The organism is Flavobacterium plurextorum, from assembly GCF_002217395.1.
GTDB lineage: Bacteria > Bacteroidota > Bacteroidia > Flavobacteriales > Flavobacteriaceae > Flavobacterium > Flavobacterium plurextorum.
This window is the reverse complement of the sequence record NZ_MUHD01000045.1, coordinates 1-41,008: the sequence shown is the minus strand read 5'-3', so window position 1 is coordinate 41,008 and position 41,008 is coordinate 1. Positions and strand designations below refer to the sequence as shown.

Sequence of the window (41,008 nt, the reverse complement as noted above, 5' to 3'; positions counted from 1 at the left end):
CTTTTCAATAGATTATAATTATATTATTTTTTTATCATCTCGGCAAGAATTTCAATTTCTCTTTCCGATGCATTTTTTGGAGGATTTGAATGTAATTTTAAAATTTCCTCTTCAAATTGATTTTTTAAACTTTCATTTTCTAAATCTCTTAAATTTAAAAGTGCTTTCGATCTAACATAAGTCGATTCACTTCTTAAAGACATTGTGTATAATTTTTTAATATCCTCTTCTTCAAAATCCGAAGATTTCCAATTTGAATATTTCAAAATAAACTGAGAAAACAACAACGAAGCTTTATTATTGTTAATATTCTTTTTTAAAGAATTTTGCAAAAGTGAAAAACTAGAAACATTTTTGATGTTCTCCCCTATTGCTGTTTCAATTGCGATACGTTCTGGTTTAGTCTCAACTTTAAAATATTTATTAATATCTTTTAAAGAATTATTGATACTATTTTCTTCTTTTTTACCTTTTTCTTCCCAAGCATCTTTCAATCCAACAGTCTTGTTAAATACTAATTTTGAAGTAGTTGAATCTTTATCAACAGTAAAATATCCTAAACGTTGAAACTGAAATTTGTCTTCATTTTTAGCTGTTGCTAAACTTGGTTCAACAAATCCAGTTACAATTTCTAATGAATTTGGATTCACAAAATCTAAGAAATTTTTCTCTTTATAACTGTCTGGAGCTTCATCTGTAAACAAACGATCGTACAAACGAACTTCAGCTTCAACCGCATGAGGAATAGAAACCCAATGCAGCGTTCCAGACACTTTTCTTTGACTTGCTTCTGTTCCGCTTCCGCTTAAAGAATCAGTATCATAAGTAACATGAATTTCTGTAATATTGCCTTCAGAATCTTTTATAACAGATTCTCCTTTAATAATATACGCATTTTTAAGACGTACTTCTTTTCCTAAAGTCAAACGGAAATATTTAGCTGGAGCTTCTTCTAAAAAGTCTTCTCTTTCAATGTATAATTCACGAGAAAAAGGTACTTTTCTAAATCCTGCATTCTCATCTTCCTGATTATTTTCAGCTTCTAGCAACTCTTCTTTTCCTTCAGGATAATTTGTAATTACCACTTTTACCGGATCTAAAACTGCCATTACACGAGGTGCAATTTTGTTCAAATCTTCACGAATACAGAATTCTAAAACCGATACATTTATTAAATTATCACGTTTTGCAATACCAATTGTATTAGCAAAATTACGCAAAGATACAGCTGTATAACCTCTTCTTCTTAATCCAGAAATAGTGGACATTCTAGGATCATCCCAACCGTTAACATGCTTTTCTTTAACTAGTTGCTGTAATTTTCTTTTACTAACAACAGTATGTGATAAATTACGTCTTGCAAATTCTCTTTGCTTTGGACGTAATTTATTTTCATCTAAAATTTGATCTAAAAACCAATCGTATAATTCACGGTGAGGCAAAAATTCAAGAGTACAAAATGAATGTGAGATTTCTTCTAAATAATCACTTTGTCCGTGTGCCCAATCATACATTGGATAAATTTTCCAGGCATCACCAGTTCTATGATGATGTTTATGTAAAATTCTGTACATAATAGGATCACGCATCAACATATTAGTCGATTTCATGTCAATTTTAGCACGAAGAATATGTGTACCAGCCTCAAATTCACCGTTTTTCATTCTCTCGAATAAATCTAAGTTTTCTTCAACAGAACGATTTCTGTATGGACTATCAGTTCCAACAGTAGATGGAGTTCCTTTTTGAATTGCCATATCTTCAGAAGACTGACTATCAACATAGGCTTTATCTTTTTTAATTAATGAAACTGCCCAGTCGTATAATTGTTGAAAGTAATCAGAAGCATAACGTTCCTCAGCCCATTTGTAACCCAGCCATTCCACATCTTTTTTTATAGCATCAACAAATTCCTGTTCTTCTTTTTCAGGGTTCGTATCGTCAAAACGTAAATTTACAGGAGACTGATAATCAATTCCTAAACCAAAATTTAATGCAATAGAACTTGCATGACCAATGTGTAAATAACCGTTTGGTTCTGGTGGAAAACGAAAATGAAGTTTACTTTGTGAAAGACCTGATTTTAGATCTTCCTCTATGATTTGTTCAATAAAATTGAGTGATTTCTCTTCTGATGCCATTATTTTATACTAATTTTAGCAAAGATAAAAAAAAGGTTTCAGGTTTCAGGTTTAAAGTTATTTAAGTGGCACAAAACCTGAAACTTTAAACGTGAAACAATAAAAAAATGGGAGTTATAAAACTGAAAAATATCCGTACTTTTTCTTACCACGGATGTTTAATTGAAGAAGGAAAAATAGGATCAGATTATATTGTTGATCTAAAAATTAAGGCAAATTTACAGCAATCAGCACAAAGCGATCATCTTGCTGATACGGTTGATTATGTTCATTTGAATAAAATTGTTGCTGAAGAAATGGCAATTCGTTCTCATTTATTAGAACATGTGGCTAAAAGAATCATAATTCGTGTATTGGCAGAAATTGAATCTGTAGAAAAAACGACTGTTTGGGTTTCAAAAGTAAATCCTCCTATTGGCGGTGATGTTGAAACAGTTACCATTAAAATGACTGAAAAAAGAAAGTAATTCTTTCTGTATAAAATCTAATTTTTTAAAATAGTTTACATTAAACTTTTGAAATTTAAAGATTTTAGTTACTTTTGCCATCCGTTCAAGTAATGGCGTCGTGGCCGAGCGGCTAGGCTGGGCTCTGCAAAAGCTCCTACTCCGGTTCGAATCCGGACGATGCCTCAAAAACCTCTAAAGTAATTTAGAGGTTTTTTTTATGTTTAATTTTTAGAAAAAATTAATTAAATATATTCGTTCGAATCCAGACGATGATTGAAAAATATTCTAAAAAATTAGGAAGTTTTTATAATCTAATTTTCCACAATCTTGTCATTTTGACGTAAAGAGAAATCTCCACAAGAAGCTCTACCAAGATTTGACAATTACTACGGAGTTACTTGCGAAGATTTCTCTTTACGTCAAAATGACAAACTATTGTCAACTTTGTCAAAGTTTAAAACTTCTTTAAAAGTTCCAAACGAACATTATCAACATAAAAAAACCTCTGAAATTCAGAGGCTTAATTATATAATTTTGAGTTATTAACAAACTACTTTTCAATATTCTCAAAAGCATTTTTAACCATTTCTTTCTCTTTTGGAAACCATCCTTGGATCATCAAAACAACTCCAAAAACCATTAAAACTATACTAATTCCTTTTTTAATTTTTAGAATATTAGTTGGTGTCATTTTAGATTTTAATTGTTTGGCTAATAGAATTTTAATACAGTCAACTAATAAATAAGTAATAATTACAGAAGTAAAAAAAGTAAACATTCTAGAATTTTGCATTTCTAATTTTGGACCTACAGAAATAATAACAGCAAGCCAAAAACCTAGAACTCCAATATTAATAACATTCAACAAAAAGCCTTTTACAAACAAACTTCCATAGTTTCTTTTAATAATATCACGATCAATTTCTTCATCGTTAATTTTTGCTTCTTTTTTCAATCTCACGAATGAAATTATACCATACGCCAGCATAATAATTCCGCCAAAAATAAAAAGAGCAGGTTTATCTTTTAAACTCTGAATTAATCTGTAACTGCCTAAATAAGCAATTGCTATAAAAAAAATATCACCTAATACTACACCAAGATCAAAAACAATTGCAGCTCTAAATCCTTTTGTAATACTGGTTTCTAATAGTATAAAAAATACTGGACCTACCATAAAACTTAAAAAAAGTCCCCATGGCAGTCCAGCCAAAATATCATTTATCATTCAAATAGAATTTCTTATTTTACTTCTTCGATTTTACCTCCAAAAACCGTTTTTTGGTTAATTTGTTTTGGTTTTCCATAAATGTAAATAGAGCCTCCTGCGCTCACTTTTGCATCGACAAGGGTTGATGCATTAACATCTGCTTTTCCGCCCGCAGAAACGCTTACTTTCGTCTGAGAAGTGGCTAATTTACTTGCCAGCAAATAACCGCCTGCTCCAAGACTTGCATCTTGATTAGAAGCTTTACCAGTTAATGTTATTGAACCTCCTGAAACTGAGCTCACATTAAGTTTATCAACATCCAAATCAACATTTATCTTTCCGCCTTCCTGAGCACTAACTTTAAAAACAGTTGCTTTTATAGGATCTTTACTTGAAACATAAGCTCCTTCATTTACATCAATAAGCTCTATGTTTCTGTAATACAAAGTAATATCAAGATCATCACCAGATAATAATTTAGGAAAAGGCATTCTTAATTTTAATAAACCTTTCTTGTTAACAACTTCAACTTCTGCTTCTCTTGCTCCTTTAATAACAATTTTGTTTTCAGAAGATGGAACTAATTTAACACTTAATTTATCAAAAACTTTAACCGAATCGAAATCTCCCAGTTCTTTAGTAACTTGACCAAAAGACATTTGTACAAATAAAATTGCTGCTCCAATAATTAGCTTTCTCATACTTTTATTTTTTTAATTAATATTTATTCAGCTCGTCGTAAAAAATGAAAATCAAGTTGCTTTTTAACTAAATCAGCATTTTTTACTTTAACATAAATTTCGTCTCCTAATTGCAAAATGCTGTTTGAAGTAGCTCCAACCAAAGCATATTGTTTTTCATCGAAAGTATAATAATCATCTTTTATTTCTCTGATTCTTACCATTCCCTCGCATTTATTAGAAACGATTTCTACATAAATTCCCCATTCAGTAACACCAGAAATAACTCCAAGGAATTCTTCGTCTTGATGATCCTGCATGTATTTAACCTGCATGTATTTAATACTATCACGTTCAGCGTTTGTTGCTAAACCTTCCATATTTGAACAATGTAAACATTTAGTTTCATAAGTTTCTTCGTCTACAGAAGCACCTCCATCCAAATAATACTGTAACAAACGATGTACCATAACGTCAGGATAACGACGAATTGGCGATGTAAAATGGCTGTAATAATCAAATGCTAAACCATAATGGCCAATATTATCTGTCGAATATTTGGCTTTACTCATACTTCTAATCGCAAGAGTATCAATTAAGTTTTGTTCTTTTTTACCATTTACTTCTTCCATCAAAGCATTCAATGATTTCGAAATATCGCCTTTGTTACGGAAATCTATTTTATAACCAAATTTAGCAATTACACTTTGCATCGCAATTAATTTGTCTTCATTTGGTTCATCGTGAATCCTGTAAACAAATGTTTTCTTTTGTTTTCCAATGTATTCAGCCACTTTTCTATTGGCTAAAAGCATGAATTCTTCAATTAAATGATTCGCATCTTTTGAAACTTTGAAGTAAACACCTTCTGGTTCGCCTTCAGCATCAAGATTAAATTTTACTTCAACTTTATCAAAAGAAATAGCACCATTCTGCATTCTTTTCTTTCTCAAAATCTTTGCTAATTCATCTAATTTTAAAGTTGCTTCTACAATTTCATCTGAAACTACATAAGAATCTCCAGTTATAGAGATATCAACTGGAATAGTATTGTCTTTCGTTTCAATGATATATTGTGCTTCTTCGTAAGCAAAACGCTGATCTGAATAGATTACAGTTCTACCAAACCATTGGTTAATAACTTGTGCATTTGGAGAAATTTCAAAAACAGCAGAGAATGTATACTTTTCTTCATTCGGACGAAGTGAACAAGCAAAATTAGACAAAACTTCAGGAAGCATTGGCACTACTCTATCTACTAAATAAACCGAAGTTGCACGTTGATAAGCTTCATCATCTAAGATTGTTCCTTCTTCTAAATAATAAGAAACATCGGCAATGTGAATACCTATTTCATAATTTCCATTTTCTAACTTTTTGAAAGACAATGCATCATCAAAATCTTTTGCATCCTTTGGGTCAATCGTGTACGTAAGTGTATCACGCATATCACGACGTTTTGCTATTTCAGATTCCTGAATTGAAGTATCTAACTTTTGGGCATAAACCTCTACTTCTACCGGAAAATCTGCTGGTAAACCGTATTCGGCTAAAATAGCATGAATCTCCGTATTGTGTTCTCCAGGTTTTCCTAAAACACGAATTACAGATCCAAACGGACTATCGGCTCTTTTAGGCCAATCTTCTATTTTTACTAAAACTACATCACCATTTTCAGCTTCACCAATTTTATCCTTTGGAATAAAAATATCAGTATACATTTTAGGATTTGCAGTCGAAACAAAAGCAAAATTTGCCTGAATATCAATAACTCCAACAAACTCTGTTTTATCTCTTTCTAATACTTCAATTACTTCACCTTCAGGTCTTTTTCCTTTTCTTCTATTATAAACATAGACTTTAACTTTGTCTTTATCTAAAGCGCGATTTAGATTATTGGTCGGAATAAAAACATCTTCTGCAAAATCAGGACAAATAAAATAAGCCGTTTTTCTGCTCGTCATATCAATTGTTCCTTCGTAATAATCCTGACTGATTGCTTTTATTAAATACTTACCAGGTTCAGATTCTATAATCTTTTTTGAAGCAGCAAGAATTTTCAAATCCTTAATAATTTGATTTCTGCTTTTAGTATCGTCAAGTTCGAGCTTTGCTCCTATTTGCTTATAATTGAATGGTTTATTAGGGCTTTGCGATAAAATTTTTATTATTTTTCCAGAGAAATCCTTCTCATTTTTTATCGGCTTTCTAATTTTCTTACTCATATATCTTTTCTTATAAGGCTTAAAATTACAAATAAGATATTAGATAACACTTTTTAAAAATTAGAATTATTAAAAATATAACTTTTCGTACATTTACAAAAAGACCTAAAATGGAAAGCTTTCAAACCATCGCTACATTCAATTATCAGCACGAAACCGTAGTTCTCAAACACTTACTGGAACAAGAGGAAATTCCATATTTTTTTGAAAACGAAATGACACTTTCAGTTGTCCCAATGTACTCAACTGCGCTTGGCGGAATCAAACTCAAAGTTCATCCAAACGATTTCGAACAAGTTCAAGAAATTCTAGACAACTTGAACAATCCTCTTAAAATCGTTTAAACAGTTTCTTTTTTTCAAACTAAATTCATTTTTTTTCTTTTTAAACTATTTTAGTTTTCAACATATATTAAATACAATAAAAAAGATTTTTAAAAATTTAAAAAAATTTGGTTGTTATTATAGTGTGTTAATATGTCGAATAAATTTATTTTTAAAAGTATTGAAATGAAGTTTCTTTTAGTTATTCTGAGTTATCAACATAGTTATTTTGAGCTAAAAGTTTAATTTTTAAGACTTTTTGTATTTTAATTAACAACGGTTGACAACCAAAAATGAATTCATTTTGTAGATAAGTTCATATGTTGATATTTGTTGAAAATGGTATTTTTGATATTGATAACTTTTCTAAAAATTCATGAAACTTTATTAGGATTTCTAGTTGCAGTTTTGCATTAGGTTTTTTTTTGACACAACCAAAAAAAACTTCTAATTTTCTATCTCAACTTATTAACAAATAATGTTAACTTAAAGTTAATTGAATATCAACGAATTACGAATTGCTATTAACACTTTAAAATTTTAACAAAAAAGCTGTTTATTCTTTATTGATAATGAGATACTTATAGAGTTATTAAAAATGTTAATAAGTGATAAGTTTTTGAAAGTAAGATAGTTGTAAAATAAGGGTTTCAGGATATGAATTTCTAAAATGGAGCTTACAATTATGATTACTGTTTTTTAAAGTTAATAAGTATAAAATTTGTGAAAATTAGGGAAATTCGTGGCAAACATTTATTAATTGAGTAAATTTGCACAACACAACTTAATAGTATTAAAAATGAAAATTTCGATAGGAAACGACCACGCAGGACCAGAGTATAAAAAAGCAATTGTTGAAATGCTTAAAGCAAAAGGATATGAAGTAACTAATTATGGAACTGATTCTGAGGATTCTGTTGATTATCCTGATTTTGGACATCCTGTTGCAAATGATGTATCTGAAGGAAAAGCAGATTTTGGAATCGTTATCTGCGGAAGCGGTAACGGAATTGCAATGACTGTTAATAAACACCCGAAAGTAAGAGCTGGTTTATGCTGGACTAAAGAAATAGCTTATTTAACACGTTTACACAACGATGCTAATATTGTGAGTATTCCGGCACGCTTTACTTCTATTCCGCAAGCTGTAGAAATTGTTGAAACGTTTTTAGCCACTGCTTTTGAAGGCGGAAGACACCAAAATAGAGTAAACAAGATTGCTTGTTCGTAAAACGTCAAAAAACCGGTGCTTCGCACCAATAAATAATAAACACACCGGATGGATTTTTAAAATTTATCCGGTTTTTTATGTTTTTAAATTGCTGTAATTCAGTTTTATATGTTTATTTTTTAAGGTTATCAACATTGTTAATATCTATGATTTGTGAGTTAAATAGAGATAAACTAAAACGGCTTGAAGAATAAAAATGATTGAAAATTTTATAATAAATGACATTTTACTCGTTTTATGTCTAAAGAGTAACATTGCTGTTAATAAACCAATTGTTCCACCAATTGCTTCTAGAAAAAATAAGGTATTTTCTGGGATTCTTTGTTTATTTTTTCTGGCTTGATGTTTATCATATCCAGCAAGAATAAAAACGATTATATTTATAAACAATAATGATATAAAAAAAACTTTCATAGGTATAGTATCATAAACAAAGATATTATTTTGGTGTTGTATTAAAAATCAAAATATTTCATTAAAAGTATAAAATATAGAAAATGAGTCCAGTACAATTATTTGAACAAAAAAAAGTAAGAAGTCATTATGATGCTGAAAAAGAGATTTGGTATTTCTCGGTAATTGACGTGATTGAAGTTTTGACTGGAACAGATCGACCTAGAAAATATTGGGGAGATTTAAAAACGAAGCTTTTAAAAGAAGGAAGCCAACTGTCCGATAAAATCGGACAGTTGAAAATGCAAGCTGCGGATGGTAAATTAAGAATTACAGATGTAGCTGACACAGAACAACTTTTACGTTTAATTCAATCTATTCCTTCTCCAAAAGCAGAACCTTTTAAACAATGGCTGGCGAAAGTTGGTTATGAAAGAATTCAGGAATTGTCAGATCCATCTCAAAGTTTAGACCGCGCTCGTGAAAATTGGCAAAATATGGGACGAAGTGAAAAATGGATTCAACAGCGAATGACAGGGCAGGAAACTCGTAATAAATTGACAGATTATTGGAAAGAATCTGGTGTAGAGAAAAAAGATGAATTTGCATTGTTAACCAATATTATTCACCAAGAATGGACTGGATTAACGGTCAAAAAACATAAAGAAGCTAAAGGTTTACAATCTCAAAATTTAAGAGATCACATGTCTGAGGCAGAATTGATTTTTACAGCTTTAGCAGAACTTTCTACACGCCAAATAGCTGAAAGCGATGAAGCAAAAGGACTAATAGAAAATGCGAAAGCGAGTAAAAAAGGAGGAGCAATCGCAAAAAATGCCCGAATTGCTTTAGAAGATAAAACGGGAAAAAGTGTTGTAACAGGAGAAAATTTCTTGCCTCCAGGAAAAAAAAGTTAGAGTAAATTAGAAACAATTTTTTTAAATATTTAGTTTATTTTTGATCCAGTTAAACTAACAAATAACATAAAACCTTTGCATAATTTGCAAGATAACTTTTGCATCTGTGAGGTTAAAATAAAATACGAATGACTAATATTCAATTCATTGCCAAGTCTGTTCAAACTGCAGCAATTAACATTCAAAATACCGTTAAATTATTAGAGGAAGATTGTACGATTCCGTTCATTTCTCGATATAGAAAAGACACTACAGGAAATCTTGATGAAGTTGTAATCGAACAAATTGCGAAACTTCAAAAAGAATATGAAACGCTTACAAAACGTAAAGAAGCGGTTCTAAAATCAATTGAAGAACAAAAAGCACTTACACCAGAATTAAAACAAAAAATAGAGCAGAGTTTTGATTTACAGGAAATAGAAGATTTTTACCTTCCATACAAAAAGAAGAAAAAAACTAAAGCTGATGTTGCGCGCGAATTTGGTTTAGAACCGTTGGCGAAAATCATAATGTCTGAAAATGATGTTGATGTAGATTTTATTTCTACTCAATACATCAATGAAAATGTTGTTAACGAAGAAGCTGCCATGCAGGGTGCACGTGATATTGTTGCAGAATGGATTAACGAGAATATTTATGTTCGTAAACAGCTTCGTAGATTGTATCAGCGAAAAGCAACTATTGGAACTAAAGTTGTAAAAAAGAAAGCCGAAGAAGAAGGAGCACAAAAATTCAGTCAGTATTTTGATTGGGAAGAACCTTTAACTAAAACACCTTCACATAGATTATTAGCTATGCTTCGTGCTGAAAATGAAGGTTTTGTTAAAATGAAAATTGATGTTGATATCGATGATGCTTACGATGTTATTGATGAAATTATCATTAAAAAACAAAACAGTACAACAGCTCATTTGCAATTAGCAATCGAGGACAGTTATAAACGTTTATTGAATCCAGCAATAGGAAACGAAACTTTGCAAGAAGCAAAAGCAAAAGCTGATGCTAATTCGATTCAGGTTTTTGCTAATAATTTAGGACAGCTTTTATTGGCTCCGCCATTAGGTGAAAAACGAATTTTGGCAATTGATCCAGGTTTTAGAAGTGGTTGTAAAGTAGTTTGTTTGGATGAAAAAGGCGATTTATTATACAACGAAACAATTTATCCGCACGCGCCTCAAAATGAGGAAACAATGGCTATCAAGAAAATCCGTTCGATGGTAAACGCTTATCAAATTGATGCCATTTCTATTGGTAACGGAACTGCTTCGAGAGAAACGGAGTTTTTCATCAAAAAAATCGCGTTTGATAAACCATTACAGGTTTTTATAGTTTCGGAGGCTGGAGCTTCAGTTTATTCAGCATCAAAAATTGCGAGGGAAGAATTTCCTAATTACGATGTAACGGTTCGTGGCTCAGTTTCTATTGGCCGCCGACTTTCAGATCCTTTGGCTGAATTGGTAAAAATTGATCCAAAAGCAATTGGAGTAGGACAATATCAACACGATGTTGATCAAACGAAATTAAAAGAAGAATTAGATAATACTGTAATTCGCTGTGTGAACTCAGTTGGAATTAATATTAATACAGCAAGTAAACACTTACTGAGTTATGTGAGTGGAATAGGAGAGAAGCTGGCTGAAAACATTGTACAATATCGATCAGAAAATGGTCCTTTTGAAGATAGAAAGCAATTGAAGAAAGTTCCGCGTTTGGGTGATAAAGCATATCAGCAAGGTGCGGCATTTATTCGAATTTCTAATGCTAAAAATCCATTAGATAATTCTGCGGTTCATCCAGAAGCTTATCCAGTTGTTGAAAAAATGGCAAAAGATTTGAAACTTTCAGTAAATGATTTAATTGCAAACAAAGAGAAAACAGCGCTTATTAAGGCCGAAAACTATATTACACCTGAAATTGGTTTACTTACACTGAAAGACATCATAAAAGAGCTTGAAAAGCCAGGATTAGACCCGAGAAAATCGGCTAAGGTTTTTGAATTTGATGCAAATGTAAAATCAATCAAAGATTTAAAAACAGGAATGATTTTACCAGGAATTGTGAATAACATTACCAATTTTGGCTGTTTTGTTGACATTGGAATCAAAGAAAGCGGATTGGTTCATATTTCTCAATTAAAAGCCGGTTTTGTGAGCGACGTGAATGAAGTTGTAAAATTACATCAGCATGTTGATGTAAAAGTTACTGAGGTCGATGAGGACAGAAAGAGAATTCAGTTGACGATGATTTTGTAAAACTCTAAATTGAAATAAAAAAAATCCCAAGCTACAATTTGTAACTTGGGATTTTTTAATAAGGTTGTAAATTCTTATTTAGTTTCTTCCTCTTCTTTTTTAGCAGGAGGCGTAGTTTGATCGTCTTTAGCAGCGTTTTTAAATTCTTTAATTCCGCTTCCTAAACCTTTCATTAATTCTGGAATTTTTTTACCTCCAAAAAGTAATATCACAATACCTACTATAACAAGGATTTCTGTAAGACCTAATCTTCCCATGATTGTATAATTAATGCCGAAGCAAATTGATTTTCAAATTCTACCGCAAAGGTATATAGAATATACGAACAACAAGAGTTTTTGGTTTAAAATATTTATTACTTACTGCGTTAAATATTCTATAAAATATTAAAATTGCTGTGTTTGCTCATTTTTGTCAGACAGCAGCAATATGATTAATTACTATATTTGCTTGTATATTTAACCAAATGACTAAGAAAAAATTCAATTTTAGAAAAAATTTGTTCATCAAAAACCGCTTGGTAATCTTGAATGAAGAAACTTTTGAAGAAATTTTTTCATTTAAACTCAACTTAATGAACGTTTTTGTAACGTTTACTCTAGGCGGTATATTTTTAATATTAGTAACCACTTTTATTATTGCTTTTACTCCTTTACGCGAATTTATTCCCGGATATTCTTCATCACAATTAAAAAGAAATGCAACGGAACTCGCCATAAAATCAGATTCATTAGAGAGAGCTTTAAGGAAAAATGAAGCTTACATAAAAGGGATTCAAAAAGTGTTGAAAGGAGAATTAGAATATGCAAAATTCAATAAAGATTCTATATTAGCAGATGTTGATGAACCTTCTGATGTAAATATGAAAACAACCGAAGAAGAAATTAAGCTTAGAGAAGAAGTTGCGAAAATGGAGAAGGAATCTACCAATTCTAAAGCTGTTAAAAATAAAAAAGAAAAGAAGTAATACCATTAAAAAATGTCTATTAAATCAGTAGCAGCAAAACTATTTGCCAGCAAAATATATCATAAAACACAGGCTTGGGCCAATAAACCAGTAGAAACTCAAAATGAAATATTTAAGAGTTTAATCAGCGATGCAAAAGAAACTGTGTTTGGAAAAGATCATCATTTTAAAAAGATAAAAACAATTGATGATTTTCAAAAGAATGTTCCGGTTCGAGATTACGAAGATTTAAAATCGTATATCGATAGAGTAAAACAGGGAGAAGAGAATATTCTTTGGAAGGGAAAACCAATTTATTTTGCTAAAACCTCTGGAACAACTTCTGGAGCAAAATACATTCCGCTTACAAAAGAGTCAATGCCATCTCATATAAAAGCTTCTCGAAATGCGATTTTGCATTATATTTATGAAACTGGAAATGCTGATTTTGTAGATGGAAAAATGATTTTCCTACAGGGAAGTCCAATTTTAGTTGAAAAATACGGAATCAAATTTGGAAGATTATCTGGAATTGGAGCGCACTTTGTACCAAAATATCTGCAGAAAAACAGAATGCCATCTTGGAAAACCAATTGTATTGAAGATTGGGATACTAAAGTAAATGCAATTGTAGAGGAAACGATCAATCAAGATATGACCATAATTTCGGGAATTCCGTCTTGGGTACAAATGTATTTTGAGCGTTTACAAGAAAAAAGCGGTGGTAAGAAAATAGGGGATTTATTCAAAAACTTTAATTTGTTTATTTACGGCGGAGTTAATTATGAACCTTATCGTGCAAAGTTCGAAAACATGATTGGCCGCAAAGTAGACAGTATCGAATTGTTTCCTGCTTCTGAAGGTTTTTTTGCCTATCAAGATTCTCAGAAACAAAAAGGAATGCTTTTGCTTTTGAATTCGGGAATTTTCTACGAGTTTATTAAAGCCGATGAATTCTTTACCGATCCCGATGGTTCGGGACCAAAAAGTTATACGATTGGCGAAGTAGAAATGGGGATTAATTATGCCTTAATAGTTTCTACAAATGCTGGACTTTGGCGCTATAATATTGGCGATACCGTTCAGTTTACCTCTTTGTTTCCGCATAGAGTTATTGTTTCAGGACGTATCAAACATTATATTTCTGCTTTTGGAGAACACGTTATTGCTAATGAAGTCGAAAATGCGATGAAGGAAGCTACTGCAGGAACAAATATTGTAATAAACGAATTTACCGTAGCGCCTCAAATTACGCCATCAAACGGATTACCATATCATGAATGGTTTATCGAATTTGAAAAAGAACCAGAGAATATGGAAAATTTTGCGGAAGCAATTGACGATTCAATGCGAAAACAAAACATTTATTATGATGATTTAATCACTGGAAACGTTTTGAGAAAAGTAGTTATTACCAAAGTTTCGAAAAATGGATTTCAGGAATACATGAAATCGCAGGGAAAATTAGGTGGACAAAATAAAATTCCGAGATTGTCAAATGATAGAAAGATTGTGGATAATTTGAAGTAAAAAATAACGAATTAAAGAAAACTTAAAATGAAATTATTAAAAATTACGTTTCTTATTTTAACTTTATCTCTTTTTTCTTGTGACAAAAAGTCAATAAGTAAACCGGAAGATGTTGGAAAAAATATTTTTGAACTACTTAAAAATATTGATAAAAAAACGATTGATGATTATAATCTTCAAGTAATTACTTATGAAGAATTAAAAGCTTTAGCAAATGATAAAAAGGCAAAACTTGGAAATTTTAGAAGCGAAATCCAAGTAATGACTTCTGTAGAATTTAGAAGAAGGACTTTAATTTATTTACATAAATTGCAAAATAGAGGAAAAAACTATAAAATAGATTGGTCAAAAATTACGTATTCAGATTTTGTATTTGAAGTTATAGAATCTAACATACCTGATTTTGGAGGCGAATCAAAATATTTAAAAGGAGAAACCTATTTTAAAAATACAGATGGTAAAATTTACCTTGTCCAATCTGTTTCTTATTATGACGGTAAAGGATATAAAACAATTTTAGTCTCAGGATTAGCGCCAAAAGATTGAGACTAAATGCTTCTAAAAGATATATTTATCTTTTAGAAGCATTTAAAAATAAAAAAATATGAAAGAAACTAAACATATATCAAGATCAAGAGCTCAGGAATCATCTGCAGCTATAGAAAAAATGTACATTACAATGCGTCACTTATTCAACCGTGGTTTTTATAAACCAATGGGAGTTTCGGGTGATAGTTTAAGAGAGTCATTATTGGCTTTACGCCCAGAAATTTATGGGAATATTGCCGAAGAAAAAGTAGAATTAAATGGGCTTTTATACGTTATAGAACGTTTACCAATAGGAATCGAACAATGCAGGTTCATCAATTTAACTTCAGACGAAGGTTATTCTAAATCGCATTTTCAGCCAATTGTTCCTCCAAAAAGAAGAAGAAACTGTTACCGAATCGATGAAGAACAAATGAATGTTGAAATCACGCGCGGACGTTCTGATATTTACGATATTCTGACGCATTTGACTTTTATTTTTATCGAATCGCATAAAATTAAAAATAGAGTTTTATTAGACGACGGGGGAGAGGTTTCTCGCGATTGGCTTAAATTAGAACAAGCTGTAATGCAGACTAAAAAGCTGGCGCAGATTGAAAAAGAAAAAGCGATTTCGCACGTTGCAAACATTTTAGGCCGAACTTTTGAAGAGGTTTTGGACATTTATGATGCTTTTGGTTCTGAAAATGCACCTGATCGTTTTCTGCACGTTATTTACTGGTTAGGAAAACTAGCAATCGAAGAAATTGTTGAAAACAATAAACGTACAATTACTTTCAGTCCTGTTTTACGCGAGCGTTTAGGACACCATATTCATGGAGAAATCTGGGCAACAAATATCAAAGAAGTTTTAAAAGCAAATGATCTTCTAAAAAGACCAATTCATGTAATTAGTGCTAATATGCACAGTGTGATGAACTCGATTTTTGCAACGCCTTTGCTGAAAACAAAATTTAAAGGAAAAACAGATTTCTTTATTTATGAAGAATTAAGCAACTCAGGCTCAAAAGAAATTAGAGGTCATGTTGAAGAATTGGCTTTGAAAAACGGAATGATTTCACTTCCTGATACTTCGGGAACTAATATAGATGTTCAAATTTTTGATACAGCAAAAATCGATTGGTCAAAAACAGCATTTTCTGAAGCTAAAATTGGTGATGAAAAACCAGTAATTATCGTAATGGATTATGCATTTGGTGAGCAGGCTTATGAAACTATTGACGAGCTTTTAAAACCATTTAAAAAAGAAACGTTACTAAACGTAAAATCAGTTTCGATAATGGGTAAAGCTGGAATTCTTGAAGGAGGAAAAGGCGATATTATGATTCCTACAGCTCACATAAATGAAGGAACGGCTGATAATTATTTCTTTGAAAATGAATTAACAGGCGCCATGTTTGAAGGAAACGATATTGCAGTTTTTGAAGGTGCAATGGTTACTGTTTTAGGAACATCTTTGCAAAATAGAGATTTGTTGAAATTTTTCCACGAATCTACTTGGGGTGTAATTGGTCTTGAAATGGAAGGATCTTATTACCAAAAAGCGATACAATCAGCTTCAAAAATTAGAAAAAGTGTGCCGCACGATATAAAAGTTCGTTATGCTTATTACGCTTCAGATAATCCATTAGAAACGGGAAGTACTTTGGCTTCTGGCGGACTAGGAACAACTGGTGTTAAACCAACTTATTTGATTACTATTAAAATTTTAGAACAAATTTTCAACGTAAAATAAAAAACGTAAATGAGTACAAAAGTACCCCAAAACAATTCAGATCAGGAAATTGATATTTTTGATTTATCGAAAACAATCAGGAATTTTTTTGATAGAATAAATGCCTCTATTTTTAAATCAATTCAGTTTTTTATTAGAAACTGGATAATTGTATTGATTTTGGTTGTTGTTGGATTTGGCTTGGGGTGGTTTTTGGATTCAAACAAAAAAACGTTTGAAAATGAGGTTATTGTGACACCCAATTTTGGCAGTGTTGATTACTTATATTCAAAAATAGATTTAATCGAGTCTAAAATTGTCTCTGGAGATACAGTTTTCTTAAAAAAGGTTGTTGGAATTTCGAATCCAAAAGCAATCAAAAAAATTGAAATTAAACCAATCGCCGACGTTTATAAATTTATCGAAGACAAAGAGCAAAACTTTGAACTCATAAAATTAATGGCTGAGGTTGGTGAAGTAAAAAAAGTTTTAGAAGATAATATAACGAGCAAAAATTATACTTTTCATACTATTTCGTTTGTATCAAACAAAGAAGCTGATGAAAAAGAAATAGTTGCACCATTGATGCAGTATTTAAACAGTTCGGAGTATTTTAATACACTTCAAAAAATAGGATATAAAAACTTAGAACAGCAAATTGCTAAAAATGATACTATCATTGCTCAAATTGACGATGTTTTAAATGGTTTTTCGAGCACAGTTAAAAATGGGCCAAAAAACGATAAATTGGTTTATTATAATGAGAATACGCAACTTAATGATCTAATTAAATCAAAACAGTATTTAATAGTTGATCAAGGAAGAAATAGACTAAAGCTGGTGAATTACGATAAAGCAATTAAAGAGATTACTACAACTTTGAACATAAATATTGTAAAGCTTACAAATGGTAATTTTAAAATTTTGCTTCCTTTAATCTTTATTTTCCTTTTTGTTTTTGTGCATTTATTCAAAAAATTCTACAACAGTCAGCTTTTAAAATCTCAGATTAAATAACGACGCATTGAAAACGAATAAAATCTTTGAGAGAATTTCGCAAAATGCATTTTTAAAACAAAGTCTGAGTACTTTGTTTTTGAGGATTTTTGGAGTTGTTTTACTTTTTGGTTTCACCATATTTCTAACAAAATTTTACAGTCCTAAATTAGTAGGGCAGTATGATTTTGCACGTTCCTTTCTTTTAGCCATCGGAAGTATATGTTTACTGGGTTTCGATCAGTCTATTTTGTATTTTAAAGGCAGATTGGCGGGCACTGGAGGACTTGAACAATTAAAAAAAATTTACTTTAAAATGGTTACAATGCTTTTTGTAACTTCAATTGCCGCGATTGTTATTGTTGCTGCAATCCGTAAAGAAATAATAAACAATTACTTTTCAGATAATGAGGTTTATTCCATTTTATTAAAAGGCACAGCAACGTTGTTTTTTTATGGAATTTCGACTTTAAATACTGAAATTTTCAGAGCTTTAGATAAATTATATACGGCTGAATTGTTTAGAAATGTTGTTAAATATGTTCCATTAATCGCAGGTTCGATTATTTTATTTTACTGGCACAAAGAAACCTGCTTGGTTGATGTTTTTTTGATTGGGTTTGTTTTGCTTTCAATTATTAGTTCTGTATATGTTTTTATTTATTTTAAAGAGCTTACAGTCACAGAAGGTAACGATAGTTTTTCGCATAAAGAAGTATTCTTAAAATCGTACCCAATTGCTATAAGCGGAATGGCAATGTTTCTTTTAATGAGTTTTGATATTATGTTTTTAAAGAAGTATCGAAATGATGAAACCGTTGCTTTTTATTCTGTTGGTTTTAAAGTAATGACCATTGTTTCGGTAATAATTTTAACTATTAATATTACTGTTTCAGCAAAAATTGCAGAGTTTTTTGCGAAAGACAATAAAGAAGAATTAAAAAGAATTTTACGAAATAGTGTTCGTTTAATTTTCGGAATCACATTTCCGGTAATAGTTATTATCAGCTTGTTTTCTGAGTATGTATTGTCTTTTTTCGGACATCAATATGTTGTTGCAAAAGAAGCTTTTTTAATTTTAATAATTGGTCAAGGTATTTGCTCCGCTTTTGGGTCTGCGCCGGTTTATTTGAATATGACGGGAAGACAGCATATTTTTCAGATTGTTTTAATTGCGGCAGTAGTTATTAACTTTCTTTTAAACCGATTTTTAATTCCTGAGTATGGAATGGTTGGTGCGGCAATTGCATTTGTTTCGAGTTCTATTTTTTGGAATAGCGTTGTAGCTTTAATTATTTATCGAAAAGATAAAATATTGATTTTTTTACATTAATAAACAGAGAATCTATAGATGAAAACCAAAATAGAAAAAAGCAAAGCAGCATTTTTGCTCATTGCAACAGCTAATTTAGCAGTTGCGGCGGCAGCTTTTTTTATTTTGCCTCCCAAGTTTTTTTACGACGCTGCAATTATTGCCTTCGATAAAGGAAATGAAATTGGATATGTTGGAAGCTATCCTGTTTCGATTTTATTGTATAAAATTTCCGGACTGCGTTATTTACCTTTCCCAGTCATTGCTTTAATTCAGGTTCCTATTTTAATGTATGTTTTGTACAAAATAGGTATTCCAGATCATTTTGAAAAGCTCAATGTCAAGAACATTTTGGTTTATATGGCATTTTTAATGATTGCCATTTTTGTGTCAATGCCGTCAAAAGAGTTTATAACCTTTTTGTATCTCTCTCCAATCGTTTTTATGTGCTTAAACGAACAAATTTCGTTAAAAAGAACAATTATATACACGGTACTTTTATTGTTGATTTTTGGAGTGTTTTTTCGTCCTTATTATCTTTTAATTCCAGTTATTGGCGGCGGAATGTATTTAGTAAGCTTAGTAAGTTTTAAAAGTAAAACGATCACCACACTGTTTTATGGTTTGCTAATTGCAGTTTTTTTATCTTTTAGTCATGGTATTTTAAAAGGAAAATACCTTTCAGAAATAAGTCGTGAAGTTGTGAATAATGAGCGTATAGGTTCTGCCGATGCCAATTCTATTATTATTTCTCCTGTTCAGACAGATACATGGTATGGAGAAACCATTGGTATATTTTACGGTTTTTTTACAGTCAATATTCCAATAAACGGTTTAAAACACCTATTATCACCGCAAATAATTATATTTATAATCTGGCAGTTATTGCTGTTTTACATCTTATTAGTTCGGTTTGCAAAATGTTTAGCAGATAGAAAAAGATATTCGAAAGAGCTTTTAATACTGCTGATTATTTTTTCTTTTTTTATTGTACAAGGAGTTTTCGAACCCGATTTAGGTACCGCAGTACGACATAAAATGGGTGTTTTTCCACTAATTTACTTTGCATTATACTATGAATCTTTCAGAAAAAAACTTCAATAAATTATTCCATGTTTTTTTGTGTCTGATTGCAATTGCAATGATATTCAGAAAGCCATGTTCGCTGCTTATTATTTTGTTTGGTATTTTTAATTTAATCTACGTAAAGAAATTAAAATTCAGTAAAACAGCCTTAATTTTAGTTGCCTGTATTGCTTCACCGCTTTTGTTAGAATTATTGTTTTTTTGGAACAATGATTCTTTATCTAAAGGATTAAAAGCAGTTGAAAAGAGCACTTCACTGCTATTATTTCCAATTTTTATTATCGGTAATTATCAGCGTGTAAAATTTTTAAAATTAGCAGAGACTTATTGTATTGCAACAACAACAATGATACTGTTTTTTTTAACTAGATTTTGCATGGTTTATCCTGGCTTAGTAAATAAATATTTAAACGGAATTGACCTTTGGGAAATGGGTTACAAGTTTGCTGGCAGCATTGGTATTCATGCTCCGGCTTTAAACATGCATTTGGCCTTTGTTTCTATTTGTGCATTCTATTTTGTGTTTTACAGCTTTCAGTATAAAGAAAAAAGTACTCTTAAAATACTTCGAATAATTGTTTTTTTACTCTCATTTTTCTTTGTTCTTTTAGTAAATACCAGAATGGCACTTGTTAATGCTTTGATTGGTTTTTTGATTGTTTTCATTTTCGAAATAAAATCAAGATTCAGCATAAAAAAGATCATAGTAACAGCAATAACCACTTTACTTGTATTAGGCAGTATTTTGTTCGTTTTCATTCAGAAAAACCCTTATATGAAGGAGAAATATTCTAGTGTAACTTTCGCATATATGGATAAAGTAGGAAAATTAGACGAAATTGATCATCCAGAAATTTATGCTTTCAATTCATTAGCAACAAGACTTTCAATTTGGAAATCAGCTTGGGAATTATCCGTTAAAAATCTTCCTTTTGGAGTAGGAGCTTCTGATGGAAAACCAGAATTAAATAAATATTTTAAAGCAACCAATCAGCAGTTTTTAGCTAAATACGAATTTCCAACACACAACCAGTTTTTAGATTTTTTATTAAAGTTCGGATTTCTGGGTCCTTTAGTAGTAATGTTCTATATTTTAGGTATTGGATATCTGGGATATGATTTGAAAAATGCCATAATAATTTCATTTTTCATTCTGTTTTTTACTTCAAATTTAACCGATGATTTTTTGCTTAGATTTGATGGTATTGCCTTCAGCGGATTTTGGTTTTCTGTTTTTTCAAGTTATTGGCTGCAGCAAAAAACTATTCTTGGTACAAATCAGAAAGCTGTTTAAAGTTTTTGGTTTTATCAAAAACATCCCAGCATCTATTTAATGCATTTTCACCAAAAACAGCTCTTGTTTTTGGATCTTTTAAGGTGTCAAAATAACTATCGAGCTCATTGATTTCGTCAAAAAGGAATCCAGTTTCATTAGGAACAACAATATCTTTATTGCCAATAATATTGGTAGCAATTACTGGTTTTTCTAACGCCATTGCTTCTAGAATTGCAATTGGAAGACCTTCCCAAAGAGAAGTTTGAAGATAAACATCAATTGAATTTAATATTTTGAAAACAGCATTTTTATCTAAGATCCAACCCGTAATTTGAGCGTTTGGTGCTGTAATTAAATGGTTTTGTTCTCCATCTCCAATCCAGATAAAATTAAAATCAGGAAATTGTAAAGCAATCTCATTAAATAATTTAGGATTTTTTGCGGCAGTTATTCTGCCCAATACTCCAATTGTTAATTTTGTATTTTGATGAGGTAACAAGTATTGGCGAATTTCATTTATATCAATGCCGTTTCTAATGAGTTTTGAAGAACCAATATTTTTAGCAATCTCAAATTCAGTATCACCACAGGCAACAGTTGTTCCTCCAAATATTCGCTGAATGCTTTTTTCTATAACAAAATAAAACTTTTTTGTACGATTCGAGATGTCCGTTCTTAAAAAAACATATCCGTGAGGAGAATAAAAAACCGGTATTTTTTTGAATAAGAAAAAAGAAGAAATCCGACCTAAAACACCAGCTTTTGAAGAATGAAGATGAACTATATCAGGATTAATTTTTTTAAGTTCTCGTGTAAGTTTAATAATAGATTTAAAATCTTTCGTAAGAGAAATTTCTCTAACCATGTTAAGGTTTATTAAGTTAACATTTTTTGAGAACTCAGCGTTAACCTTTTGAGAACTAAGACCATTTCTATTACTGCTGTAAATAATAGTGGTTTCGATGTTTTTGCTTATTTTTTCATCACCAAAGTAAGTTGATAAATCTTTAAAATAAGTATAAACACCGCCTTCTAGTGCCTCAACAATATGTACAACTTTCAAAACATTTAAAATTTAGAATCGTAAAAATAGAATAAAGCGATTTAATATTGGCTTAAAAAAGTCAAATCTCTTTTTTAGTAAAAATTTCAGTCAATTTAAAAGGCCAGATATTTTATTACATTTGTGCATATTTACAGCCATTATCAAAAACAAAAGGTTCAATAAAATCATTATGAAAAGAATACTTATTACCGGAGCAGCGGGTTTTTTAGGATCACATTTGTGCGATCGATTTATCAAAGAAGGCTATTTTGTTATAGGAATGGATAATTTGATTACCGGCGATCTTAAAAATATTGAGCATTTATTCAAATTAGAACATTTTGAATTTTACCACCACGACATTACAAAATTTGTTCATATACCAGGCGATTTAGATTATATTTTACATTTTGCTTCGCCGGCAAGCCCAATAGATTATTTAAAAATTCCAATTCAGACCTTAAAAGTTGGTTCACTAGGAACACATAATTTATTAGGTTTGGCAAGAGTTAAAAAAGCTAGAATCTTAATAGCATCAACTTCGGAGGTATATGGAGATCCTTTGGTGCATCCTCAAACCGAAGAGTATTATGGCAACGTAAATACAATTGGACCAAGAGGAGTTTATGACGAAGCCAAGCGTTTTCAAGAATCAATAACAATGGCGTATCATACTTTTCATGGTGTTGAAACCAGAATTGTACGTATTTTTAATACTTATGGCCCAAGAATGAGATTGAATGACGGACGTGTGATTCCTGCTTTTATTGGACAGGCTTTACGTGGCGAAGATTTAACAATTTTTGGTGACGGTATGCAGACTCGTTCATTTTGTTATGTTGATGATCAAGTCGAAGGTATTTTTAGATTGCTGCACTCTGATTATGTGTATCCAGTAAATATTGGAAATCCAGATGAGATTACAATAAAAGATTTTGCAGAAGAAATCATAAAACTTACCGGAACGAATCAAAAAGTTGTTTATCATCCATTGCCAATAAATGATCCATTACAGCGTCAGCCAGACACAACTAAAGCCAAAGAACTGTTAGGTTGGGAAGCAAAAGTAAGCCGTTCTGAGGGAATGAAAATTACGTATGATTATTTTAGATCACTTTCTAAAGAAGAACTTTCTAAAGAAGAGCACAAAGATTTTTCGGGTTATATAAGATAAATGGTAAACGGAATTATTTTCGAACGCAGTAAATTTTGATAAAAAAAGTATACAGGAACTATTTATGATGGCATTTCACACAGGAAGATATTCAAAATATATTAGGCCAATAAGTATTTTAATCGACCTGACAATGATCTCGATGCTCAGTTTTTTCATTTTTTTTAATGAAATGAGCTCATCAAATATTTGGATTTTAGTATTTTATCAAATTATTGCTTGGGGAATAGTTGCCTTTGCTGTTAAATTTTATGACGTATATCGCTTTACAACTCCAGTTGTTATTATATCAAAAATAATTAAACAAGGAATTTTGTTTCTCTTAACTGTTGTGGCTTTTTTTCCATTTTCTAGACAAGCCATTTTTAGCGAATCAAAGATTTTTTTGTTTATAATTTTGGTTTTGGTAGTGATTACGGTTTTTAAATTTGCCTTGTTTTTTTATTTAAAAGAATATAGAATAATGACAGGCAATAATTATAGAAATGCTGTTATTATTGGGTTTACACCTGAAGCAGTTAGACTTAAAGATCTTTTTGAAACAAGAAAAGATTATGGATATAGATTTTTGGGATATTTTTCAGATAAAAAATCTGATCAGAATATTACAGGAAAATTAGATGATTTAAAGCCATTTGTAATCAAAAATGAAGTCGATGAAATTTACTGTTCTTTGAATGAAGTATCAAACAACAGCTTGAAAGATCTAATTGATTTTGCAGATGAAAATAATAAAACGATAAAATTTATTCCTGACACCAAGGAGATTTTTTCAAAAAATTTAAAGATCGATTACTATGATTTTTTTCCAGTATTGTCATTAAAACAAACAATACTTAATGAGCCTGTAGTAAAATTCATGAAACGACTGTTTGATGTTTTATTCTCTCTGTTTGTAATCGTTTTTTTATTGTTATGGTTAATTCCGCTATTGGCTATCTTAATTAAATTAGAATCAAAAGGGCCCGTTTTTTTCAAACAAGGAAGACCTGGAATGGATGAGAATGAATTTGTATGTTACAAGCTGCGTTCTATGTATATCAATAAAACAACTGAGAAAGAAGCGTCAAAAGATGATCCTCGTGTAACAGGAATGGGACGTTTTATGAGAAAAACGAGTATAGACGAACTGCCGCAGTTTATAAATGTTTTATTGGGAGATATGTCTGTAGTTGGGCCAAGACCTCATTTGTGGTCACAGAATAAAGAATATGGCAATAAAGTAAAAAAATACATGATTCGTCATTGTGTAAAACCTGGAATTACGGGTTTAGCACAAGTAAGCGGTTTTAGAGGCGAAATAACAATAGAAAGAGATATGATTAACAGAATAAAATTTGATGTTTTTTATATCGAAAATTGGTCTCTAATTTTAGATTTTAAAATAATTTTTCAAACCGTGATTAATATTTTTAAAGGCGATCAAAAAGCATACTAATGAGCGATTTAGTTTCAATTTTAACTCCAACATTTAATGCTGAAAAATTCATTAGAGCCACAATAGAATCAGTTCAAAAACAGACTTACGAGAACTGGGAAATGATTTTAGTTGATGATGCATCAACAGATCAAACGGCAAAAATTATTGCCGATTTTGCCCAAAATGAAAGCCGAATAAAACTCTATCAATTACAAACTAATACTGGAAATGGTTTTGCAAGAAACAAAGCCTTAGAAAAAGCTTCAGGAAAATATATAGCATTTCTAGATGCCGATGATTTGTGGTTTCCAACTAAATTAGAAAAACAAATACTGTTTTTAAAAACAAACAATCTGCCGTTTACATTTAGCTTTTATGACTGTATTGATGAAGAGGGAAATAATTTAAATAAAAGAGTAGAAGCGCCATTAAATTTAACCTATAATCAATTATTTTTCTGTAATTATGTTGGCAATTTAACGGCTGTATATAACGCCGAATACTTTGGAAAAATCGTAATTGAGGCAACTCAAAAAAGACAAGACTGGCGTTTATGGTTAACCATTTTAAAACAAGTACAAGAAACGAAACCTGTTCCAGAAAGTTTGGCTTTTTACAGAATTAGAAAAGACTCTATTTCGTCTTCAAAATTCAAGTTGATAAAACACAATTTTGGTGTATACAGGGAATTTCATGGCTATAATTTTGTGAGTTCTGCTTTGTTGATGATGAGGTTTTTATTCACACAATTATTGATAAAACCAAGATATATAAAGAAGATTTGACTTTTTAAGGTCAAAAATTGCGACTTCCAATTTTCAAATTCTATTTTGATAAGTTCAAACATAAAATCTTCCGGAAATCTTGAAATATTTCTTTAAACGGATTGTTTTAGAACTTTAGTTTCTATTCCAAAAAGCAAAGCAAAATCGCGATCAAGCATCACTTTTTGACCAAGAATCAAATATATTTTACTAGAAATTATTTCTTCAGAAAGTAGAGATTGATCTTCCATAAGTTATTGATAAAAAAATAAATATAAGATTTTACTTATGTTTTAATTAAAGAAATAAATTGTTTAAGTTTTCCGCTTTTACTGCGTTCCAGTTTTTCTTTGCGAATAAAGACGTATTTTAAATTAGGTTCAAGGTAGTTTGAAAACTCTTTTTCTATTCTTTTTATTTCATTAGAATTAAGTTCAATTTCACTTGTATATTCGATTTCAAAAAGATCTATTTTGACTTGTTTTATAATAAACTCTTTTACATTTCCTTCGTCTCCAAAGATTTTTTTTGTAATAGAATAAAAAGTCATTCCCGGTGATTTTTTGCCGCTTGGCAAAACAGCAACATCATTATTTCTTCCTATTAATAATTTTAAAATCGGCTTTTTAGAAGTGCTTTTTTCATCTAGAATTCCGTAATCGCCAACTTCATATCGTATAAAAGGATGCGCTTTATTGTATAAACTGGTTATAATAATTCGTCCCTCTTTTCCATTGGGTAAGGGCTGGTTATTTTCGTCTACAATTTCAACAAAAAGCGTTTCAGAATTAACTTGCCATTGTCCTTCAGTATTTTCAAAAGCAATAACACCAACCTCAGATGATCCATATTCATTGATAATAGGAACACCTAATTGATTTTCTAATAATACTCTGTCCTCTTCAAAAAGCATTTCAGATGTTACAACGCAGGCTTTTAAAGACGGACAAATTTCAGTAAGAACCTTGTTTTTTTTCTTTAAGTATTTAGCCATCAAAACAATATTACTAGTATAACCATTTATATAGTCAAATTTCTTATTTTGAAAATGACTTATAATTTTCTCTAATCCTTTATCTGATAAATCAAAAATTGTAAAACGGTATCGACGGCTTAAGAAGTCTTTAATGCGTAATTTTTTATTCTCTAAAAACCCTAAAGGCATTCCGTAAAACCGGCCTTGAAAAGAATAATTGAAGTCTATTTTATACCATGAAAAACGATAAATAATGTCTGCCCACGTCAAGGCATGTGAAAATTTGTCTTTTGCAAAAACCATCGGATCACCGCTTGAACCGGAAGTTTTATTGGTGTAAATGTTTTTTAAGGAATACCCTTTTGAAAGTCTTTCAATTAGAGGCTTTTGTAGATTTCGTTTACTTAAAACAGGTAAATCTGACCAGTTTTTATAAGAATCTTGATTTGCTAATTCTTTATAAAAAGGATTATTATTTAAATGAAAATGAACAATTTCTCTTTTTCTTTCTTCAATATAAACATCAAAATAATCTTCAGGAATAGTAATTATTTTATCCAATTCAGCTTTAGCTTTCTTTAGAGGAAAACCATTTAATTGAAGTGAAAGATCAAAAAGGCGAATCATTATATTTTTAAAACAATATTAATACTTCCTGCGGTTAGTTCTTTATCTGAATATTTTGAGAAATCTTCATGAATTTTCAAATTTTTAAATGCCTTTTCCTGAGGAGAATCCGGTCTTGGATTATCATGAGAAATATAAGCAATTTCTAAATCCAGAGATTTGAAAATTTCCAGATATTGTGGTAATCTCAATCTGTTATGGTAATCAAATCTTGTTTGTATTTTGTTCCATTCTTTGGCACTATATTTTAAAAAATCCTGCAGGGACAAAGATGAATCGGAAAAAGCCCTGTGGTCACTCGGAGAAATAAAATGAATAATATAAGAACCTTTATTTAAGGATTGTTTGAATTTTTGATGCATTTTAAAAATATCTTCCGGCGAAACATGCTCTAAAACAAATCTTGAAAAAACAATATCTGCCTTTGGAATTTTAGTGTTTACCAAATTTTGATACGGAAAATAATGAACGTTTTCTGGCAAAGAGTAAGAATTGTTTTTGTTTACAGAAATTTCGGTATTATATAAATGTGAAAATAAGGAATTAAATTTCTGAATATTTTTTATCTGGTAATGTTTATTAATATCAAAACTAAAAATCTCTTTCATTTTATGTTTATGAAGTAAAAGATAAGGAGAGATAGGCAGCCATCCTGAACCAATTTCAATTGCCGATTTGTTTTCTAAATCTATTTCTAAATCCTTAAAGATAGATTCAAAGCTGTTAAAAGTATTTTCGGTACTTTTTAATTTTTGTTCAATATTTTTATTTTCTGAAACATTTTGCAATTGATGGTATATTTTTGAACCCAAAGATTCTGGAAGAATACTTAAGGTTTTAAAAACAGCTGTCTTTATGGAATGTTTCATGAGTCAGATTTTCGTCAAAAATAACATTATACAAATTACTAACAGAGAAGAATCAACAACTTTTTAAGATTTAATTATTTTTTACGTACAAAAGCAATTATTTTTGCACCACAACTAAATACAACTATACCATGACAATTTTATTATTGGGATCAGGCGGAAGAGAGCATGCTTTTGCGTGGAAAATGATTCAGAGCCCGCTTTGCGAAAAACTTTTTGTTGCACCAGGAAATGCAGGAACAGCTGCAATTGCCACAAATGTTGCAATGTCTCCAACCGATTTTGATGCTGTTAAAGCATTTGTACTTCAAGAAAAAGTAAGTATGGTGGTTGTAGGTCCTGAAGATCCTTTGGTAAAAGGAATTTACGATTATTTTAAAAACGACGAAAGTTTAAACCATATTCCAGTAATTGGACCATCAAAAATAGGTGCACAATTAGAAGGAAGTAAAGAGTTTGCAAAAGAATTCTTGATGAAACACAATATTCCAACTGCAGCTTACGATAGTTTTACTGCCGAAACAGTTGAAAATGGATGTGCTTTTTTAGAAACTTTACAACCTCCATACGTTTTAAAGGCTGACGGTTTAGCGGCTGGAAAAGGTGTTTTGATTATTCAGGATCTAGAAGAAGCTAAAACGGAATTAAGAAATATGCTTGTTCATTCAAAATTTGGAGCAGCAAGTTCAAAAGTAGTTATCGAAGAATTTCTTGACGGAATAGAATTAAGCTGTTTTGTTTTGACTGATGGTAAAAGCTATAAAATTCTGCCAACAGCAAAAGATTACAAACGAATTGGCGAAGGCGATACAGGATTAAATACAGGCGGAATGGGAGCAGTTTCTCCAGTTCCTTATGTTGATGCTGTTTTGATGGAAAAAATCGAAACACGTATCGTAAAACCAACAATTGAAGGTTTTCAAAAAGACGGAATCGAATATAAAGGTTTTGTTTTTATTGGTTTAATCAATGTAAAAAACGAACCTATTGTTATTGAATACAATGTGAGAATGGGTGATCCGGAAACAGAAGTTGTGGTTCCAAGATTAAAATCTGATTTGGTTGAATTGTTTCTTTCAGTTGCGAATCAAAAATTAGAGGATTTTACTTTAGAAGTTGATCCAAGAAGTGCTACTACAATTATGGTGGTTTCTGGCGGATATCCTGAGGATTTTGAAAAAGGAAAAGTAATTACAGGTTTAGAAAATATTACAGATTCTATAGTTTTTCATGCAGGAACAAAATTAGACAACGAAAATGTCGTTACTAATGGAGGACGTGTTTTGACTGTAACATCATATGGAGATGATTTTCAACAAGCCATAAAAAAATCTTACCAAAACATAGATAAACTAAGCTTTGATAAGATGTATTTTAGAAAAGATATTGGCTTCGACTTACTTTAAGAAAGAGTGAGCTGTAGTATCTTGATTTTCTGTTCCAGCGTCATCGAAAATGCGTAATTGTTTAATCCAATAAACGATTGCGCATGCGCAGATGATCATAAAAATCCAGTTAATTGTGTTTGCACCAAACCAAGTAATTAATTCCAAATGACGTAAAAAGTCAAGAGGAGCAAACAAAATGTTAACGAATAAGTATTGTATTCCTTCAAAAAAAGCTGTCATAATTTTATAAAATTATATGTTATTATTGTTTTTAACGCATTGAAGCAAAATTCAAACAAAGAATCTTTTTTCAACTTGTTGGTTTCCTTTTTAAACAAGTATTATATTTACAATCACAAAAGTATAAAATATCCTTATGATAACAAGTGTTTTTAAAAAATCTACGCCATTAAATTATTCATTGGTCGTAATTTTGATACTGGTTTTCTTTTTTATGTTTCAAATTCGAGAAACGTCTTGGATAAATTCGTATTTTACAATATTCCAAAAATTGAGTTTATTGTGCTTTATTTTGGCTTCTTTTTTCATGATCAATTTTATTGTTAAAAAGAACGGTCTTAGTAAAGACAATGGATACGCGATATTTTTCTACTTATTATTTATATTATTTTTCCCTACGATATTTAATAATCCAGATGTAATTTATGCTAATTTTTTCATCTTATTAGCACTCCGAAGATTGATTTCGCTTCAATCTCTTAAAGCATCAAAAGAAAAAATATTCGATGCTTCTTTTTGGATTTTTGTAGCTTCTTTATTTCAATTTTGGTGTGTCTTATTCCTAATTTTGGTTTTTATATCGATAGTTTTTCATGTTTCGAGAGATTATAGAAACTGGGTTTTACCTTTTATTGCGCTTTTGGCAGTAACCTTAGTATTTATAATGATATCCTTGATGTTCAATATTAATGCAGTAGAATTTTTTCAAAAACGTGCGGTAATCGATTTTAGAATAGATTATTTTAAGAACAATTATGAAAATGGTGCGCTTTCAATATATGTTGCGGTTGCTTTATTTTTTGTAATTTCAATGATTACAACATTGTCAAACAGACCTCAGATTGTTCATGCATCTTACAAAAAAATAGTGGCATATTTCTTTATTGCTGCTCTTGTTTTTATTGTTTCACCAGATAAAAGCAATGATTTATTACTGTTTAGCATTGCACCGTTAACCATTATGGCCGCAAGTCATATAGAATATGTGCAGCAAAAGCTTAATAATGAAATTGTATTTTATGTGTTGATTTTGTGCAGTTTATTTACCTTTTTCTCGCAATTATAATTTACTTCCAAAAGCAAGATCACCAGCATCACCAAGTCCTGGAATAATATAGTTTTTCTCGTTTAGTTTTTCGTCTAACGAAGCAACCCATAAATGACAATTTTCGGGAAGGTTCTTTTCAAGATAAGCAATTCCTTCTGGAGCTGCGATAACTACAACAATGTGAATTTCTTCTGGAGTTGCATTTTCGACTAGTTTTTCATGAACTGCAACTATCGACTGACCTGTTGCCAGCATTGGATCAAGTAGTAAAACGGTTTTATTATTGATGTTTGAAACTGCTTGATATTCAACTCTAATTTCAAATTCATGATCATTATTAGGATGATATCTGCAGGCCGAAACAAAACTGTTTTCAGCATTATCAAAATAGTTTAAAAAGCCTGTATGAAGCGGCAATCCAGCTCTTAAAATAGAACATAAAACCAAATCAGCGGCAATCTCTGTCGTTTTTTTTATGCCAAGCGGTGTTTGAATTTCTACATTTTTATAAGTTAGATTTTTACTCAATTCATACGCCATAATTTCGCCAATCCGTTCTATATTTCTTCGAAAACGCATACTGTCATTTTGAACATCTGTATTTCGAATTTGACCTAAAAAATGATTTAAAATGCTGTTATTTTCAGATATATAATGGATTTTCATAGTAAAATTTTAAAATTATAAATTTGCTAAAAGACGAGTATGAAAAATTACACGTTATTATTCGCACCATAAAAGTATAAAAAGTATCTTTGTAACTCTAATAAATAAAGACATGTTTTCAAAATTAGCATATTCTGTTTTCGAACAAAGCATTAAAGATTATCATAAATTTGATAATGTAGATCAGCCTATAAACAATCCTTATCCTAAGGATAAATTTGAACATTTATTATATCTAAAAAACTGGATAGATACTGTTCAATGGCATTTTGAGGATATTATTCGCGATCCGAAAATTGATCCAGTGGCAGCTCTAACTTTAAAAAGAAGAATCGATGCGTCTAATCAGGAACGTACTGATATGGTAGAATATATCGATAGTTACTTTTTGCAAAAATACAGCAATGTAAAAGTAAAAGATGGTGCAAAAATAAACTCTGAAAGTCCGGCATGGGCTTTTGACAGATTATCTATTTTGGCACTGAAAATTTATCATATGCATGAAGAAGCTACTCGTGCAGAAGCTACACAAGAGCACAGAGATAAATGTCAGGAAAAATTAAATGTTCTTTTAGAGCAAAGATCAGATTTGTCAACGGCAATTGACGATTTATTAACTGATATTGAAAATGGTGATAAATTCATGAAAGTATACAAACAGATGAAAATGTATAACGACGATGAATTGAATCCTGTTTTATACCAAAATAAAAAATAATTGGCAAAATTGTCCAATAAAATTAAGCATATAGCCGTCATGAGACTATCCGCAATGGGAGATGTCGCCATGACGGTTCCTGTTTTGCGCGCTTTTGTAAAACAATATCCAGAGGTAAAATTGACCGTTATTTCACGTCCTTTTTTCAAACCTTTTTTTGATGGAATTCCAAATTTAGATTTTTTTGCTTTTGATGAGAAAGAAAGACATAAAGGTTTTTTAGGACTTGTACGTTTATTTAAAGATGTTAGTAAATTGAAAGTTGATGCTTTTGCAGATCTTCATAACGTTTTGCGATCTAAGATTGTGGGCTCTCTTTTCGCTTTAAGCGGAAAAAAAAGAGCAACAGTTGATAAAGGTCGAGAAGGAAAAAAAGAACTGACTAGAGCCGAAAATAAGATTTTTAAACAATTACCAACAATGTTCGAAAGACACGCAAAAGTGTTTGAAGAACTTGGGTTTTCTATAGATTTATCATCCGGAAGCTCCGGGACTCAATTTTCTGAAAAGGCAGTTTTAAGCGAAGACATTTTAGAAATTATCGGGAACGAAAATCAAAAATTAATTGGGATTGCACCTTTTGCACAATACGATTCTAAGGTTTATCCGTTAGATTTAATGAAAGAAGTTGTTGCAAAATTAGCCGAGAATTCATCGTATAAAATTTTGCTTTTCGGAGGTGGAAAGAAAGAAATCGAGATTTTAGATTCAATCGCACAACCTTTTGAAAACGTAATTAATATGGCTGGAAAAATTAAATTTCAGCAGGAATTACAGTTAATCAGCAATCTTGACGTAATGCTTTCTATGGATTCTGGAAATGCACATATTGCCGCAATGCTGGGCGTAAAAGTAATAACACTTTGGGGAGCAACTCATCCTTATGCAGGATTTCTGCCCTTTAATCAAAGGCTTGAAAATGCTCTAACTTCTGATAGAAATCAATACCCGCAACTGCCAACTTCGGTTTATGGAAATAAAACTGTTGAAGGTTATGAAGGCGCGATGAGAACTATTTCTCCAGATGAAATCGTTCAAAAAATACAATTAAGCATATAGACCATTTACATCATGAAGAAAATAACCAATCGTTTTCTTTTTGTTTCTATTTGCCACAATTACAACAAAATGATTCTCTTTTTCTGTAGACAGTAAAATGTGTTCAAAATTTTCGGTTGAATTTCTATAGACTTTGTGTACCAATTGAGACTCTTTAATTTTATGTGATAGTATTTTCGCGGCTTTTAATTTACTCACATAAGGCCAGATATTAAAAATATTTTGGTCAGAGACTTTAATTTCAGTCATTTTCCCAATCATTGTTGAGTTGTATTTTTCTGAGGTAAGTAATTTAGGTCCTTTTTTATTTCGTTGTTTTTTAATTATAAAGTAAATACAAAAAAGAGCTGTTACTACAAAAATTGCGATAAATGATAAACGAAGGAAGTGATGTATTGTCATGATATTTAATGTTTAAATGTGTTGACAAAATTGATTTAGCGCTGCAAATCTAACATAAGAGCATCAGATTATGAGTGCTTTAATTTTACTCCTAATTTAATAAAAAATCATCAATATTTTAGCTAAAAAATGTTTTTATTGTAATTCCAGCAGTGTTAATTTTTTTCTATCACTATTAAAAAACAAAAAAATCCAAATTCCAATTGTAAAGTTGGAATTTGGATTTTTATATTTTAGAATTTAATATAGACTATACGTCGTCGTAATCAACATAAATAGTTTCTGATGTTGGATGTGCCTGACAAGTTAAAATTAAACCTTCTGCAATTTCACTATCTGTTAAAATAGAATTTTTTGTCATTTCAGCAGAACCAGCAGTTACACGTCCTAAACAGCTGCTGCATATACCGCCTTGACAAGAATAAGGAGCATCAACACCTTGTTTTAAAGCTGCATCAAGAATAGTTTGTTTTTGAGACATCTCAAAAGTAACTTCTTCATCATCAACTAAAACAGTGATTTTTGTATGTCCTTCTAATGAAGTTTTGATTTCATTTTCTTTTGTAGAAGAAGTAAAAAGTTCAAACTTAATAGCAGATTCTTTTACGTTTTTCTCTTTTAAAACATTAGAAACTGTGTTGATCATTTCTTCAGGTCCACACAAGAAAAATTTGTCAAACTCTAGTTCTTTGTGTTTGTTATTTAAAACAAAATTTACTGCCGATTTATCTATTCGGCCGAATAATGCATTTTCAACTTTTGCCTGGCTGTAAACGTAATGCACAAAAAAGCGTCCTACGTATTGCAATTGTAAATCATGCAGTTCTTGATGAAAAATAGTTTCTTCGGGAGTTTTATTTCCATAAACTAATACAAATGAGCTTTTTGGTTCGCTTTTTAAAACTGATTTTAAAATAGACAAAACAGGTGTTATACCGCTTCCTGCAGCAAAAGCCACATAGTTTTTCTGTCTTTCAGCGTCAGGTTCAAAGGTAAATTTACCTTCTGGATGACCAACTTCAAGAACATCTCCAGCTTTAAGCTTTGTATTTGCAAATTGCGAGAACAAACCATTTTTAACCGCTTTTACCGCAATTCGTAATTCACCGCTTTCTGGTGCAGAACAAATTGAATAAGCACGACGAATTTCTTGATTATCAAGTGTTAGTTTTAAATTTATGTATTGTCCAGCTATAAATTTATAATCTGATTTAAGTTCTTCAGGAACATTAAAAAGTACAGAAACAGCGTCGGCAGTTTCACGTTTTACCTCTTTAATTATTAGTTTTAAGAATGAAGGCATGATTAATTTTTTTTGCAAAAGTAGCAAAGACTAAGTAATTGACACTTACTAAAATATTTTTTTTAACTTTTTTTGTAACGTTTTCCTACATTTGACCTCTTACTACCAAAATCAAAACAAGTTAACAATGATTAAAAAGTTTATTTACCTTGAATGGAAAGCCTTTACCAGATCTGCATCATTTGGTAAAAACTTGGCGATGAAAATTTTACTAGGTTTTTTAATGATATATTTTTCATTAATTTTTATAGGAGCAGGTGTTGGGGTATTTTATGTTCTTAAAAAAATGAATCTTGATCCGCTGCAGACTATAAATAAATTTTTAATTTATTATTTTTTGTTCGATTTAGTTATTCGATTATTAGTACAGTCGATTCCAGTTTTAAATATTAAACCTTTGCTGGTTTTACCTTTTAAAAAATCAGTTATTGTTCATTTTTCGCTTGGCAAAACAATGCTGTCATTTTTTAATTGGGTTCATGCTTTGTTTTTTGTTCCGTTTTCAGTCGTACTGATTTTAAATGGATATGATTTAATCGAAATTATTTTTTGGCATTTAGCCATATTTTCTTTAGTGTATATCAATAATTTTCTGAACATTATTTTAAGCAACATAGACAAATTGTTTGTTGTTTTTATTGGAGCAATTTTAGTTTTGGCAGGTGCACAATATTATGAACTATTTGATATTACAACGTTTACAACACCTGTTTTTCAGGGATTTTATGATATTGACGGACTATTTTTAATTCCAATTTGGGTATTAGCAGGTTTATATCTTTTTACTTTTAAATATTTTAAGAAGAATTTATATCTAGACGCTGGGCTTTCAGTAAAAGAAGATATTGCCGCAACAGAAAATCTTTCCTGGTTGAATCAATTTGGTACAGTTGGAACATTTCTAAAGAATGATATTAAACTTATTAAAAGAAACAAAAGATCAAAAACGACTATTTTTTTGAGTGTTGTTTTCTTGTTTTACGGACTAATCTTTTTTGGAAACTCGCATCAGCCGGAAGTAATGCAAATTTTTGCTGGAATATTTGTTTCGGGTGGATTTTTATTTGTTTTTGGTCAGTTTGTGCCAAGTTGGGATAGTTCATATTACCAATTGATGATGACACAAAACATTCCGTATCGCGGATATATTACTTCAAAATGGTGGCTGATTGTTATCGCTACTTTTGTTTCAACCATTTTAGCTTCATTTTATCTTTTTTACGGATGGGAAGTTTATTTAACCATTGTTGTTGGTGCCATTTATAATATTGGTGTAAACTCACATTTAGTGCTTTTAGGAGGAGCATTTACAAAAACACCTATTGATTTAAGTAGTGCTGGTGGAGCTTTTGGAGACAAAAAAGCATTTAATGTAAGCGCAATGCTGCTTTCGCTGCCAAAAATATTTTTACCATTATTGCTGTATTGGCTTGGGCTTCATTTTGCCGATAAAACGGTTGCATTAGCTTTGGTTTCTTTAGCAGGAGTTTTAGGTTTAGTCTTTAAAGAGAAAGTATTCTCATTAATTGAAAAAAGATACAAAATAGAAAAGTACAGCACAATCAACGCTTATAAACAGAAGAATTAATTGGAGAATGTGCCAAAGAGATAATTTTAAACAATTGTTTTAATTGAATAAAAAACAAATTAACGATTAACCAAATCAACAATTAAACGTATAAAAATGATACAAGTAAATCAACTTTCAAAAAAATATAACGGAACTACAGTTTTGAACATTAATAATCTTGAAATTCCAAAAGGACAGAGTTTTGGATTAGTAGGGAACAACGGAGCAGGTAAAACAACTTTTTTTAGTCTGCTTTTAGATTTGGTTCAGCCATCAACAGGATATATAAAAAATAATGATATTCAGGTAAATACAAGCGAAAATTGGAAGTCGTTTACAGGATCATTTCTGGATGAAAGCTTTTTAATAGGATATTTAACTCCAGAGGAATATTTTTATTTTATCGGCGATTTACGTCGTCAGAATAAAGCTGATATTGATGCTTTATTAGCAGAACATGAGGAATTTTTTAACGGTGAGATATTAAATAATAAAAAATATCTGCGTGATTTATCCAAAGGAAATCAAAAAAAGGTAGGTATTATAGCGACTTTAATTGGTAATCCTGAAGTTGTTATTTTAGATGAGCCTTTTGCAAATTTAGATCCAACGACGGTGAGCCGATTAAAGAAAATTATCAGAGAACTAGCAGATAATCCAAATGTAACTGTTTTGGTTTCAAGTCATGACTTACAGCATACAGTAGAGGTTTGTGATCGTATTGTGGCACTTAATAAAGGCGAAATAGTTAAGGATATTCAAACATCAAAAGAAACCCTGCAAGAGCTTGAATCGTTTTTTGCCGTATAAGTTTCTATATTTCAAAAAGAAGCGTATTTTTACGAGTCTTTATACTAAAAATGCTTTTTGGTAGTTTATGCTTTAAAATCAGTTCTATTGAAAAAGAATACTCTTAAATATAGTTTTTTTCTTGTTTTTTTATTCCTTTTGATAGCTTGTTCTACCAAAAATAACAGCTTTGTATCGAGGAATTCTCATGCTTTGAGTACAAAATATAACATTTTGTATAATGGCGGAATAGGCCTCGATAAAGGTTTAAAATCTATATACGCAAATAATCAGGATAACTTTTGGAAAATACTTCCAATAGAAAAAATGCAGTTTGATGAAAATTTTTCTGATGAAGAAAAAGCAAAAAATCCTGATTTTGAATTAGCAGAAACAAAAGCTACAAAAGCAATTCAAAAGCATTCAATGAATATTGGAGGCCGAGAAAGAAACTCTCAAATAGATGAAGCTTACTTAATGCTTGGAAAAGCAAGGTATTACGATCAGCGTTTTATACCGGCTTTAGAAGCATTCAATTATATTTTATACAAATACCCAAACAGCAGTAACATTTACACCGCAAAAATCTGGCGCGAAAAAACCAATATGCGTTTAGGTAATGATGCAATTGTTGTAAAAAATATCAATCTATTATTAAAAAATACAGATTTAAATAAACAAACTTTTTCAGATGCTAATGCACTTTTGGCAGAAGCATTTTTAAATTTAGAGCAGAGAGACAGCGCCGTAACAAAGCTTAAAATTGCCGAAAAATTTACCAAAATAAATGAAGATCGCGCGAGATACCGTTTTATTTTAGGACAGATGTATCAAGAGGCCGGTAAAAAAGATAGTGCAAACTATTTTTACGATGGTGTAATTGATATGAATCGTAAAGCAGATCGAAAATATATGATGCATGCTTATGCAAAAAAAGCACAGATGTATGATTATGCAAGCGGTAATGACACTATTTTCTTAAAAACCTACAATAAATTAGTTGCAGATCGTGAAAACAGACCTTATTATGATGTTTTGTTTTATGAAATGGCGGTTTATTATGATAAAAAGAAAGACACCGAAAATGCACTGAAATTTTATAATAAATCATTAGGCAGAAAATCTAAAGATCCATATTTGATGGCTTCGGCTTATCGAAACATTGGAAATATGTATTTTAAAAATACAGATTATTCAATGGCTGCTAAATATTATGACAGCACATTAACGAAGTTAAATCCAAAAAGCAGAGAGTTTGCTTTTATTGAAAAAAATAGAAAAAATCTTGACAATGTCATTAAGTACGAAGCAATTGCTAAAATTAATGATAGTATAATTAAGGTATACAAACTGCCAGGCGCAGACAGAAAAATTTACTTTGAAAATTATATTGCTGAATTGAAAAAGAAAGATGAAGCAAAACGAATTTTAGAAGAAAGAGAAAAGGAGAAACTGGCAAATATTGATCGAAATACAAATGCATCAAATGCACCAACAGCGATTAATCCTAATTCGATAGGGAAACCAGTTGATTTTGACGGCGGATTAAAACCTCAATCAGGAAATGATGTCGCAAGTACTTTTTATTTCTATAATCCAACCACAGTTGCATATGGAAAATTGCAATTTAGGAAAATGTGGGGTAATAGAACAATGGGCGGAAATTGGAGATTGGCAGCCATAAAATCTGCAAATAATGCCGCAATGAATGACACGATAAATAATCTGGAGAATGCAAATGCATTAAAAGATACTGTTGTTGTCGAAAAGTATACTACTGCTTTTTATGAAAATAAGCTTCCTAAATCACAAACTGCTATTGATAGTATTAGTAAAGACCGAAATTTTGCTTATTATCAATTAGGACTTATATATAAGGAAAAGTTTAATGAATATGCTTTGGCGAGTGGTAAACTGGAACAATTATTAAAAAATAATCCAGAAGAAAAATTGGTATTGCCGGCAATGTACAATTTGTATAAAATTTATCAAATTACAGATCCAGCAAAGGCACAAACGATAAAAGCAAACATTATATCAACATATCCGAATTCGCGATATGCTCAAATTTTAAATAATGTAAACACAGACGACCTTTCATCGCCAGATAAAGAATATCAAAAATGGTACAAACTTTATCAAGACGAACAATTTAATGTTGTTTTAGATAATATTGACAATTTAATTAATCAGTATTCTGGAGATGAAATTGTTTCTAAATATGAATTGCTTAAAGCAAATACATTAGGTAAGGTTAACGGATTGGAAGCCTATAAAAAAGGTTTAGAAACAGTTGCAGATAATTATCCAAATAGTGAAGAAGGTAAAAATGCAAGAGAGATTCTAGAAAAACAAGTTCCTGTATTAGAACGTCTTAACTTTACAACAGAAGACAATAAAAATTGGAAAATAATTTATCCAATTGCAAGTAATGACAGTAAAACAGCAAAGCATATTGAAGATGTGATTAAAAGCTTTTTAGCTGTCGAAAATTATCAGCGTCTGACAACTTCAGTCGATAAATACAATAAGACCGAAAGTTTTGTTGTTATTCATGGAGTAAAATCTGAAGCTTATGCTAAAGATGTGGCGGGCGTTTTGAGAGATGATAAAAGATTTAAAATCGCTCAACCTGCAGTAATTATATCGAGCGATAATTACAAGGTGGTTCAAATCAAGAAAAATCTCGAAGTCTATTTGACCCCAAAAACCCCATAATAATGTTTGATAAAGTAAAAAAAAACGGAACAGAACTTCTAGGAAAAACAAATCGAATTGTTGAAGGAACTTCTATAATAGGAGATATTGTTTCAAAAGCTGATTTTAGGCTTGACGGCGAATTGATTGGAAATTTTACATCCGAAGGAAAATTAGTCATTGGAGCAAGTGGTGTTGTAAAAGGAGAAATTATTTGTAACAACGCTGATATTGAAGGAGAATTTCGTGGAAAAATTAAAGTTCTTGAAATTCTTAATATTAAAGCATCTGCACAAATTCACGGAGAAGTTGTCGTTGGAAAACTTTCTATAGAACCTGGAGCTGAATTTACAGCAACTTGTACCATGATAACTAACAATAAGGAAGTAACTCTAAAAGATGGAAAAGGATCCAAATAAAGGACAAAATAATAAATGGATTGCACTTATAAATATCCCCTTTCAAATGGGGATAATTATTTTTTTATTTAGTTACTTTGGCACCTGGTTAGACAAAAAGTATTCTAACGGAGGATCGCTATGGACAATTGTTCTTTCTTTATTCTCTGTTTTTTTAGCACTTTATAACGTCATCCGACAAGTTAAAAATTTAAACAAGTAATGAATAGAACTCTAGATTTTCTAAAATATTTTATCCCTTTTTCAATTGTATTGTTTGTCGCTCAGTATTTTACAATGCAGTCTTTATCTGATAAGTATAATTTTTTCTATGCCGCATGGAGTATTTATTTATTCAATATTTTGGCAACTTTTATAGTGTATCTTTTACTGATTTATATCAATAAAAATTTCTCAACTTATACCGGTTTTGCTTTTCTTGGCGCCAGTTTTTTTCGAATGATGGCTGCCATTGTTTTCCTAATTCCGTTTATAAAGTCTGGCGTTGCAAATCCTATAATAGATGTAAGTACATTTTTTATCCCTTATTTTTTGTTTTTACTTTTTGAGACAGTCTTTACAATTAGGCTTATAAACAAGGGGTAATAGTCTCATTATTAAATAT

The 41,008-nt window shown here is 30.7% G+C and carries 39 protein-coding genes, 1 tRNA gene and 1 pseudogene; 27 read left to right on the top strand and 14 right to left on the bottom strand.

The window, feature by feature from the left end; translation table 11 throughout:
* Positions 1 to 23: 23 nt before the first annotated feature.
* Positions 24 to 2,141 carry a glutamine--tRNA ligase/YqeY domain fusion protein gene (locus B0A81_RS20375; RefSeq protein WP_089059711.1) on the bottom strand — a complete coding sequence of 706 codons (2,118 nt, stop codon included), beginning with the start codon at positions 2,139 to 2,141 and terminating at the stop codon, positions 24 to 26.
* A gap of 107 nt (positions 2,142 to 2,248) precedes the next feature.
* Between B0A81_RS20375 and folB the strand changes: the two genes are divergently transcribed.
* Both folB and B0A81_RS21690 read left to right on the top strand, forming a co-directional pair.
* Entirely contained in the window at positions 2,249 to 2,608 is a 360-nt protein-coding gene (folB, locus tag B0A81_RS20370; protein ID WP_089053520.1) for a dihydroneopterin aldolase, read from the top strand.
* Positions 2,609 to 2,702: 94 nt separating this feature from the next.
* A tRNA-Cys gene (locus B0A81_RS21690) sits at positions 2,703 to 2,773 on the top strand.
* Between the two features lie 367 nt (positions 2,774 to 3,140).
* On the opposite strand, the gene B0A81_RS20365 is transcribed toward B0A81_RS21690, so the two are convergent.
* Genes B0A81_RS20365 through rnr form a run of 3 tightly spaced genes read right to left on the bottom strand, consistent with a single transcriptional unit; the run spans position 3,141 to position 6,705 of the window.
* Positions 3,141 to 3,818 carry a LysE family translocator gene (locus B0A81_RS20365; RefSeq protein WP_089059710.1) on the bottom strand — a complete coding sequence of 226 codons (678 nt, stop codon included), beginning with the start codon at positions 3,816 to 3,818 and terminating at the stop codon, positions 3,141 to 3,143.
* A 14-nt stretch (positions 3,819 to 3,832) separates the two neighbouring features.
* On the bottom strand, positions 3,833 to 4,501 hold the full coding sequence (locus B0A81_RS20360) for a head GIN domain-containing protein (RefSeq protein WP_089053522.1): 669 nt from the start codon (positions 4,499 to 4,501) through the stop codon (positions 3,833 to 3,835).
* A gap of 23 nt (positions 4,502 to 4,524) precedes the next feature.
* Entirely contained in the window at positions 4,525 to 6,705 is a 2,181-nt protein-coding gene (rnr, locus tag B0A81_RS20355) for a ribonuclease R (RefSeq protein WP_089059709.1), read from the bottom strand.
* Between the two features lie 110 nt (positions 6,706 to 6,815).
* Here rnr and B0A81_RS20350 point away from each other — a divergent pair, with 110 nt between their 5' ends.
* Positions 6,816 to 7,049, top strand: a complete 234-nt coding sequence (locus tag B0A81_RS20350; RefSeq protein WP_089059708.1) for a putative signal transducing protein — start codon at positions 6,816 to 6,818, stop codon at positions 7,047 to 7,049.
* Positions 7,050 to 7,827: 778 nt separating this feature from the next.
* Positions 7,828 to 8,259 (top strand): ribose 5-phosphate isomerase B, encoded by a 432-nt coding sequence (rpiB, locus tag B0A81_RS20345; RefSeq protein ID WP_089053525.1) that lies wholly within the window; start codon positions 7,828 to 7,830, stop codon positions 8,257 to 8,259.
* Between the two features lie 144 nt (positions 8,260 to 8,403).
* Here rpiB and B0A81_RS20340 read toward each other — a convergent pair whose 3' ends face one another.
* The gene (locus tag B0A81_RS20340; protein ID WP_089059707.1) at positions 8,404 to 8,673 is read right to left on the bottom strand and encodes a DUF1294 domain-containing protein; all 270 of its coding nucleotides are present in this window, start codon (positions 8,671 to 8,673) and stop codon (positions 8,404 to 8,406) included.
* Positions 8,674 to 8,756: 83 nt separating this feature from the next.
* Here B0A81_RS20340 and B0A81_RS20335 point away from each other — a divergent pair, with 83 nt between their 5' ends.
* Both B0A81_RS20335 and B0A81_RS20330 read left to right on the top strand, forming a co-directional pair.
* Positions 8,757 to 9,569, top strand: a complete 813-nt coding sequence (locus tag B0A81_RS20335) for a BRO family protein (protein ID WP_089059706.1) — start codon at positions 8,757 to 8,759, stop codon at positions 9,567 to 9,569.
* A 128-nt stretch (positions 9,570 to 9,697) separates the two neighbouring features.
* A complete protein-coding gene (locus tag B0A81_RS20330; RefSeq protein ID WP_089053527.1) occupies positions 9,698 to 11,821 on the top strand; it encodes a Tex family protein in 2,124 nt (707 codons plus the stop codon).
* A gap of 74 nt (positions 11,822 to 11,895) precedes the next feature.
* On the opposite strand, the gene B0A81_RS20325 is transcribed toward B0A81_RS20330, so the two are convergent.
* Complete coding sequence (locus tag B0A81_RS20325; RefSeq protein WP_089059705.1) at positions 11,896 to 12,078, bottom strand: Sec-independent protein translocase subunit TatA/TatB; 183 nt, start codon at positions 12,076 to 12,078, stop codon at positions 11,896 to 11,898.
* A 209-nt stretch (positions 12,079 to 12,287) separates the two neighbouring features.
* Here B0A81_RS20325 and B0A81_RS20320 point away from each other — a divergent pair, with 209 nt between their 5' ends.
* The 8 genes from B0A81_RS20320 to B0A81_RS20285 are packed head-to-tail and all read left to right on the top strand — an operon-like array spanning position 12,288 to position 21,248.
* Positions 12,288 to 12,788, top strand: a complete 501-nt coding sequence (locus tag B0A81_RS20320) for a peptidase (protein WP_089059704.1) — start codon at positions 12,288 to 12,290, stop codon at positions 12,786 to 12,788.
* Positions 12,789 to 12,800: 12 nt separating this feature from the next.
* Positions 12,801 to 14,297, top strand: a complete 1,497-nt coding sequence (locus tag B0A81_RS20315) for a GH3 auxin-responsive promoter family protein (RefSeq protein ID WP_089059703.1) — start codon at positions 12,801 to 12,803, stop codon at positions 14,295 to 14,297.
* Positions 14,298 to 14,324: 27 nt separating this feature from the next.
* Positions 14,325 to 14,843 carry a hypothetical protein gene (locus tag B0A81_RS20310; protein ID WP_089059702.1) on the top strand — a complete coding sequence of 173 codons (519 nt, stop codon included), beginning with the start codon at positions 14,325 to 14,327 and terminating at the stop codon, positions 14,841 to 14,843.
* Between the two features lie 58 nt (positions 14,844 to 14,901).
* On the top strand, positions 14,902 to 16,581 hold the full coding sequence (locus B0A81_RS20305) for a DUF6909 family protein (protein ID WP_089059701.1): 1,680 nt from the start codon (positions 14,902 to 14,904) through the stop codon (positions 16,579 to 16,581).
* Positions 16,582 to 16,590: 9 nt separating this feature from the next.
* A complete protein-coding gene (locus B0A81_RS20300) occupies positions 16,591 to 17,577 on the top strand; it encodes a hypothetical protein (RefSeq protein WP_089059700.1) in 987 nt (328 codons plus the stop codon).
* Positions 17,578 to 17,584: 7 nt separating this feature from the next.
* A complete protein-coding gene (locus B0A81_RS20295) occupies positions 17,585 to 18,889 on the top strand; it encodes an MATE family efflux transporter (protein WP_089059699.1) in 1,305 nt (434 codons plus the stop codon).
* A gap of 18 nt (positions 18,890 to 18,907) precedes the next feature.
* Positions 18,908 to 19,972, top strand: a complete 1,065-nt coding sequence (locus B0A81_RS20290) for a hypothetical protein (RefSeq protein WP_089059698.1) — start codon at positions 18,908 to 18,910, stop codon at positions 19,970 to 19,972.
* Positions 19,973 to 20,009: 37 nt separating this feature from the next.
* Positions 20,010 to 21,248 carry an O-antigen ligase family protein gene (locus B0A81_RS20285; protein ID WP_244281447.1) on the top strand — a complete coding sequence of 413 codons (1,239 nt, stop codon included), beginning with the start codon at positions 20,010 to 20,012 and terminating at the stop codon, positions 21,246 to 21,248.
* Here the strand turns inward: B0A81_RS20285 and B0A81_RS20280 are convergent.
* Positions 21,217 to 22,293, bottom strand: a complete 1,077-nt coding sequence (locus tag B0A81_RS20280) for a glycosyltransferase (protein WP_089059696.1) — start codon at positions 22,291 to 22,293, stop codon at positions 21,217 to 21,219. The genes B0A81_RS20285 and B0A81_RS20280 overlap by 32 nt on opposite strands.
* A gap of 172 nt (positions 22,294 to 22,465) precedes the next feature.
* On the opposite strand from B0A81_RS20280, the gene B0A81_RS20275 reads away from it, so the two are divergent.
* From B0A81_RS20275 to B0A81_RS20265, 3 genes are all read left to right on the top strand, one after another.
* A complete protein-coding gene (locus B0A81_RS20275; protein WP_089053537.1) occupies positions 22,466 to 23,449 on the top strand; it encodes a UDP-glucuronic acid decarboxylase family protein in 984 nt (327 codons plus the stop codon).
* 64 nt (positions 23,450 to 23,513) lie between these two features.
* Positions 23,514 to 24,887 carry an undecaprenyl-phosphate glucose phosphotransferase gene (locus B0A81_RS20270; protein ID WP_244281446.1) on the top strand — a complete coding sequence of 458 codons (1,374 nt, stop codon included), beginning with the start codon at positions 23,514 to 23,516 and terminating at the stop codon, positions 24,885 to 24,887.
* Positions 24,887 to 25,654, top strand: coding sequence for a glycosyltransferase family 2 protein (locus B0A81_RS20265; RefSeq protein WP_089059695.1), 768 nt, complete (start codon positions 24,887 to 24,889; stop codon positions 25,652 to 25,654). The genes B0A81_RS20270 and B0A81_RS20265 overlap by 1 nt, the downstream gene beginning before the upstream one ends.
* Here the strand turns inward: B0A81_RS20265 and B0A81_RS22000 are convergent.
* From B0A81_RS22000 to B0A81_RS20250, 3 genes and pseudogenes are all read right to left on the bottom strand, one after another.
* Positions 25,567 to 25,884: pseudogene (locus B0A81_RS22000) on the bottom strand (ORF6N domain-containing protein). The gene B0A81_RS20265 and the pseudogene B0A81_RS22000 overlap by 88 nt on opposite strands.
* 35 nt (positions 25,885 to 25,919) lie before the next feature.
* Positions 25,920 to 27,236 carry a phenylacetate--CoA ligase family protein gene (locus B0A81_RS20255; RefSeq protein WP_089059694.1) on the bottom strand — a complete coding sequence of 439 codons (1,317 nt, stop codon included), beginning with the start codon at positions 27,234 to 27,236 and terminating at the stop codon, positions 25,920 to 25,922.
* Complete coding sequence (locus tag B0A81_RS20250; RefSeq protein ID WP_089059693.1) at positions 27,236 to 28,105, bottom strand: hypothetical protein; 870 nt, start codon at positions 28,103 to 28,105, stop codon at positions 27,236 to 27,238. Before B0A81_RS20250 ends, B0A81_RS20255 begins: the two co-directional genes overlap by 1 nt.
* Positions 28,106 to 28,236: 131 nt before the next feature.
* On the opposite strand from B0A81_RS20250, the gene purD reads away from it, so the two are divergent.
* Positions 28,237 to 29,511 carry a phosphoribosylamine--glycine ligase gene (gene purD / locus B0A81_RS20245; RefSeq protein WP_089059692.1) on the top strand — a complete coding sequence of 425 codons (1,275 nt, stop codon included), beginning with the start codon at positions 28,237 to 28,239 and terminating at the stop codon, positions 29,509 to 29,511.
* Here the strand turns inward: purD and B0A81_RS20240 are convergent.
* Positions 29,503 to 29,733 (bottom strand): DUF6341 family protein, encoded by a 231-nt coding sequence (locus tag B0A81_RS20240; RefSeq protein WP_041519835.1) that lies wholly within the window; start codon positions 29,731 to 29,733, stop codon positions 29,503 to 29,505. The genes purD and B0A81_RS20240 overlap by 9 nt on opposite strands.
* Positions 29,734 to 29,869: 136 nt before the next feature.
* On the opposite strand from B0A81_RS20240, the gene B0A81_RS20235 reads away from it, so the two are divergent.
* Positions 29,870 to 30,799: a DUF6427 family protein gene (locus tag B0A81_RS20235; RefSeq protein ID WP_089059691.1), complete on the top strand. Its 930-nt coding sequence runs from the start codon at positions 29,870 to 29,872 to the stop codon at positions 30,797 to 30,799.
* Here B0A81_RS20235 and upp read toward each other — a convergent pair.
* Positions 30,794 to 31,447 (bottom strand): uracil phosphoribosyltransferase, encoded by a 654-nt coding sequence (gene upp / locus B0A81_RS20230; protein WP_089059690.1) that lies wholly within the window; start codon positions 31,445 to 31,447, stop codon positions 30,794 to 30,796. The genes B0A81_RS20235 and upp overlap by 6 nt on opposite strands.
* 112 nt (positions 31,448 to 31,559) lie before the next feature.
* Between upp and B0A81_RS20225 the strand changes: the two genes are divergently transcribed.
* Complete coding sequence (locus B0A81_RS20225) at positions 31,560 to 32,165, top strand: DUF4254 domain-containing protein (protein ID WP_089059689.1); 606 nt, start codon at positions 31,560 to 31,562, stop codon at positions 32,163 to 32,165.
* Positions 32,166 to 32,204: 39 nt separating this feature from the next.
* Positions 32,205 to 33,224: a glycosyltransferase family 9 protein gene (locus tag B0A81_RS20220; RefSeq protein ID WP_089059688.1), complete on the top strand. Its 1,020-nt coding sequence runs from the start codon at positions 32,205 to 32,207 to the stop codon at positions 33,222 to 33,224.
* Here the strand turns inward: B0A81_RS20220 and B0A81_RS20215 are convergent.
* Positions 33,213 to 33,626 carry a hypothetical protein gene (locus tag B0A81_RS20215; RefSeq protein ID WP_089059687.1) on the bottom strand — a complete coding sequence of 138 codons (414 nt, stop codon included), beginning with the start codon at positions 33,624 to 33,626 and terminating at the stop codon, positions 33,213 to 33,215. The genes B0A81_RS20220 and B0A81_RS20215 overlap by 12 nt on opposite strands.
* A 250-nt stretch (positions 33,627 to 33,876) precedes the next feature.
* Complete coding sequence (locus B0A81_RS20210; RefSeq protein ID WP_089059686.1) at positions 33,877 to 34,929, bottom strand: ferredoxin--NADP reductase; 1,053 nt, start codon at positions 34,927 to 34,929, stop codon at positions 33,877 to 33,879.
* A gap of 127 nt (positions 34,930 to 35,056) precedes the next feature.
* Between B0A81_RS20210 and B0A81_RS20205 the strand changes: the two genes are divergently transcribed.
* From B0A81_RS20205 to B0A81_RS20180, 6 genes are all read left to right on the top strand, one after another.
* Positions 35,057 to 36,517 (top strand): DUF5687 family protein, encoded by a 1,461-nt coding sequence (locus B0A81_RS20205; protein WP_089059685.1) that lies wholly within the window; start codon positions 35,057 to 35,059, stop codon positions 36,515 to 36,517.
* A gap of 96 nt (positions 36,518 to 36,613) precedes the next feature.
* The gene (locus B0A81_RS20200; RefSeq protein ID WP_089059684.1) at positions 36,614 to 37,309 is read left to right on the top strand and encodes an ABC transporter ATP-binding protein; all 696 of its coding nucleotides are present in this window, start codon (positions 36,614 to 36,616) and stop codon (positions 37,307 to 37,309) included.
* An 87-nt stretch (positions 37,310 to 37,396) separates the two neighbouring features.
* Complete coding sequence (porW, locus tag B0A81_RS20195; RefSeq protein WP_089059712.1) at positions 37,397 to 40,006, top strand: type IX secretion system periplasmic lipoprotein PorW/SprE; 2,610 nt, start codon at positions 37,397 to 37,399, stop codon at positions 40,004 to 40,006.
* A gap of 2 nt (positions 40,007 to 40,008) precedes the next feature.
* Positions 40,009 to 40,404, top strand: a complete 396-nt coding sequence (locus tag B0A81_RS20190; protein WP_089059683.1) for a bactofilin family protein — start codon at positions 40,009 to 40,011, stop codon at positions 40,402 to 40,404.
* Positions 40,385 to 40,606: an AtpZ/AtpI family protein gene (locus tag B0A81_RS20185; RefSeq protein ID WP_089059682.1), complete on the top strand. Its 222-nt coding sequence runs from the start codon at positions 40,385 to 40,387 to the stop codon at positions 40,604 to 40,606. The genes B0A81_RS20190 and B0A81_RS20185 overlap by 20 nt, the downstream gene beginning before the upstream one ends.
* A complete protein-coding gene (locus B0A81_RS20180; RefSeq protein ID WP_089059681.1) occupies positions 40,606 to 40,989 on the top strand; it encodes a hypothetical protein in 384 nt (127 codons plus the stop codon). The genes B0A81_RS20185 and B0A81_RS20180 overlap by 1 nt, the downstream gene beginning before the upstream one ends.
* Positions 40,990 to 41,008 lie beyond the last annotated feature (19 nt).

Excerpts from the sequence above, each read along its gene's own strand:
- B0A81_RS20270 (WP_244281446.1), top strand. The coding sequence starts at position 23,514 with ATGATGGCATTTCACACAGGAAGATATTCAAAATATATTAGGCCAATA.
- B0A81_RS20180 (WP_089059681.1), top strand. The coding sequence starts at position 40,606 with ATGAATAGAACTCTAGATTTTCTAAAATATTTTATCCCTTTTTCAATT.
- B0A81_RS20310 (WP_089059702.1), top strand. The coding sequence starts at position 14,325 with ATGAAATTATTAAAAATTACGTTTCTTATTTTAACTTTATCTCTTTTT.
- B0A81_RS20360 (WP_089053522.1), bottom strand. The coding sequence starts at position 4,501 with ATGAGAAAGCTAATTATTGGAGCAGCAATTTTATTTGTACAAATGTCT.
- B0A81_RS20190 (WP_089059683.1), top strand. The coding sequence starts at position 40,009 with ATGTTTGATAAAGTAAAAAAAAACGGAACAGAACTTCTAGGAAAAACA.
- B0A81_RS20285 (WP_244281447.1), top strand. The coding sequence starts at position 20,010 with ATGATATTCAGAAAGCCATGTTCGCTGCTTATTATTTTGTTTGGTATT.
- B0A81_RS20240 (WP_041519835.1), bottom strand. The coding sequence starts at position 29,733 with ATGACAGCTTTTTTTGAAGGAATACAATACTTATTCGTTAACATTTTG.
- B0A81_RS20335 (WP_089059706.1), top strand. The coding sequence starts at position 8,757 with ATGAGTCCAGTACAATTATTTGAACAAAAAAAAGTAAGAAGTCATTAT.
- B0A81_RS20340 (WP_089059707.1), bottom strand. The coding sequence starts at position 8,673 with ATGAAAGTTTTTTTTATATCATTATTGTTTATAAATATAATCGTTTTT.
- B0A81_RS20375 (WP_089059711.1), bottom strand. The coding sequence starts at position 2,141 with ATGGCATCAGAAGAGAAATCACTCAATTTTATTGAACAAATCATAGAG.
- folB (WP_089053520.1), top strand. The coding sequence starts at position 2,249 with ATGGGAGTTATAAAACTGAAAAATATCCGTACTTTTTCTTACCACGGA.
- upp (WP_089059690.1), bottom strand. The coding sequence starts at position 31,447 with ATGAAAATCCATTATATATCTGAAAATAACAGCATTTTAAATCATTTT.
- B0A81_RS20235 (WP_089059691.1), top strand. The coding sequence starts at position 29,870 with ATGATAACAAGTGTTTTTAAAAAATCTACGCCATTAAATTATTCATTG.
- B0A81_RS20315 (WP_089059703.1), top strand. The coding sequence starts at position 12,801 with ATGTCTATTAAATCAGTAGCAGCAAAACTATTTGCCAGCAAAATATAT.
- B0A81_RS20255 (WP_089059694.1), bottom strand. The coding sequence starts at position 27,236 with ATGATTCGCCTTTTTGATCTTTCACTTCAATTAAATGGTTTTCCTCTA.
- B0A81_RS20185 (WP_089059682.1), top strand. The coding sequence starts at position 40,385 with ATGGAAAAGGATCCAAATAAAGGACAAAATAATAAATGGATTGCACTT.
- B0A81_RS20265 (WP_089059695.1), top strand. The coding sequence starts at position 24,887 with ATGAGCGATTTAGTTTCAATTTTAACTCCAACATTTAATGCTGAAAAA.
- B0A81_RS20275 (WP_089053537.1), top strand. The coding sequence starts at position 22,466 with ATGAAAAGAATACTTATTACCGGAGCAGCGGGTTTTTTAGGATCACAT.
- purD (WP_089059692.1), top strand. The coding sequence starts at position 28,237 with ATGACAATTTTATTATTGGGATCAGGCGGAAGAGAGCATGCTTTTGCG.
- B0A81_RS20330 (WP_089053527.1), top strand. The coding sequence starts at position 9,698 with ATGACTAATATTCAATTCATTGCCAAGTCTGTTCAAACTGCAGCAATT.
- rnr (WP_089059709.1), bottom strand. The coding sequence starts at position 6,705 with ATGAGTAAGAAAATTAGAAAGCCGATAAAAAATGAGAAGGATTTCTCT.
- B0A81_RS20210 (WP_089059686.1), bottom strand. The coding sequence starts at position 34,929 with ATGCCTTCATTCTTAAAACTAATAATTAAAGAGGTAAAACGTGAAACT.
- B0A81_RS20305 (WP_089059701.1), top strand. The coding sequence starts at position 14,902 with ATGAAAGAAACTAAACATATATCAAGATCAAGAGCTCAGGAATCATCT.
- B0A81_RS20290 (WP_089059698.1), top strand. The coding sequence starts at position 18,908 with ATGAAAACCAAAATAGAAAAAAGCAAAGCAGCATTTTTGCTCATTGCA.
- rpiB (WP_089053525.1), top strand. The coding sequence starts at position 7,828 with ATGAAAATTTCGATAGGAAACGACCACGCAGGACCAGAGTATAAAAAA.
- B0A81_RS20220 (WP_089059688.1), top strand. The coding sequence starts at position 32,205 with ATGAGACTATCCGCAATGGGAGATGTCGCCATGACGGTTCCTGTTTTG.
- B0A81_RS20250 (WP_089059693.1), bottom strand. The coding sequence starts at position 28,105 with ATGAAACATTCCATAAAGACAGCTGTTTTTAAAACCTTAAGTATTCTT.
- B0A81_RS20225 (WP_089059689.1), top strand. The coding sequence starts at position 31,560 with ATGTTTTCAAAATTAGCATATTCTGTTTTCGAACAAAGCATTAAAGAT.
- B0A81_RS20325 (WP_089059705.1), bottom strand. The coding sequence starts at position 12,078 with ATGGGAAGATTAGGTCTTACAGAAATCCTTGTTATAGTAGGTATTGTG.
- B0A81_RS20215 (WP_089059687.1), bottom strand. The coding sequence starts at position 33,626 with ATGACAATACATCACTTCCTTCGTTTATCATTTATCGCAATTTTTGTA.
- B0A81_RS20205 (WP_089059685.1), top strand. The coding sequence starts at position 35,057 with ATGATTAAAAAGTTTATTTACCTTGAATGGAAAGCCTTTACCAGATCT.
- B0A81_RS20320 (WP_089059704.1), top strand. The coding sequence starts at position 12,288 with ATGACTAAGAAAAAATTCAATTTTAGAAAAAATTTGTTCATCAAAAAC.
- B0A81_RS20300 (WP_089059700.1), top strand. The coding sequence starts at position 16,591 with ATGAGTACAAAAGTACCCCAAAACAATTCAGATCAGGAAATTGATATT.
- B0A81_RS20200 (WP_089059684.1), top strand. The coding sequence starts at position 36,614 with ATGATACAAGTAAATCAACTTTCAAAAAAATATAACGGAACTACAGTT.
- B0A81_RS20365 (WP_089059710.1), bottom strand. The coding sequence starts at position 3,818 with ATGATAAATGATATTTTGGCTGGACTGCCATGGGGACTTTTTTTAAGT.
- B0A81_RS20350 (WP_089059708.1), top strand. The coding sequence starts at position 6,816 with ATGGAAAGCTTTCAAACCATCGCTACATTCAATTATCAGCACGAAACC.